This is a genomic window from Micromonospora sp. DT178 (genome assembly GCF_049841695.1).
GTDB lineage: Bacteria > Actinomycetota > Actinomycetes > Mycobacteriales > Micromonosporaceae > Micromonospora.
On sequence record NZ_JBNCKV010000003.1, the window covers coordinates 344922 to 401447 of the forward strand.

Below are 56526 nucleotides of genomic sequence, written 5' to 3' on the forward strand. Positions count from 1 at the left end.
CCCGGATCGAGCCGCGGGCGCTGGTCCGGCCGCCCGGCTTCCCCGACTTCATGTCCCGCACCCGCGTGCTGCGGCCCGGTCCGTGCACGCTGGACGGTCGCGCCTGGTCCGGCCACGCCCCGGTCGTCTCGGTGGAGGTGACCACCGACGGCGGGGCCAGTTGGCGACCGGCCATCCTGGACGAGCAGGTCGGCGGGGAGTTCGCCTGGCGCCGGTGGCGGTACGAGTGGACGGCGCCACCGGGCAGGCACGTCCTCGGGGCCCGGGCCACCGACGCCTCCGGCCGCAGCCAGCCGGTCGAGCAGCCGTGGAACCGGGGCGGCTTCGCCAACAACCTCGTGCAGCGCGTCGAGGTCGTGGTGCTGTCGGAGTGAACCCGCCCGTCGGGCCGACAGGGACGACGGGGGTGGAGAGGAACGACGGCCGCGCGGCGGTGGGGGCGCCGACGGGCTCGTACGCCCGGCGGTGGGACCACCGGGCGGGCGGCGGAGCGGCGGGTCAGCCGCCGAAGCCGGAGTCGGCGGGCAGCGAGATGTCGGGCTTCTCCAGCTCCTCGACGTTGACGTCCTTGAAGGTCATCACCCGGACGTTCTTGACGAACCGGGCGGGACGGTACATGTCCCACACCCAGGCGTCGTGCATCTCGACCTCGAAGTAGACCTCGCCGTCGGAGTTGCGCACGTGCAGGTCCACCTGGTTGGCCAGGTAGAACCGGCGCTCCGTCTCCACCACGTAGGAGAACTGGCGGACGATGTCGCGGTACTCCCGGTAGAGCTGCAGCTCCATCTCGGTCTCGTACTTCTCGAGGTCTTCCGCGCTCATCGCACTCCGCCTTCCATGACCACATCTTCCCCCACCGACGCCGGAGGCTGAGGCTGCTCGCCCAACGCCACGCCGACGGTACCCCCTGGCGGGCAGGAGCGCTCCATCGGCTCGTCCCGCCGCACGTCCGCCGGCCGACGCGCCCGGGGTGGGGCGCCGTCGCGACCGGACACCGTCGCCACGTTGACGTACGAGAACCGGTGCTCCCGGCACGGCCCCCGGTCCCGCAGCGCCGCGGTGTGCTCCGCGGTGATGTAACCCTTGTGCTCGGCGAACCCGTAGCCCGGGAACGCCCCGTCCAACTCGACCATCATCCGGTCCCGGGTGACCTTGGCCAGTACGCTCGCCGCCGCGACGCAGGCGGCCACCCGGTCGCCCTTCCACACCGCCAGCCCCGGCACGTCGAGGCCGTCCACGCCGAAGCCGTCGGTCAGCACGTAGTCGGGGCGGGTCGTCAGCGACGCCAGCGCGCGTCGCATCGCGGCCAGGTTGCTCACGTGCAGGCCCCGCTCGTCGACCTCCTCGGCCGGGATCACCACCACGGCGTACGCCAGCGCGCGGGCCACCACCTCGTCGTGGATCCGCTCCCGGCTGGCGGGGGTGAGCAGCTTGGAGTCGGCCAGCCCGTCGATCTCGCCGCGGCGGCCCTCGGGCAGGATCGCGGCGGCGGCGACCAGCGGCCCGGCGCAGGCGCCGCGACCCGCCTCGTCGGCCCCGGCGACGTGCCGGAAGCCGCGCCGCTGCAACGCGCGCTCCAGCGCGTAGAGCCCACCCTCGCGGCGCACCACCGTGCGCGGCGGCGTCAGCACGGCGCGTCCTGCCCGGCCGTGGGCGCGGCCGTGGCGGCCAGCGCCCGGGCCAGCACCGCCGGCAGGTCCGGCGGGTAGTAGCGCTCGCCGCTGGCGGCCAGCTCGTCCGGCGGCCACCACCGGTGGGCGGCGACGCTGGCCCGCTCGATCTCGCTGAAGCCCGCCGTGTCGACCTCGTGACCCGTCACCCGCACCAGGAAGAACTCCTGTTCCTGCCGGTACCACACGCCGTCGAAGGGGAACTCCGTCACGTCGCGGTGCACGGGCGCGCCGAAGGCCGACGCCGGCAGCCGCAACCCGGTCTCCTCGGCCAGCTCCCGCGCGGCGCACCCGGGGTAGGTCTCCCCCGGATCCAGGCCGCCGCCGGGGGTGAACCACCAGCGGCCGTGCTCGGGACGGGCCGGGTCGGAGCCGCTGAAGAGCAGCACCCGACCCGCCGCGTCGACGAGCAGGACGCGCGCCGCACGCCGGGGGGTGTAGACGGTCACCGCACCAGCCTGCCAGACGCCGCCGACAACGCACACGCCCGGCGACCCCTACGGCTCGGGGATGGCCTCGTACGGCTTCGGGACGCTCAGCCAGGTGGCCCGGCCGACGGGCCAGAAGACGGTGAAGGCCCGTCCCACGACGTCGTCCTCGGGGATGGTGGCGACGGTGATGTCCTGACCGGACTGCTGCCAGTGCTCCAGCGAGTCGCCCGACGCCTCGCGGTGGTCGCCCATCACCCAGAGCCGGCCCTTCGGGACGGTGATGTCGAACTCCTCGGCGGTCTTGTCCCCCGGGAAGATGTAGGGCTCGTCCAGGGCCTTGCCGTTGATCACCAACCGGTCCTGCGCGTCGCAGCAGACCACGTGGTCGCCGCCCACGCCGATGACGCGCTTGATGAAGTCCTCGCCGTCGGGGTTGGCGCTCCACTCCAGGGGGGCCTTGAAGACGATGACCTCGCCCCGGTGCGGGGACCGGAAGTCGTAGACCAGCTTGTTGACCAGCACCCGATCGTCGATCTGGAGGGTGTTCTCCATCGACGGGGAGGGGATGAAGAAGGTCTGCAGCACGAAGGCGCGCACCAGCACCGCGACCAGGATCGCCACACCCAGGAGGATGGGCAACTCCTTCCAGAAGGAGCTGCGCGGCTTGTCGGTCTGCTCGTCAATCACGGCAAGAGCCTACGTTGCCCGACCGGACGCCACCGTCCGGAACGCGCGAGAACGGCGAGCGCGGCAGCGACCGGGACGAGCAGCACCACACCACCGGCCGGCGTGGGACGGACCGGGGGCGGCGCGCCGGTGGAGGCGGCCGGCGGGTCGGCGACGTCGTCGAAGGTCGCGGGCACCGACAGGGCGCTCCAGCGCGACGACGGCCAGACCACGGTGAACGCCCGGCCCACCACGTTCTCGATCGGCACCGGGCCCTGGCAACGGGCGTCCTGGGAGACCATGCGGTGGTCGCCCATGACGAAGATCTGCCCGGGCGGGACCACGACCTCCTCGAAGCGCCGGGACCGGCACTCGCGGGGGTTGGGCGGGATGTCGAGCGGCGAGTCCCGCAGGACGTACGCCGACTCGTCGAGCGGCGTGCCGTTGACCAGCACCCGCCCCTCGGCGTCGCAGCACTTCACCCGGTCGCCGGGCAGGCCGATGACCCGCTTGATGAAGTCCTTCTCGCCGGGGCGGCTGACGCCGACCAGGTCGCCGACGGTCCGGCTGAGCTTCCCCGCGAACCCGGGCTCCGGTTCCTCGGCGACCTGCGGCGCCCACCGGTCGGTGCCCCGGAAGACGACCACCTCGCCCCGCACCGGGTCGCGTACGTCGTAGACGACCTTGTTGACCAGGACCCGGTCGCCGACGAGGAGGGTGTCCTCCATCGAGCCGGAGGGGATGAAGAACGCCTGGAGCAGGAAGGTGCGGATCAGCACCGCGAGGCAGAACGCGACGACGAGCAGCAGCGGCAGCTCCTGCCAGAGGGGCATCTGACGGCGGGGCCGGCGGGCCCGACGGCGCCAGGGGTCGACGGCGCCGTCCTCGTCAAGCGTCTGCACCACGCCACTCTCCGGTCAGCAGAAATGACACTACCGCCCGGGAACCCTGTCGGGGCTCCCCGGGCGGTAGTGGTCGTCGCTCCGCCGTCGTGGCGGGACGTCGCCCGGCTGCGCCCGTAGCGACCAGGGTAGTGCGCTCCGGTCGGTACGACATACGCGCAGCTCGGGCGGCGTGGCGAGCGCGAGGTCAGCTGGGCTGCTTCTCGCGCTTCTCCTTGATCTTGGCCTTCTTGCCCCGCAGCTCGCGCAGGTAGTAGAGCTTGGCGCGACGGACGTCACCGCGGGTCACGATCTCGATCCGGTCGATCGCCGGGCTGTTGATCGGGTAGGTGCGCTCGACACCGACACCGAAGCTGATCTTGCGGACCGAGAAGGTCTCGCGCAGACCGTCACCCTGGCGGCGGATGACGACGCCCTGGAAGATCTGGACACGGGACCGGTTGCCCTCGACGACCCGGGCGTGCACCTTGACGGTGTCACCGGCACGGAAGTCGGGGAGGTCGGTACGCTTCGACTGGGCGTCAAGGGCGTCCAGGATGTTCATCGCTGCGTCCTCGTGAGGCTCACGGCGCACCGTCAATCGGTGCGCGGGTGGGTGATTCTGATCCCCGGGTGGCGGTCGGTGACCCGACCCCGGTCGAGGATCCTCGCAGCCGGCCGCGGCGCGGCCGGTTGCGGCAACCCCCCTACTTTGCCACATCCCCCGGCGGCACCTGAAATCCGGCCCGGTCCAGCGCGGCGACGTCCCGTTTGTCCAGGTGGTGCGGGTCCAGCGCGGCGAGCATGTCGGGACGACGCGTCGCGGTGCGGGTCAGCGCCTCGTCCCGCCGCCAGCGGGCGATCCTGCCGTGGTCGCCGGAGCGGAGCACCTCCGGCACCTCCAGCCCCCGCCAGGTCGCCGGCTTCGTGTACATGGGGGCCTCCAGCAGCCCGTGGGCGTGCGACTCCTCGGCCAGCGAGCCCGCGTTGCCGAGCACGCCGGGCAGCAGCCGGGTGACCGCCTCCAGGATCACCAGCACGGCCACCTCACCGCCGAAGAGGACGTAGTCGCCGAGGGAGACCTCGGTCACCGGCATCCGGGTCGCGGCGTGGTCGAGCACCCGCTGGTCGATGCCCTCGTACCGGCCGCAGGCGAAGAGCAGGTGCGGCTCGGCGGCCAACTCGTGCGCCATCGCCTGGGTGAAGGGGGCGCCGGTCGGGGCCGGCACCACCAGCCGGGGCGGGGTCACCTCCGCCGGGGCGAGGGCGTCGAGCGCCTCGCCCCACGGCTCCGGCCGCATCACCATGCCGGGCCCGCCGCCGTAGGGCGTGTCGTCGACCGTGCGGTGCACGTCGTGGGTCCAGATCCGCAGATCGTGTACGGCCAGCCGCAGCGTGCCGTTCGCCCGCGCCCGGCCGATCAACGACAGGTCCAGCGGGGCGAAGTACTCCGGGAAGATCGACACGATGTCGACGCGCATGCGGGGGTGCTCCAGCGGTTCTACAGATCGAGCAGACCGGCGGGCGGGTCGACGACGACGCGACCGCCGGCGAGGTCAACCTCGGGGACGATCGCCTTGACGAACGGGATGAGCGCGGTGCCGCCCTCGGAACGGCGCAGCACCAGCAGGTCGGACGCGGGGGCGTGGTCGATCCGGGCCACCTCGCCCAGCCGCTCGCCGGCCGGGGTGACCACGGCCAGCCCGACGAGCTGGTGGTCGTGGAACTCCTCCGGGTCCTCCGGCGGGGCGACGTCGGCGCTGTCGACGGCGACCAGCGTGCCGCGCAGCGCCTCGGCGACGTCCCGGTCGAGAATGCCCTCGAACGCGACAAGCATCCGCCCCTGGTGCCAGCGGGCGGACTCCACGACCAGCTCGGCGGGCACCCGGAAGACCGCCCCCTGCTCGGGCGCGGCCAGGGACGGCTGAGGCGTCGCCCCGACCTCGGTGCGCGGCGCCCGATTGCTGGACACAGCCGGGGGCGTCGCCCCCGGCATGGTGCGCAGCACCATCCCGGGGGCGAACCGCGCTTCGGGCTCGTCGGTGCGCACCTCCACGGTGACCTCACCGCGGATGCCGTGCGGCTTGCCGACCCTGCCGACGACGAGCAGCATCAGTACGAGTCGACGATGTCGACGCGCACGCCGCGCCCGCCGATGGAGCCGATCACCTGGCGCAGCGCCTTGGCGGTCCGGCCGGACCGCCCGATCACCGTGCCGAGGTCCTCCGGGTGCACGCGGACTTCCAGCCGCTTGCCCCGACGGGAGTCGACCATCCGGACGCGTACGTCATCGGGGTGGTCGACGATGCCCTTGACCAGGTGCTCCAACGCCGGACGCAGAGGCATGTCAGGCCTGCTCACCGGCGTCGGCAGCGGCAGCCGGGGCCTCGGCCGGAGCCTCGGTCTTCGGCGCCTCGGCCGGAGCCTCGGCCTTGGCGGCCTTCTTGGCCGGCTTCGCCGGCGCCTCGGCCAGCCCGGCGGCGGCCTTCGCCTCGGCCTCGTACGCCGCGGTGCGGTCGACCCGCTCCGGGGCGACCTTCAGCGGCGGCGGGGCCGGCAGGCCCTTGAACTTCTGCCAGTCACCGGTCAGCTCCAGCAGCCGCTGCACCGCCTCGCTCGGCTGGGCGCCGACGGACAGCCAGTACTGGACCCGCTCCGACTTGACCTCGATCACCGAAGGGTCTTCCTTCGGCTGGTAGACCCCGACGAACTCGATCGCCCGGCCGTCGCGCTTGGTGCGCGAGTCGGCGATGACGATGCGGTACTGCGGGTTGCGGATCTTGCCCATCCGCAGGAGCCGGATCTTTACGGCCACAGTTGTTTCGCTCCTGTTGCGATCTCACCTGCCCGAACGGGCGGTGCACGGGTGAGTGTCGACCGGCACAGTGGGGTTGGGCCGGAGACTGCTCGGTGGACTGGCGACGTGCCCGGGTTAGAGGGCGCCGGACACGCGCCGGATACCAGCCAGCCATTCTGCCAGATCGGGAGCGGATCGCTCACACCGGACCGCCCCGGGTCACCCGCCGGGTGGCAGAAGTGACGGAAAGCACACCGGCGGCGGCCGGTCCGCGTGCGCGCGCGGCGGGGTCAGCGCACCGGGGGGCGGTCCCAGCCGGGCGGCAACTCGTCGGGGACGATCCAGTCGAGCGGCGGGGTGAAGTCGCACCAGGTGCCGTCGAACGGGAACTCCCCCGCCTCGGCCAGTGCGATCACCCGCTTCCCCTCGGCCCGGACCGCGTCCGGGTCGGGCACCCAGTAGTGGTCGGGGAAGGCCAGCCGCTCGACGAACTCCCCCTCGTCCTTCCACTCCCAGCCCCGGTCGGGGCGGACGACCACGTCGAGGTCCTGGTCCACCATGTCGACGCCGGCGAGCGTGCCGTCGTCCCAGCGCACCCCGGGCTCCTCCAGGTTGACGTACCAGGTGGCGAAGCGGTCGTGCGCGTCGCGGAACCACCACACGGAGTGGGCCGCCCCGGCGGGCAGGAACTTGAGCACGGAGGGGCCGTCCCAGCGGCCGGTGGCCAGCCGGTACGACGAGGAGATCCACTCGGTGAACGGCACCGCCCGCATGCCCAGCCCGGCCTCGGTGACCTCGCTCGCGACCGGGGAGTCGCGGGCCACCCAGAGCAGCAGGCCCCGGTCGTCGTCGCTGACCACCCGCGCGGTGCGTACCCAGCCGATCCGTCCCCGGCGCACGTTGCGGTGCACGATCAGCCGCCCAGCTTCGAATCTCACACACCGACCCTACCGGCGCACGGCGGGCTCCCGGCCCGTCGACCCGCCGGGTGCCGGGACGCGGACGGCCGGCCCCGCGAGGCGGGACCGGCCGTGCGGCGTACGGGTCGGTCAGTAGGCGCGGGCCAGGATGGCGACCAGGTCGGGCTCGTCCTCGGAGTCGGGCACCGAGCCGTCGGCGCGCAGCAGACAGCGCACCGTGACGCCCTGGCCGTTCGCCTCCGCCTCGCCCTGCACGCCGACCGCCGACCACGGCACCATGGCCCAGCCGGTGGCCGCCGCCTCGATCGCCTCGGCGAGGGTCGACACCTCAACGGTGCGGGACTTCCGGTGGGCCAGCGCCTGGTCGTGCAGGGCCCGCTGGTCGGCGTCGAGGGCGGCCAGCACGGCGGTCACCACGTCGGCCACCGGCGTCGGGGACTTCGAACCGTCCGTACGCCGGACCACGACCGCGTTGCCGGCGGCGAGGTCGCGGGGGCCGACCTCGACGCGTACCGGATAGCCGCGCAGCTCGGCGTCGACGGCCCGGCGGCCGAACGGGGTGTCGACGCGGTCGTCGAGCGCGACCCGGACCCCGGCGTCGCGCAGCGCGTCGCGCAGCTTGGCCGCCGCCTCACCGACGCCCTCGCCGTCCTTGACCACCATGACGTACGCCTGCACGGGCGCCAGCTTCGGCGGCACCCGCAGGCCGTTGTCGTCGCCGTGGCACATGATCAGGCCGCCGAGCATCCGGGTGGAGGTGCCCCAGGAGGTCGTCCAGGCGTGCTCCCGCCCGCCCTCGGCCGACGAGTAGCTGATGTCGAAGGCCTTGGCGAAGTTCTGCCCCAGCTCGTGGCTGGTGCCGAGCTGGAGGGCCTTCCCGTCGCCCATCATGCCTTCGCAGGTGTAGGTGGCGGTGGCGCCGGCGAAGCGCTCGCGGGCCGTCTTGAGGCCGACGACCACCGGGATGCCGAGCACGTTGACCATCAGGTCCTCGTACGCCTCGTGCAGGATCCGGCGGGCGTAGGCGCGGGCGTCGTCGCGGGTCGCGTGCGCGGTGTGCCCCTCCTGCCAGAGGAACTCGCTGGTGCGCAGGAAGATCCGGGGGCGCAGCTCCCAGCGGACCACGTTGGCCCACTGGTTGAGCAGCAGCGGCAGGTCCCGGTAGGAGTCGATCCACTTGGCCATGAACTCGCCGATGACGGTCTCGCTGGTGGGGCGCACCACCACCGGCTCGGCGAGCTGCTTGCCGCCGCCGTGGGTGACCACCGCGAGTTCCGGCGAGAAGCCCTCGACGTGCTCGGCCTCACGCTTGAGGTAGCTCTCCGGGATGAAGAGCGGGAAGTACGCGTTCTCCGCGCCCGCCGCCTTGATCCGGGCGTCCATCTCGGCCTGCATCCGCTCCCAGATGGCGTAGCCGGCCGGGCGGATGACCATGGTCCCCCGGACCGGGCCGTTGTCGGCCAGCTTCGCCTTGGCGATCAGGTCCTGGTACCAGCGGGGAAAGTCCTCCGCACGGGGAGTGAGCACGCGTGCCATGACCGCACATCCTATGCGTCGGCCGAAGGGACGACGCCATCGGGCGCGACGTCGCCGGTCTCCGCCGTGCCGGCCGGTGCGGCCGGGCTAGGATTCGACCACCATGGGTGAGGTGAGGGACGGCACCCGTTCCCGGGAGGCGATCGTCGAGGCCGCCCGGGCGTTGACCATCGCGACCGGCTGGGACGGCGTCCGGATGGGCGCCGTCGCGCGCGCGGCGGGGGTCAGCCGGCAGACGGTCTACAACGAGTTCGGCACCAAGGCGGGGCTGGCGGAGGCGCTCGCCCGGCGGGAGGTCGACCGGTTCGTCGGCGACGTACGCACCCTGCTGCGCGCACACGGCGACGACGTGCGCGCCGCCGCGCACGCCACCATCTCGCACACCCTCACGCAGGCGGTCGACGACCCGCTGATCAAGGCCGTCCTGACCAGCTCCCGGGGCGGCTCGGACGACCTGCTGCCCTACCTCACCACCCGGTCGGAGCTGGTCCTGACCGAGGCCACCGAGGTGCTGCTGGAGTGGGCCGACGAGGTGCTGCCGGGCGCCGACCGGAACGCCGTCGCGTTCGCCACGGACTCGGTCGTCCGGTTGGTGATCAGCCACATCGTCCTGCCCGGCGCCCCCGTCGCGCAGACCGCCGCCGCCCTCGCCGACCTGGCGGTGTACCTGCTCCTGCACGCGGTCACCCAGGGCGCCCACTCCGGCTGACTAAGCGCCGCCCCGGGGCGCAGCGCCGCACCGCCGGCCGGGAGCGCCGCCGGCCGTCCCGGGAGCATCTCCCCCGGCGGCCCGGGCGCGGCGGGTCAGCGGACGACGCGACCGCGCAGCACGATGCGGGCGGGGCTGCGCACGGCGCGCAGGTCGGCGCGCGGGTCCTCGGGATAGACGACGAGGTCCGCCAGGCCGCCCTCGACCAGCCCGGGGAAGCCGAGCCACTCGCGGGCCCGCCAGGACGCGGCGGCGAGCACGTCGGTGGTGGACATGCCGGCCTGCTCGTGCAGCAGCAGCATCTCCTCCGCGGCGAGGCCGTGGTCGATGCCGCCGCCCGCGTCGGTGCCGACGTAGATCGGGACCCCGGCCTCGTACGCCGAGCGCACCACCTCGGGGAAGCGGTCGCGCAGGGCGAGCATGTGGTCGGCGTAGCCGGGGAACTTGGCCCGCGCCTGCTCGGCGATCCCGCCGAAGGTCCGAATGTTGATCATCGTGGGGATGAGGGCGGTGCCCCGCCGGGCCATCTCGTCGATCAGGTCCAGGCTCAGCCCCGTGCCGTGCTCCACCGAGTCCACCCCGGCGCGCACCATGATCTCGACGGCCGACTCGGAGAAGGTGTGCACGGCGGCGCGCACCCCGGCGGCGTGCGCGGCCCGGACGGCGGCGGTCATGGTGTCGGCGTCCCACGCCGGGGCGAGGTCGCCGACGCCCCGGTCGATCCAGTCGCCGACCAGCTTCACCCAGCCGTTGCCGGCGCGCGCCTGCGCCGCGACCGTCGCCGCCACCTCCGCCGCGCCGACCTCCACGCCGATGTCACGCAGGTAGCGCTTCGGCGGCGCGACGTGCCGGCCGGCCCGGGCCAGCCGCGGCAGGTCGGGCTCGTCGTCCAGCTCCGGGTACGGGTACGGCGACCCGGCGTCGCGGATCGCGAGGACCCCTGCGTCCCGGTCGGTGCGGGCCAGCTCGCGGGCCTGGTCGAGCGAGGTGATCGGCGCCCCGCCCCGGGCGATGCCGATGTGGCAGTGCGCGTCGATCAGGCCGGGCAGCACGAAGCCGCCGTCGACGATGGTCTCCGCGCCGGGGACCGGGGTGAAGGTCACCCGGTCGCCGACCAGCCACAGGTCACGGACCTCGTCGTCGGGCAGCACCACGCCGCGTACGTGCCAGGCCATGCGTCCTCCGTCTGCGCGCAAAGGGAGCGGTCCGCCCGCCATTCTTCCCGGTCGACACGGGCCGGGGACGCCCGGGTGCAGCGACTGCGCCGGTCCGCCGGCCGCGCCCGGCCCCACTCGGCGCGGTCGCCCTCGACTCCACTGCGTGTCCCTGCCGCCACCGGCTGACACGAACAGTCGATTGACAGATTTCTTTATTTACGCATGTCTTGATGAAGAGATCCTTCGTCACCAGGATGCTCCCAGGCGCCCGGACACGGGCGTCCACAGTGTCGCCTCACCCCAAAAGGAGCGTCGGGACAGTGTCACCACGACGATGGCGAATGGCCGCGGTCGGCCTGGCGGTCGGCCTCACCCTGCCGATCGGCGCCGCGGCGCCAGCCGCCGCCGCACCGGACTCCGCCGACACGAAGGTCAGGGCGGTGGCCGCGAAGGTCGACAGGAAGGTCACCACCCGGCTCGCCCGCGAGGGCAGGGCCAGCTACTGGGTCTTCCTGGACAGCAAGGCCGACCTGTCCGGCGCGGCCAGCCTGCGCGGCAAGACGGAGAAGGCCGCCCACGTCCACCGCACCAAGACCGCCCACGCCGAGCGCAGCCAGGCCGGCCTGCGCGCCATGCTGGCCCGCGAGGGCGCGGAGTTCACCCCGTTCTGGCTGGTCAACGCGATCAGGGTGACCGGCGACGCCGAGTTGCTCGGTGACCTCGCCGTGCGCACCGACGTGGCCGAGATCCTCGCCGACGACCCGGTCGAGATCCCGAAGCCACTGCCCGGCGAGACCGTCCCCACCACCAACGCCACCGAGTGGAACATCGACCGGATCAACGCGCCGCGGGTCTGGAACGAGCTGAACGTACGCGGCGAGGGCATCGTGGTCGCCAACATCGACAGCGGCGTCGACGTCACCCACCCCGCCGTGGCGGCCAGCTACCGGGGGCGCAACGGTGACGGCACCCTCGACCACAACTACAACTGGTTCGACCCGGCCGACATCTGCCCCACCAACGCCCCGTGCGACAACAACAACCACGGCACGCACACCATGGGCACGATGGTCGGCTCGGACGGCGCCAACGTGATCGGCGTGGCCCCGGGCGCCCGGTGGATCGCCGCCAAGGGCTGCGAGACCAGCGGCTGCTCGCGAGCGTCGCTGCTCGCCTCCGGCCAGTGGATCGTCGCCCCCACCGACCTCAACGGCGCCAACCCGCGCCCCGACCTCGCCCCGGATGTCGTGAACAACTCCTGGGGCTCCAGCGCGTACGACCCGTGGTACACCGAGATCGTCTCGTCGTGGGTGGCCGCCGGCATCTTCCCGGCCTTCTCCAACGGCAACAGCGGCCCGAGCTGCAACACCTCGGGCAGCCCCGGGTCCTACACGATCAGCTACAGCTCCGGCGCGTTCGACGTGAACAACGCGATCGCCAGCTTCTCCAGCCGCGGCACCGGCGAGAACGGCGACATCAAGCCGAACATCGCCGCGCCGGGCGCCAACGTCCGCTCCTCGGTGCCGGGCGGCTACTCGGCGCTCAGCGGCACCTCGATGGCCTCCCCGCACACCGCGGCGACCGTGGCCCTGATGTGGTCGGCCTCGCCGGCCCTACAGGGTGACGTCGCCGAGACCAAGCGCATCCTCGACGACACCGCGATCGACGTCGACGCGCTCACCTGCGGCGGTACCGTCGACGACAACAACGTCTTCGGCGAGGGCCGGCTCGACGCGTACGCGGCGGTCGACGCCACCCCCCGGGGCGCCCTCGGCGCGCTGGGCGGTCGGGTCACCTCCGGCGGCAACGCGCTGGCCGGGGCGGACGTGACGGTCACCGGCCCGATGACCCGCGTCACCAGCACCGGCGCCGACGGCTCGTACGCGCTCGATCGGCTGATGGTGGGCAGCTACACGGTCTCGGTGAGCAAGTTCGGCTACACCACGGGAACGACCTCAGTGACGATCACCGAGAACCAGACGGCCGACGCGGACGTCGCCCTCGAGGCGGCCCCCTCGGCCACGCTCAGCGGCACGGTGCGCACCTCGAACGGCACGGCCGGCGGCGCCACCGTCGCCGTCCTCGGCACCCCGCTCACCGCCACCGCCGACGCCGACGGCCGCTACTCCGTGACCGTGCCGCACGGCACGTACGACGTCCGCTTCGCGCACACGTACCGCTGCTCGGACGAGGTGACCAGGCCGGCGCAGGTCGGCGCGGACACCGTCCTGGACGTCACCCTGCCCGACCGGGTCGACTCCTTCGGGTACGCCTGCGGCCCGGCCGGAGGCTCGTTCGTCGCCGGCACCCAGCTGCTGGAGACGTTGACCGGTGACAACAAGTCCGTCCCCGTCACGCTGCCCTTCCGGGTCCCGCTCTACGGCAACTCCTACCGGCAGGCGTGGGTGAGCACCAACGGCGTGCTCGGCTTCGGCACCTCGTCGACCAGCCGCCTCAACACCGCCCTGCCGAACACCACCAACCCCGACCTCGCGCTCTTCCCGTTCTGGGACGACCTCTACGTGGAGGAGGACTCGGGGGTCTACACGGCCGTCACGGGTGCCGCGCCGCGCCGCACCTTCGTGGTGGAGTGGCGCAACGTGTCGATCTTCGCCGACCGGTCGATGCGGCTGACCTTCAGCGCCGCCATCGGTGAGGACGGCTCGATCACCTACCGGTACGCCGACATCGACGGCGACGGCGCGGAGACCGGCACCGGCGCGTCGATCGGCCTGGAGAACGTCGACGGCACCGTCGGCTTCGAGTACTCGTACAACGCCCAGGCGGTCGCCGACGGCACGGCGATCACGTTCCGCACCACCCGCAGCGGAGTGCTCTCCGGTGTGGTCACCGACGCCAACGACGGGCGTCCGGTCGCCGGGGCCACCGTGACCGCCCGGGTGGACGACGCGACGGCCAGCCAGACCACGGAGGCCGACGGCACGTACCTGATCCAGGCCCCCGTCGGCACGGTCGAGTTCACCATCGACAAGCAGCACTACGAGGCGGCGTCGGGCTCGGTGGCGGTGCAGGCCGGCGCGGCCGAGGTCCGTTCGGCGGCGCTGCGTACCGCACGCGTCGGCACCCCGACGAGCGAGCTGACCGTCGTGTCGGGGGCCGAGCAGACCCGGAGCCGACAGATCACCCTCAGCAACACGGGGGTGCTCGGCACCGACGTCACGGTCACCGAGCTGAACTCCGACGGCACGCCGCAGGACATCAGCTGGCTCGGCCTGTCGGGTGCCACCGTCACCCTGGGCAGCGGCGGCCGGCACACCGTCGGCGTGGCGACCAGCACCGCCGGCCTGGCCCCCGGCAGCTTCCACCAGGCCAAGCTGCGGATCTCCTCGGCCAGCGGACGCCAGCCCGTCCTGGACGTCCCGGTCACCCTGGTGGTGCCGCGCACCACCCTGGCGATCGACGCCGGCGCGACGTCGGCCCGGGCCGACGTCGAGGGCCAGACCTGGTCGCCGGACCGGGCCTGGACCGCCGGCGGCGCCGGCTACCTCGGCACTTCCAGCCGCCGGACGACCAGCACCCCGATCACCGGCACCAACGACCCGGCCCGCTTCGCCAGCCAGCGGGAGGGGATGTACGAGTACCGCGTCGACGGTCTCGCGGACGGCCACTACACCGTGGAGCTGGACTTCGCCGAGGTGAAGCGGCAGTACCCGGACCGCCGGGTCTTCGACGTGCTGATCGAGGGCCAGGAGGTGCTGCCGTCGCTGGACGTGGCCGGTGAGGTCGGCAGCTACGCCGCGCTGAGCCGGACGTACACGGTGCGGGTGATCGACGGCCAGCTCAACGTGCGGTTCGTGACGCACAAGGGCTACAGCGTGCCGATCGTGAACGCGCTGCGCGTCACCGACCGGCCGGACCTGCTGTCCTGACGGTCGTACGAGAAACGGGGCCCGGCCGGTGACGGCCGGGCCCCGCCCGTGTGGACCGCGGGGCGCTCAGCCCTCGTCGCGCGCCAGCAGCCCGGCCCGCCGTGTCGTCAGCGCGGGCAGGTCGACGGAGACCTTCCAGGGCCGCTCGGTGACGAAGAGGTCCTCGGTGTGGGTCAGCACCTCGTACTCGCCGGTGGGGCCGAGCGTGTACTCCGTCAGGGTCATCCGCTCGTGCAGCGGGTCGACCACCCAGTACGTCCGCACCCCGGCGTGCGCGTAGACCTTCGCCTTGTCGTAGAGGTCACGGAACGTCGAGGTCGGCGAGAGGACCTCGACGGCCAGCAGCGCGTCCTCGACGGGGACGGGCGAGCGGTCGGCGTGCTCGCGGCGGATGGCGACCACGTCGGGGCGCGGCTCGTTGCGGCGGTCGATGAGCGACACCGCCTCAGCGGGGCCGGCCGTCGCCGCCCTTGCCGAGCTTGTTGAAGTCGATCTTCGGCAGCTTGAAGCCCGGCGGGAGGCCCTGGCCGGCGGCCAGGTCGTTCGGGTCCATGCCCGGCGGGAGCTGCGGCATACCGCCCGGGAACCCGCCCGGCATCCCGGCGCCCGCCCCGGCGCGCGGCCGGTTGCCGCCCTTGGTGCCCTTGCGCTTGTTCTTCGGCGACTTGGTCGCCTTGCGCCGGCCGCCGCCCGGCAGCCCCATCATGCCGCCCATCTGCTTCATCATCTTCTGCGCGTCGGCGAAGCGGTTGAGCAGTTGGTTGACGTCCATCACCGTGACGCCGGAGCCGTTGGCGATGCGGGCCCGGCGCGAGCCGTTGATGATCTTCGGGTTGGTGCGCTCGGCGGGGGTCATCGACCGGATGATCGCGGTGACCCGGTCGAAGTGCTTGTCGTCGACCTCGGCGAGCTGGTCCTTCATCTGCCCCATGCCGGGCATCATGGCCAGCACGTTGGCGATGGGGCCCATCCGCCGGACCGCGATGAGCTGGTCGAGGAAGTCCTCCAGGGTGAACTGCTCGCCGCCCATCAGCTTGGCGGTCATCTTCTCCTTCTGATCGGTGTCGAAGGCCTGCTCGGCCTGCTCGATCAGAGTGAGGACGTCGCCCATGCCGAGGATCCGGCTGGCCATCCGGTCGGGGTGGAAGACGTCGAAGTCCTCCAGCTTCTCGCCGGTGGAGGCGAAGAGGATCGGCTGCCCGGTGACCTCCCGGACCGACAGCGCGGCGCCGCCGCGGGCGTCGCCGTCGAGCTTGGAGAGGACCACGCCGGTGATGCCCACGCCGTCACGGAACGCCTCGGCGGTGCGCACCGCGTCCTGGCCGACCATGGCGTCGATGACGAAGATGACCTCGTCCGGGTCGACCGCGTCGCGGATGTCGGCGGCCTGCTGCATCATCTCGGCGTCGATGCCGAGCCGGCCGGCGGTGTCGACGATGACGATGTCCCGGGCGGCCCGCTTCGCGTGCTCGATCGAGGCGCGGGCCACCTGCACCGGGTCGCCGGTGCCGTTGCCGGGCTCGGGGGCGTACACCTCGACGCCGGCGCGGCCACCGAGCACCTGGAGCTGCCCGACGGCGTTGGGACGCTGGAGGTCGGCGGCGACCAGCAACGGCTGGTGGCCCTGGGCCTTGAGCCAGCGGGCCAGCTTGCCGGCGAGGGTGGTCTTACCGGAACCCTGGAGGCCGGCGAGCATGATCACCGTCGGCGGCTGCTTGGCGAACTGGAGCCGCCGCCCCTCGCCGCCGAGGACGTTGACCAGCTCCTCGTTGACGATCTTGATGATCTGCTGCGCCGGGTTGAGCGCCTGGGAGACCTCGGAGCCGCGCGCCCGCTCCTTGACGTTGGCGATGAAGCCCTTGACCACCGGCAGCGCGACGTCCGCCTCCAGCAGCGCGAGGCGGATCTCGCGCGCGGTGGCGTCGATGTCGGCGTCGGTGAGCCGACCCTTGCCGCGGAGCTTGGTGAAGATCCCGGACAGGCGGTCACTCAAGGTGTCAAACACGCGAACATCCCGTTTGTCAGTGTTCCGGCGGGCACATCGGCGACCGGGCGAGGTGTCCGGCCACCGCTAGGGTAGCCGGCCGGGCCGCGGGGCCGCTCCGGGCCGGGCACAGCCGGGGCGCGGAACGGCGCCGGCTGTGCCCGCGCACGCCGAGGGTCGGCGGACCGGCAGGAGGCAACTCCTCACACCGCGGCCAGCACCGCCGCCTCCAGGCGGGCCCGGGTGGCGTCGTCCGGCCAGCCGCCGACGAGGTAGAAGGCGTCGACCACGTCCCCGCCCAGGGTCGAGATGCGGGCCGCCCGCACCTGGGCGCCGGCCTCGTCGAGGGCGCAGGCGACCCGGTAGAGCAGGCCCGCCGCGTCGGCGGCACGCAACTCCAGCAGCACGGCGTCCGTGGCCGCCTCACGGTGCCAGACCACCCGTGGCGCGGCCCCGCCGGACCGCGCCGCGAGCGCCCGGCCGCGCAGCCGCTGGGTGACCGAGACGTCGCCGTTCACCGCGCGGCGCAGGTCGGCGCCGAGGGCGATCGGGTCGGGCGCGAGCCCGTACCGGGGCTGCACCCGGCACTCGACCAGGGCCCGGCCGTCGACGGTGGAGGCGTCGGCGGAGAGCACCTCCAGCCGGTGCAGCGCCAGGCAGCCGGCCACCGTCGCGAGCAGGCCGCGCCGGTCCGCCGCGGCCACGGCCACCCGCTCCCCCGTCAGGTGTACGACCGGCAGGGGCCCCGCCAGCAGGGCCGGATCGGGGGCGGGTGGGGCGGGCAGCACGCCCGTGTCCAGCGCGGTCCGCACCCGGGTGACCAGCTCGGCGACCAGCCGGCCCTTCCAGTCCGACCAGGCGGCCGGCCCGGTGGCGGCGGCGTCGGCCCGCACCAGGGCGTGCAGCAGGTCCAGCGTGGTCGGGTCGCCGACCCGCTCGGCCACCCCGGCGATGGTGACCGGGTCGGCGAGGTCCCGCCGGGTGGCCACGTCGGGCAGGAGCAGGTGCAGCCGGACCAGCGTGCCGATCAGCGCCACCTCCGGCGCGGGCAGGCCGATCCGGGCGGCCACCGCCTCGGCCAGCGGCGCCCCGACGGTGCTGTGGTCGCCGGGGAGCCCCTTGCCGACGTCGTGCAGGAGGGCGCCGAGCAGCAGCAGGTCGGGGCGGTCCACGTCGCGGGTGTGCCGGCCGGCCTCGTAGGCGGTCTGCACGAGGTGCCGGTCGAGGGTGAACCGGTGCACCGGGTTGTGCTGCGGGAGGCTGCGCAGCCGGGTCCACTCGGGCAGCCAGCCCTCGATCAGCCCGTACCGGTCGCAGGTCTCCCAGGCCGGCACCAGGCCGGGACCGGCGCCGAGCAGGGTGATCAGCGCGGCCCGGGCCTCGGCCGGCCACGGCGCCGGCAGCGGCGGGCAGTACGCGGCCAGCCACTCGCAGGTGGCCCGGGCGATCGGCAGCCGGGTGACGGCTGCGGCGGCGGCGACCCGCAGCGACAGGCTCGGGTCGGGGCGCGCCCCGATCGCGGTGCGGGCCAGCACCAGCTCGCCGTCGTGCTCGACGACGTCCCGGGCGACCGGTCGGCGCAGCGGACCCCCGTCGGCGCCCCGGCGGCGGCCCGAGCGGAGCCGGTCGGCGGCGCGGAAGGCGTCGTCGAGGGCGTGGCTGACGGTCCGGGCGTCCCCGGCGACCCGGCGCAGCAGCGCGTCGCCGTCGCCGACGGTCCCCGCGGCGACTACGGCCCGCCGCGGGATGTCGGCCGCGCCCGGCGAGGGCTGCGGGACGTCGCCCGCACGCGACGGGAGCTGTGCGACGTCTTCCGCGCCCGGCGGGAGGTGCCGAAGCCCGAGCAGCGCGGCGACCCCGTCGCGTTCCTGGGCGACCAGCCGGTCGACCCGGCGGCCGACCTGCCGGTGCAGCGCGTCGCGGGTGTCGAGCAGCCGCAGGTGCGCGGCGCGGACGGCGGGGCGCAGCGCGTCGGTGATGCCGGCGGTGGCGATCGCCCGCAGGATGCCGACGTCGCGCAGCCCGCCGGCCGCCTCCTTGAGGTCGCCCTCCAGCAGGAACGCCAGCTCGCCGTGGGCGGCCCAGCGGGCGGCGGTGATCTCGCGGAGCGCCGGGAGTTGCCGCACGGCGGTACGCCGCCAGTGGTCGGCGGCGGTGCGGACGAGCGTGTCCGCGAGCGCGGCGTCCCCGGCGACCAGCCGCGCGTCGAGCAGCCCGAGGGCCACCTTCACGTCGTCCTGGGCGACGGAGAGCGCCTCGGCGACGGTCCGTACGGAGTGGTCCAGCCGCAGTCCGGCGTCCCACACCGGGTACCAGACCGAGGCGGCCAGTTCGTCCACGCCGGGCACCCCGGCGTGCAGCAGGACGAGGTCGAGGTCGCCGTGCGGCGCGCACTGCCGGCGGCCCAGCCCGCCGACGGCGATCAGCGCCACCCCGGGCCGCCGCGGCAGCAGCCCGCGCAGCCACCGGTCGTACGCGTCGGCCCGCGCGGCCCGCACCGGTTCCCCGACGTCGCCGTTGACGCCGACGACCTCGTCGACCAGGAGTCCGGCGGCACCGTCGCCGGTGCGTCCCGATGCGTTCTTCCTGGTCGACGAGGTCATGTCGGTGGGTGGCCGGTCAGAGCGCGTCGAGGCCGCGCTCGCCGGTGCGGACCCGGACGACCTCCTCGACGGCGGTCACCCAGACCTTCCCGTCGCCGATCTTGCCGGTCCGGGCGGCGCCGACGACGGCGTCCACGATCTTGTCGACGTCGATCTCGTCGGTGAGCACCTCCACCCGGATCTTGGGCAGGAACTCGACCGTGTACTCGGCACCCCGGTAGACCTCGGTGTGCCCCTTCTGCCGCCCGTAGCCCTGGACCTCGCTGACGGTCAGGCCGGCCACGCCGAGGGCGTGCAGGGCCTCCTTCACCGCGTCCAGCTGGTACGGCTTGATGACCGCGGTCACCAGCTTCATGTCCAACCCCTCCATCCCAGGAACGTTAACCGGCGACCTTCTCGGCGGCGGACTCGGCGGGCGCGGCCGGCTCGGCGGGCGCGGCCGGCTCGGCGGGCGCGGTGGGCGCGGCCGCCGGCTCCGTCGCCGGCCTGGCGCCGGTCAGCCCGGCCATGGCGAACGCGCTGCCCCCGCCGCTGCCGGCGGCCGGCGACAGGTCGTAGCCGCTCTCGGCGTGCTCGGCGATGTCGATGCCGCCGACCTCGTCCTCCGCCCGCAGGCGGAAGCCGATCGTCTTCTCGATGGCGAAGGCGAGCACCCAGGCCACCGCGAAGGACCAGGCGGTGACGATCAGGCCGGCCAGGGCCTGCCGGCCGAGCTGGGTCACCCCGCCGCCGTAGAAGAGCCCGTCGGAGGCGCCGATCACGTCGGTGATCGCGCCGTTGACCGAGTTGGTGGCGAAGAGGCCGAGCCAGAGCGAGCCGATCCAGCCGCCGACGAAGTGCACGCCGACCACGTCGAGCGAGTCGTCGTAGCCGAGCTTGTACTTGAGGCTGATCGCCAGCGCGCAGACCGCCCCGGCGACGAGACCCAGCAGCACCGCCGCCCAGGGGGCCACGAAGCCGCAGGCCGGGGTGATGGCGACCAGGCCGGCGACGGCGCCGGACGAGGCGCCGACCAGCGTCGGCTTCTTGTCCTTGATCCACTCGACGACGATCCAGCCGAGCACCGCGGCGGCCGTGGCGAGCTGGGTGTTGATGAAGGCCAGGCCGGCGACCGAATCGACGGTGAGTTCGGAACCGGCGTTGAAGCCGAACCAGCCGAACCAGAGCAGCCCGGCGCCGAGCGCGACGAGCGGGATGTTGTGCGGCTTCATGCCCTCCCGGGGCCAGCCGAGCCGCTTGCCCAGCACCAGGGCCAGCGCCAGGGCCGCCGCGCCGGCGTTGATGTGCACGGCGGTGCCGCCGGCGAAGTCGAGCGCGTGCAGGTCGCCGCCGATGATGCCGCCGCCCCACACCCAGTGCGCGACCGGGAAGTAGACAAGCGTCGCCCAGCCGAACGCGAACAGCAGCCAGCCGGCGAACTTCGCCCGGTCGGAGACCGCGCCGCTGATCAGCGCGACGGTGATCACGGCGAAGACCATCTGGAAGGCCATGAACACGTAGAGCGGAACGCCGATGCCGCTCGGGTTCTCCGCCGTCGCCCCCCAGAGGTCGGTCTCGGCGAGGAACGTCTTGGTGCCGAGATAGGCGCCCGGGTCGCCCCAGAGGCCGTTGACATCGCTGCCGAAGGCGATGCTGAAACCGTAGAACCACCACAAGACAGAGATGAGCCCGATCGCGGAGAAGCTCATCATCATCATGTTCAGTACACCCTTGGACCGGTTGAGGCCGCCGTAGAACAGCGCCAGTCCGGGCGTCATGAGCAGCACGAGCGCCGTCGACACCAGCAACCACACGGTGTTGCCGGAATCGATCGTGGGTGCCTCAGGCACGCTGGCCTCCTAAAGGTGAAGTTCCCTCCTTCACGGCTTCCGGGGCAGCGTCGCCCGTACGCCGGATGGGCGGAAGCCTGCTCGCCTCCTGTTTCCCCCAGCGTCACCCGTCGATTTCCGGATGGTGACGGGTTGTTTCGGACGTGTGAAGAGAACCTCACCGCCGGCCGGCGCGGCCGACGGCACGACCGCTCAGCGCAGCGCGTACTCCAGGGCGTTGCGCTCGTAGTCGAGCAGCCGCAGGTCCCGCATCGGCCGGCGCAGGTGCCCCTTGTGCACGATCCGGACGAAGGCCGGCTCGCCGGCGGCGGCCATCCGGCGGATGCCCTCCACGTGGTCCACGATCCGCTTGCGGATGGTCCGGATCAGCCGGTGCCGGTCCCGCGGGATCAGCCCGTACGCGTCGGCGAAGAGGCGCAGCCGGCGCGGCCGGTCGGGGTGCTTCCAGCCGAGCGTGATCGAGTCCCGGTCGGAGAAGATCGGCACCCAGGTCCAGGCCGCGTACGCCACGTCGTAGATCCGGGCGCCGGGCGAGGCGAGGTCGAAGTCGATCAGCCCGAGGGTGCCGTCGGGCCGCCAGATGACGTTGTGCGGGGCGGCGTCGTGGTGGCAGATCACCTCGGTGTCCGGCGGCGGCGGGCCGAACGAACGCCACACCGCCCCGGGCGGCGGGACGAAGCCGTACTGGGCGTCGTGGAACATGCGGAGCATGGTGGCGACGGTCACCAGCGCCTCGTCGGTGACCCAGTGCGGGGCCAGCGGGTACTCCCCGCACTCCCCCTCCAGGTACGACAGGACCTCCCGGTTGCGCTCGTCCATGCCGAGCGCGCGGGGTGCGCCGGTGAACCCGACGTACTCCAGGTGGCGCAGCAGGGCGTGCACGGAGGGCGTCCACGGCCCGGCGTTGCGCCGGACCGTGTCGCCGACCCGGACCACGGTGCTGACGTTCCCGCCGTGCAGCGGGATCTCCTGCGAAGTCACGTACGGTCTCCCGAGGCGCGGCGACGGGTGGCTGGGGTCGCGCCACCCGGCGTAGGCGCGATCGTCGGTCGTCACTGCGAGGTTACGCGTCCCGGGCGAGCGGCTCGGTACCGAGCAGCGCGTCGACGAACTGGGCGGGGTCGAACGGGGCCAGGTCGTCCTTGCCCTCGCCGAGCCCGACCAGCTTGACCGGGATGCCCAGCTTGCGCTGCACGGCGATCACGATGCCGCCCTTGGCGGTGCCGTCGAGCTTGCTGAGCACGACGCCGGTCACGTTGACCACCTCGGTGAAGACGCGGGCCTGCTCCAGCCCGTTCTGCCCGGTGGTGGCGTCGAGGATCAGCAGCGTCTCGTCGATCGGGCCGTGCTTCTCCACCACCCGCTTGACCTTGCCCAGCTCGTCCATCAGGCCGATCTTGTTCTGAAGCCGGCCGGCGGTGTCGATCAGCACGGTGTCGACGCCGGTGTCGATGCCCCGCTTGACGGCGTCGAAGGCCACGCTGGCCGGGTCGGCCGCCTCCGGCCCGCGCACGGTCTCCGCGCCGACCCGCCCGCCCCAGGTCTCCAGCTGGTCCGCGGCGGCGGCCCGGAAGGTGTCGGCGGCGCCGAGCAGCACGCTGCGGCCGTCCGCGACGAGCACCCGGGCGATCTTGCCGCAGGTGGTGGTCTTGCCCGCGCCGTTGACGCCGACGACCAGCAGCACCGCCGGCACGCCCTCCTTGGGCGCGGTCCGCAGCGACCGGTCCAGGGTCGGGTCGAGCGCGTTGACCAGCTCGGCGGCGAGCAGGGCACGCAGCTCGCCCGCGGAGCGGGTGCCGAGGACGCGGGTCCGCTCACGCAGCCGGTCGACGATCTCCCGGGTGGCGTCGATGCCGACGTCGGCGGTGATCAGGCTGTCCTCGATCTCCTCCCAGGCGTCCTCGTCGAGGTGGTCGCGGCTGAGCAGGCCGAGCAGACCCTTGCCGAAGGCGTTCTGCGAGCGGGACAGCCGCGAGCGCAGCCGGACCAGCCGCCCGGCCGTCGGCTCGGGGACCTCCAGCACCGGGGCCGGGGCCTGGGCGACCGGCGGTTCCACCAGGATCCCGGTGGACAGTTCGGCCTCCGGCGCCTCCACCGGCGGGCCGGCCAGGTCCTCCTCGGCCCGGGTCTCGACCTCCGTCTCGGGCAGCGGCGGCTCCGGTCGCCGGCGCAGCCGCGGCACGACCAGCCCGATGCCGCCAAGGATCAGCACGCCGAGCAGGGCGAGCGCGATGAGGAGGTATTCGGTCATGCCGGAATCCTGTCAGATGCCGGCGGAGCTGTCCCAGCCACCGCTCCCGACCGGGCCCACGGAAGCCGGCGGTAGGCTCGGTCACAGCCAGCTGTGGTGCGACCGCCGGCCGGGTAGTAAAGATGAAGTCCGCTCATCTGGAGGTCGACCATGCCCGCGGCACACCTGCTCATCGGCCCGTTGCTCCGCAGGGTGGTCGGCACGAGCGCCACCATCTGGGTCGAGACCAGCGCGCCCGCGGTGGTCACCGTCCGCACCGCCGACGGCGCCGGCGGCACCGCCCCCACCTTCTCGGCGTACGACCACCACTACGCGCTCGTCGTCGTGGAGGGGCTCACCCCCGACAGCGCCACCACCTACGAGGTGCTGATCGACGACGAGGTCGCCTGGCCGGTGCCGAAGAGCACGTTCCCGCCCAGCGTGATCCGCACCCGGGCGGCCGACGACCTCGACCAGCCGGTCCGGTTGGTCTTCGGCTCCTGCCGCGAGACCACCCAGCACGCCACCACCCGGCGGCTGCCCCCGGACGCCCTCGACGCGTACGCGCGACGGCTGATGGCCGACCCGGACCCGGCCGACGTGCCCGACCTGCTGGTGCTCCTCGGCGACCAGGTCTACGCGGACGTGACCTCCCCCACGGTCCGGCGGCTGCTGAAGCGGCGCCGCCGGCGGCCCAAGGGCGCGCCGGGCGACCAGGTGGTCAGCTTCGACGAGTACACGAAGCTCTACCTGGAGTCCTGGCGGGACCCGGAGATCCGCTGGCTGTTCTCCACCGTGCCGAGCGTGATGATCTTCGACGACCACGAGATCATCGACGACTGGAACACCTCGGCCCCCTGGCGGGCCGACATGCGCGACCAGCCCTGGTGGGCGGAGCGGATCGCCAGCGGCCTCGCCTCGTACTGGGTCTACCAGCACCTGGGCAACCTCTCCCCCGACGAGATCGCCGCCGACCCGGTCTACGCCAAGGTCGTCGCGGCGGAGGACGCCACCGGGGTGCTGCGCGAGTTCGGGCAGCGGGTCGACACCGAGGCCGACCTCGCCCACGACACCGAGCGGTGGCGGGCCGTGCAGTACCAGTGGAGCTACGCGCTGGACCTGGGCCGCACCCGGCTGGTCATGCTGGACAACCGGTGCAGCCGGGTGCTGGAGCCCGGCCAGCGGGCGATGCTCCCCCCGGGCGAGTGGTCGTGGTTCCTCGACCGCGCCCACGGCGTCTACGACCACCTCGTGGTCGGCGCCTCCCTGCCCTGGCTGCTGCCGCCCGGCATCCACCACGTGGAGGCCTGGAACGAGAAGCTGGCCGACTCCCGGCGGCGCTGGGTCGCAGGGCTGTCGGAGAAGCTGCGCCGAGGGCTGGACCTGGAGCACTGGGCCGCGTTCCGCCGCTCCTTCGACGCGCTCGGCGCGCTCTTCGCCCGCCTCGGCAGCGGCACCCCCGGCGAGCCCGGCGAACGGGTCGGGGCCGGCCCGGCGTACGCGCCACCGGCGTCGATCAGCGTGCTCTCCGGCGACGTGCACCACTCGTACGTGGCGCGGGCGCGGTTCGACGACCGGAGCGTGGTCACCCCGGTGCACCAGCTCACCTGCTCGCCCATCCACAACCAGGTGCCCGCCGGGATGCGCCCCCTGATGAAGCTCGGCTGGTCGTCCGGGCCGGCCGGGGCCACCCGGGCGCTGGCCCGCACCGCCGGGGTGCGCCGCCCGCCGTTGCGCTGGAAGCGGCTGGCCGGGCCGTACTTCGGCAACGCGGTCGCCACGCTGGTGCACGCCGGTCGGACGGCCGAGGTGACCATCGAGGGCACCACCAGCGACGGGCACCTGCGCGAGGTCATGCGGCAGCGCCTCACCCCCGGCGGCTGAACCTCTCGCCGGGGCCCGGCCCGCCCGCGACGGGCGGGCCAGCGCCACCGGTGGGCGCGGCGCCCCGATAACCGCTCGCCGGATGTCGGAGGTGCCGGCCAGGATGACCGGCATGACATGGCGAGCACCGGAGATCACCCGGACCCCCGAGCCCTACGTCGGCGACGAGCGCACGATGCTGGAGGGCTGGCTGGACTTCCACCGGCAGACCCTGCTGCTCAAGTGCGCCGGGCTGACCGCCGAACAGCTGAAGACGCCGAGCGTCGAGCCCTCGGGGCTCACCCTGCTCGGCCTGGTCCGGCACCTGGCCGAGGTGGAGGCCTGGTGGTTCCGGGAGAACTTCGCCGGTGAGCGGGTCGACTATCCCTACTTCACGCCCGACAATCCGGACGCCGACCACGACGTCAGCACCGCCGACGCCGAGGCCGACCTCGCCACCTTCCACCGGCAGATCGCGCTGGCCCGCGCCGCCGCCGCCGGCCGGTCGCTCGACGAGACCTTCACCGAGGTCGGCGGAAAGCGCCGGACGTTCAACCTGCGCTGGGTCTACGTGCACATGATCGAGGAGTACGCCCGGCACAACGGCCACGCCGACCTGATCCGCGAACGCATCGACGGCGTGACGGGCGAGTAGCCCGCGCCGGGTCGGGATCGGGTCAGTACGCCAGGGCGGCCCGCGCGTACCGCAGGTCGGCCGGGCCGCTCCAGCGCAGCGCCGACAGGCCGGCGACGCGGGCGCCCCGGATCGCCCAGTCCTCGTCGTCGACGAAGAGCACCCGGGCCGCCGGGGTCTCCAGGGCCTCGCAGGCCGCCTGGAAGTATTCCTTCGCCGGCTTGTTCACCCCGATCCTGGACGAGTTGACCACCGCGTCGAACTCGTCCGTCAGGTCGAGCGCGGCGAGGTCAGCGTCGAGCAGGTCGGTGGCGTTCGTGCCGAGCCCGACCCGGATGCCGCCGGCCCGCGCCTCGCGGACGAAGGCGAGCACCTCGGGGTCCACCTCGCCCCGGTAGCGCTGCCACTGCTCCACGGCGGCCCGGGCCCGCTCGGGGCCGCCCACGGAGTCGGCCAGCGCGTCGGCCACGCTGGTCATCCAGTCGGCGTGGCTGACCCGGCCGGTCAGCACCGGCTGGAGCCGCCCCCACTGCATGGCGATCTCGGTGAGTACGCCCTCGGACAGGCCGTACTCCCGCTCCACCCCGGCGGCCACCGCCGGGTCCCACCGCCGCAGGACGCCGTCGAAGTCCACCAGGAGCGCCGTCGCCCGTTCCCGACCCACTACTCGTTCTCCTCGCCGCGGCCACGCCGCTCGTCTCCGTCGGCCCGGTTGAGCCGCTGGCTGATCACCTGGGTCACCCCGTTGCGCATGGTCACGCCGTACAGGGCGTCGGCGACCTCCATCGTCCGCTTCTGGTGCGTGATGACGATGAGCTGGCTCTTCTCCCGCAACTGTGCCAGCAGCGTGATCAACCTGCCCAGGTTGACGTCGTCGAGCGCCGCCTCCACCTCGTCCATGATGTAGAACGGGCTGGGCCGGGCCCGGAAGATGGCCACCAGCATCGCCACCGCGGTCAGCGAACGCTCGCCGCCGGAGAGCAGCGACAGCCGCTTGATCTTCTTGCCGGGCGGGCGGGCCTCGACCTCGACGCCGGTGGTGAGCAGGTCGTCGGGGTCGGTGAGCACCAGCCGCCCCTCGCCGCCGGGGAAGAGCACGGTGAAGACCTGCTGGAACTCCCGGGCGGTGTCCTCGAACGCGCTGGCGAAGACCTCCAGGATCCGGTCGTCGACGTCCTTGACCACGGTGAGCAGGTCGCGGCGGGTGGCCTTGAGGTCCTCCAGCTGCTCGGAGAGGAACTTGTAGCGCTCCTCCAGCGCCGCGAACTCCTCCAGGGCCAGCGGGTTCACCTTGCCGAGCAGGGCCAGTTCCCGTTCCGCCTTGGCCGCCCGCTTCTCCTGCACCGGCCGCTCGTAGCGGACCGGCTCGGGCACCGGCAGGCCGTCGCGTTCGGCCGCCGCCACGTCGGCCTGGGTGGGCGGGACGGGCTGGGTCGGGCCGTACTCGGCGACAAGGGTCTCCACGTCCAGGCCGAAGTCCTCGGCGGCCTTCGCCTCCAGTTGCTCGATGCGCAGCCGCTGCTCGGCGCGGGCCACCTCGTCGCGGTGCACCTGGCTGGTCAGCCGCTCCAGCTCCGCGCCGAGCCGCTTGGCGGCGCCGCGTACCTCCTGGAGCTCGGCCTCGCGGGCGGCGCGCTCGCGCGCCACGGCGTCGCGGTGCTCCTCGGCGGCGGCGATGGAGGTGGCCAGCCGGGTGAGGGCCTCCCGGGCCCCGCCCGCCACGGCCCGGGCGATCCCCGCGCCGCGGGTGCGCGCCGCGCGCCGCGCCGCCGCGCGTTCCCGCGCGGCCCGCTCGGCGGTGGCCTGCCGGCGCAGCGAGTCCGCGCGGCCGGCGATCGAGGAGACCCGCTCCTCGGCGGTACGCACCGCGAGCCGGACCTCCATCTCGTTCTGCCGCGCCTGCGGCACCATCGCGGCGAGCTGGTCGCGTTCCTCCGTGGAGGGTTCCGCGTCGACGGGGGTCTCCTCGGCCAGCCGCAGCCGCTCCTCCAGCTCGGCGAGGGTGAGCAGGTCCCGCTCCCGGGCCGCCTCCGCGCGGGCCCGGGACTCGCCGAGCCGGTCGGTCTCCGCCTTGGCGGAGCGGGCCGCCGCGCCCAGCTCGGCTAGGCGGCGGGCGGCGGCGTTGCGGTGGCTCTCCGCCTCCCGCTTGGCGGCGGCGGCGTGCTGCACCGTCTCCTTGGCGGCGGCCACCTCGGCGCGGGCGTCGACGAGCTGTTCGCGCAGCTCCGCGCCGGTGTGTTCGGCGGCGAGGCGGTTCGACCGGGCCTCCTCGACGGCGGCCTGCACCTCGATGAAGCTGGGCGCCTTGGCCGACCCGCCGGCCGCCGCGTACGCCCCGACCACGTCCCCGTCGGGCGTGACCGCGCGCAGCTCCGGGTTGCCGGCGACCACCTCGGCCGCCGAGGCGAGGTCGTCGACCAGCACCACGTCGCGCAGCGCCCGGTGCACCGCCGGGCGGATCTGCGGGGAGCACTCCACCAGGTCGGGCGCCCAGCGGGCGCCGTCGGGCAGCTTCGGCCGCAGCGCGTCGGCGGGGCCGTCCATGCCCGGGCCGGCGGGGCTGCCGACCAGCAGGCCGGCGCGGCCGGCGTCGGAGATCTTCAGCAGCCGCATGGCCTCGACCGCCTCGTCGACGCCGCTGACCGCGACCGCGTCGGCGAGCCCACCGAGCGCGGCGGCGAGCGCGGCCTCCTGCCCGGGCGCGACGGTGAGCAGCCCGGCGAGGCTGCCCAGCAGGCCCGGGACCTCGTCGGCGCGGGCCAGCAGCGCGCCCGCGCCGTCCTTGCGGCGCAGGCCGAGGGCGAGCGCCTCCTCCCGGGCCTTCCAGGTGGCGGCGTCCTTTTCCGCCGCCCGCTCCGCGTCGGTCAGCGACCGCACGGTGGCCTGCGCCCGCTCCTGGGCGGCTACCGCCTCGGCGTGCCGGGCGTCGAGGTCGGCGTTGTCCCGGTCCGCCTCGGTGGACTGCTCGGCGACCGCGTCGAGTTCGGCCTGGGCCTGGTCGGCCCGGGCCAGCGCGTCGGCGTGCGCGGTGGCGAGCCGCTCGATCTCCTCGCCGGCGCTGGTGGTCCGGGCGCGGGCGGAGTTGACCTGACCGGTCAGCCGGGCCAGGCCCTCGCGCCGGTCGGCGATCGCCTTGGCCGCGGCGACCAGCTCGCGTTCGGCGGCGGCGAGCTGCCGTTCCAGCTCCTGGCGGTGCTCGACGGCCTCGGCCAGCCGGATCTGGTCGTCGGTGAGCGCGCCGCGCAGCTCCTCCTCCTGCTCGCGGATCCGCTCGGCCTCGGCCTCCAACTGCTCGGGGTCGCGGCCGGGGCGCTCGTCGTCGGGGGTGGCGCTGAGGTGCCGCAGCCGTTCCCGGGCGAGCTGCTCGATGGAGCGGAACCGCTCGGAGAGGGCGGAGAGCTTGTACCAGGTGTCCTGGGCGGCGGCCAGCAGCGGCGCGTCCTCGGCGAGGGCCACCTCCAGCTCAGCCAGCCGTGCCTGCACCTCCGTGTGCTCCGCCTCGACCTGCTCGCGCCGCTCGCGCACCGCGGTCTCGTCGGCGATCTCCCGGTCCAGGGTGGCCCGCAGGGTGGCCAGGTCGTCGGCGAGCAGCCGCAGCCGGGCGTCGCGCAGGTTGGCCTGGATGGCGGCGGCGCGGCGGGCCACCTCCGCCTGCCGGCCCAGCGGCTTGAGCTGGCGGCGCAGCTCGGCGGTGAGGTCGGTGAGCCGGTTGAGGTTCGTCTGCATCGCGTCGAGCTTCCGCAGCGCCTTCTCCTTGCGCTTGCGGTGCTTGAGGACGCCGGCCGCCTCCTCGATGAACGACCGTCGGTCCTCCGGCTTGGCGTGCAGCATCCCGTCGAGTCGCCCCTGGCCGACGATGATGTGCATCTCCCGGCCGATGCCGGAGTCCGACAGCAGCTCCTGGATGTCGAGCAGCCGGCAGGTGTCGCCGTTGATCTCGTACTCGCTCTCGCCGGAGCGGAACATCCGGCGGGTGATCGACACCTCGGTGTACTCGATCGGCAGCGCGCCGTCGGTGTTGTCGATCGTGAGGGTCACCTCGGCCCGGCCCAGCGGGGCCCGGCCGGCGGTGCCGGCGAAGATGACGTCCTCCATCTTGCCGCCGCGCAGCGCCTTGGCGCCCTGCTCGCCGAGCACCCAGGCGATGGCGTCGACGACGTTGGACTTGCCGGAGCCGTTCGGGCCGACCACGCAGGTGATCCCCGGCTCCAGCTTCAGCGTCGTCGCGGAGGCGAAGGACTTGAAGCCCTTCACCGTCAGGCTCTTGAGATGCACCTTCTCGATCCTCGTCCGGTGGCCGCCGTACCGTCGCCGGCTGCGCGGACCTGGGTGAACCCGCAGACTAACCCGGGACCGGGGACCGCCGGGCACGCGACCCGCCTGGCGACCGCCGGGCGCTCGTCCCAGGTGGCGCGGGTCGATCCGCCGGCCGGCGTGCTCCCGTGCGCCTTTCCGTCGGCCGGGAGCCGCGCGGAAATCGTCGCGGCGAGCCGCACAAGATCAGAAATTGGTGCGGCGATAAGAGGCGCGGACAGAGCTGCGCGCCGGCACAGAAGTGTCGGCGCGCTCTTTTTGCGTGATGCGATTCAGTTTTGCGATCCGGAGATCAGGTCAGCGCGGGCTCGGCCAGACGGAGCAGATCGTCCGCCTCCGCCGCAGCCGCCGCGAGCCGATCGTTCTCGGCACGCAGCCGCGTGATCTCGAACTCCAGAGCCCGAACCGTGGCACGCAGTCGGGTGACCTCGTCGAGCAGACGCCGATCGGGCGCCGCACCTACGTGGCCGTACAGGGCCTTAGCCATGTTGACTCCTTGATATGCGCTGCCGGAAGGGCCGGCCAACGCGCGCCCAAATGTGTACGCGGCTGTCATCCCAGACGATTCTGGGCATGACCGGGCGCGACTGGCGACACCTACATATTGAGCCGACACCCCCTCTTTCGTCAAGTTCTCGCAGGCCGTAGATCATTTCCACGTCGACCTGTCCACTTGCCGAGGGGCTGCCACAAGGCGCGGACACACTCTGTCCGGACACCTTGACTCTACGCCTCGGATCCCGGGAAGTCCCCACCCTGCCGTCCGGCTTCCCCTTAACTCTTCCTTAGCCACGTTGCCGCTGTTCACGCCCGCCACGTAGCGTCACCCCGGCCCGCAACCGACCCCTTGGAGGCAGAGGCGTGTACGGCTGGACCGACCCGAACGACCCGGACGGCGCCGCCCGGCACCGCGAGCAGCCGCTGGGCGAGGAGCCGCCGGCCTGGCTCACCGACCGTCCGGAGCCGAGGTCGGCCTACCTGTTCGGCGACGACCCGGAGCAGCCCGCCGACGAGTGGCACCGCGACCAGCCGACCGCCCGCTGGCAGCCCGAGCCCGCCGAGACCACCGCGACCTGGCAGCCGCGGTCCACCGAGCCGGCCGCGGCCTGGCGGCCCGAGCCGGGCGACCGCTGGCAGGCCGGGTCGGGCGACCGCTGGGCCGCCGAATCCGGGCAGCCGGTGGACGGGCCGTACCGTGCGGAGCGTGACCTCCCCGCCGACCGGACCGCCGGCGCCTGGCCGGTCGACGACCCGACCGCCCCCGTAGACCTCTCCGCGCTCCGGGCCGCCCCGGCCGCGGCGACGCCGGCCATCGCCGAGGGCCGCCACCGTCCCCGCCGCCGGTTCCCCCGCCCGCTGGTGATCGGCGGTGCCGCCGCGGCCGCCACCCTGGTGGTGAGCCTCGGTGTCGGCGCGGTCGCGCTGACCGGCGACGGCCCGGCGACCGACCCCACCGCCGTCGACGACACGATCGCCGCCGCCCCGGCGCTGCCGGGCGACGGGTCGGCACCCGGCGACGCGCTGGCCCCGCCCAGCCCGAGCGCCACCCCGAGCACCGCGCCGACCTCCGCCAGCCCGTCCCCGTCGGCCACGAAGACCATCAGGCCGACGCCGGCGCCGTCGCGTACGACCGCGCCCTCGCGGCGCACCGCCGACCGGAGCACGGCGCCGGCCGGCGGCGGCACGAAGGCCCCGGTCAGCAGCGGGGCCAGCAGCCAGGCCCGCGAGGTGGTCGACCTGGTCAACGCCGAGCGCGCCAAGGCCGGCTGCGGCGCGGTGGGCGTCGACGACAAGCTGACGACCGCCGCCCAGCGGCACAGCCAGGACCAGGCCGACCACCGGAACATGTCGCACACGGGCAGCGACGGCAGCAACGTCGGGACCCGACTGGACCGGGTCGGCTACTCCTGGCGCACCTACGGCGAGAACGTCGCCTGGAACCAGAAGACGCCGGCCGCCGTCATGGACGCCTGGATGAACAGCCCCGGGCACCGGGCCAACATCCTGAACTGCGCCTTCACCGAGATCGGCGTCGGCGTCGCCAACAGCAACGGGCCGTACTGGACGCAGGTCTTCGCCGCGCCGCGCTGAACGCGAGTCGTAGCCGGGTCCGCGCTCGTTTGACCGGGTGAGGTACGCCGACGCGGCGTACCCGCTCCGGGCGGTGTGCCGCCGCCCGCGACCTGCGGAGCTGCCGATGCGGATCCGGCCGCGTACGGGCGCCGTCGGGCGGAGCCTGCGTCGGGCCCTGCCGGCCTGCGTCGCGCTCGCGCTGCTGAGCGTGCTCGCCGGCTGCCGGCCGGACCTCACGGCGCCCGGTGCCCCGACCAGCTGGCCGGCGGCGTCGGCGGGCCGGTGGCAGTGGCAGTGGCAGCTCAGCGGCGTGCTGGACCTCACCGTCGACGCCGACGTCTTCCTGCTCGACCCGGTCGCCACCACCGCCGCGCAGACCGCCGAGCTGCGCTCCCGGGACCGCCGCCTGGTCTGCCAGGTGCACGTCGGTTCCCTCCTGCCGACCGACCCGGACGCGGACCGCTTCCCGGCCGCCGTACGGGGTGCCGTGTCCCGCAGGCCGCAGGGCCGCTGGCTTGACGTACGGCAGTGGGACGCGCTGCGTCCGGTGCTGGCCGACCGGTTCCGGCTCTGCCGGGGCAAGGGCTTCGGAGCGGTCGCGCTGGCCGACGCCGACGGGTACGCGCACCGCACCGGCTTCCCGCTCGGCTTCGACGACCAGCTGCGGTTCAACCGCCGGCTGGCCGCGCTGGCCCGCTCGCTGAGCCTCTCCCCCGGCCTGGTCAACGACCTGGGGCAGGTGGCCGCCCTGGCCCCGGACTTCGACTTCGCCGTCAACGAGGAGTGCGTACGGCTGGACCAGTGCGCCCGGCTGCTGCCGTTCGTCGAGGCGGGCAAGCCGGTGTTCCACGTGGAGTACGCCGGCTCGACGACGGACTTCTGCGTCACCACGGTGGGCTACGGCTTCTCCTCGATGCGCAAGGAACGCCGGCTCGACGCGTGGCGGCTCCCCTGCCCGTCGTACTGACCACCGGCGCCTGCCCGCGTGGTCCTCGCCGACGGCGACGCCGCTCGGTCAGCCCCGGAGGGACCCCCGGGGGCGGGGCTGGCAGCGCGGGCAGCTGTACGACGAACGGTTCATGAACGCCTCACGACGGACGGGCGCGCCGCACCGGTGGCACGGCAGCCCTTCCCGGCCGTAGACGTTCAGCGCCCGGTCGAAGTAGCCGCTCTCCCCGTTCACGTTGACGTAGAGGGCGTCGAAGCTGGTGCCGCCCGACTTGATCGCCTCGCCGAGGACGTCCCGGACGTGACCCAGCAGCCGCAGCGCGGCCGGGCCGGTCAGCGCGTCGGTGGGGCGGGCGCCGTGCAGCCGCGCCCGCCACAGCGCCTCGTCGGCGTAGATGTTGCCCACGCCCGAGATCAGCGTCTGGTCCAGCAGCGCCCGCTTGACCTCCGTACGCCGCCGGCGCAGCGCGGCGACGAACGCCGCGTCGGAGAACTGCGGGTCCATCGGGTCCCGCGCGATGTGCGCGATCTCCGCCGGCAGCTCGGCGCCCCCCGCGGAGACCGACAGGCCGCCGAACGTGCGCTGGTCGACGAAACGCAGCTCGGGACCGTCGTCGGAGAACCGGAACCGGACCCGCAGGTGCGTCTCGTCGGGGGCGTCGGCCGGCTGCACCAGCAGCTGACCCGACATGCCCAGGTGCCCGATCACGGCGTCGCCGCTGTCCAGCGGCAGCCACAGGTACTTGCCGCGCCGGCGCACGTCCAGCACCGTCCGGTCGGCCAGCACGTCGGCGAAGTGCCTGCCGCCGGGCGTGTGCCGGCGTACCGCGCGGGGGTGGCGCACCTCGACGGAGGAGATCCGCCGGCCGGTGACCCAGCGGGCCAGCCCCTGCCGGACAGTCTCGACCTCCGGCAGCTCAGGCACGGCCCAGGCCCGCCTCGGCGGCCTGCGCCGTCGGGTCCCCGGCCGCCGGCCCCTCCGGCCCGACCGGCTCCCGCTCCGCCTGCTCGGTGAGCGTCCGCCAGGCCGCCTCGGCCGCCCGCTGCTCGGCCTCCTTCTTGCTCCGCCCGTCGGCCCCGCCGTAGCGGTTGCCGGCGACGACCACCCAGGCGGTGAACGTCTTGAGGTGGTCCGGTCCGGTGCCCTCGATGCGGTACTCGGGGACGCCGAGCCCGAGCGCCGCGGTCAGCTCCTGGAGGCTGGTCTTCCAGTCCAGGGCCGCGCCCCGGCCGGCCGACTCGGCCATCAGCGGGTCGAACAGCCGGTGGATGACGATCGCGGCGGTGTCCAGCCCGTACTGGAGGTAGATCGCGCCGAGCAGCGCCTCCAGGGTGTCGGCGAGGATGCTCGCCTTGTCCCGCCCGCCGGTGGTCTCCTCCCCCTTGCCGAGCAGCAGGTAGGCGCCGAGCCCGTCCGGGCCGAGGCCCCGGGCCACGTCGGCGAGGGCGCGCATGTTGACCACGCTGGCCCGCAGCTTGGCCAGCTGCCCCTCGGGCAGGTCGGGGTGGTTGTGGAAGAGCGCGGTGGTGATCACCACGCCGAGCACCGAGTCGCCCAGGAACTCCAGCCGCTCGTTGGTGGGCAGGCCGCCGTTCTCGTACGCGTACGAGCGGTGGGTCAGCGCGCGCTCCAGCAGCTCCGGATCCAGGCTGATGCCGAACGCGGCTTCCAGGTGACCGACGGACGCCCGCCGCCGCTTGTCGTTGCTCATGATGTGGGTACCTCGGTGTCGGTGGAGCGGTCCGTGCGTTCCTCGCGGTCGCCCGTTTCGGCGCCGTCGAGCAGCGCGCGGACCTGGTCGGTGGCGCGCCGTCGCCAGAGATGGGCGGCCAGCGCGATGCCCGCGGCGACGTCCTCGGCGCGGGCGGCGCCGTGGCAGACGACCACCGTCCCGGCGACCCCGAGCAGGGCCGCCGCGCGCGGGGCGCCGCCGCCGGACGGGGGCCCGCCGGCCATCGCGTACGCGCCCTCGATCGCCTTGAGCAGCACGTTACCGGTGAACCCGTCGGTGACCACCACATCGGCGCGCGCGCCGAGCGAGACGTCGTACCCCTCGACGAGGCCGACGTAGCGGCCGCCGCAGGGCAGCGACGCGGCGGTGAGGACGGGATCGGCGACGCGGCGGGCGCGGTCGCCCTTGCCCGCCTCGGTGCCCACCGACAGCAGCCCCACCCGGGGCGCGACGACGGCGTGCGCCACCGCCGCGTAGGCGGCGCCGAGCACGGCGTGGCGGGCCAGGGTGGCCGGGCGCGGCTCCAGCGAGCCGCCGACGTCCAGCAGCACCACCGGGCCGGCGACGGCCGGCAGGGTGGCGACCAGCGCGGGACGGCGCACGTCCGGCCAGCGGCCGAGGCCGAGCGCGACGGCGGTGACGGTGGCGCCGGTGGACCCGGCGGAGACGAACGCGTCGGCGACGCCGTCGCGGACGGCGTGCACCGCCGCGCGGACGGTGCTGTCGGCGCGGGCGGCCACGGGGTGGTCGGCCATGCCGACGGCGGCGCGGACGGGCCGTACGGTGACCCGGGCGCGCTGCGCCGGGTCGAGGGCACGGATCACCTCGCCGGCGGCCTCGGCCGGGCCGACGAGCAGCAGGTGCAGGTCCGGGTCGGCGCGCACAGCCCGCAGAGCGCCGTCAACCACGACGGCGGGAGCGTCGTCCCCGCCGAGGAGGTCAACGGCGATCCGCGCGGTGCCCGGCTCCATCGGAACGCCGGCCGGAACGGACCGGCCGGCGTCGGAGGGAGCCGGGGCACCGGGCGATTGCCAGGGTGCGCGCGCCGCCCGACCAGGGGTCGGGGGCGTCACTCGGCGTCCAGGTCAGACCTCGAGAACCTGGCGGCCGTTGTAGGTGCCGCAGACGGAGCAGGCGGCGTGGGGCAGCTTCGCCGACTTGCACTGGGGGCAGGCCACGGTCGCGACCACGGTCGCCTTCCAGTTCGCCCGGCGGGCGCGGGTGTTGCTGCGCGACATCTTGCGCTTGGGGACGGCCACGGTTCCTACTCCTCTTTACGGTTCAGTTGCGACAGGCCCGCCCAACGCGGGTCGATCTGCTCGTGACTGTGGTCGGCCGGCAGATCGTCCAAGTGCACCCCGCATTCGGGGCACAGGCCTGGGCAGTCCTCCCGGCAGAGCGGGTTGGTCGGCAGCGTGAGCACCACCGCGTCCCGCAGCGCCGGCTCCAGGTCGATCAGATCGCCCTGCATCCGGCCCACCTCGTCCTCGTCGGTCGTGGTGTCCGTGGTGCTGTTCTCGTACGCGTACAGCTCCTGGATCCGCACGGCCAGCGAGTCGTCGATCTCGCGTAGGCAGCGACCGCACTCGCCCCGGACGGTACCGCTGACGGTCCCCGAGACGAGCACGCCCTCGGACACCGACTCCAACCTCAGGTCGAGGTCGAGGTCCGCGCCCTCCGGCACGGCGATCATCTCGCCGCCGAGGTCCGCCGGTGCCGGCACCACCCGCTTGACCGTACGCAAGGCACCAGGCCGGCGCGGCAGCTCCCTCGTGTCGAGGACCAGCGGCGACCTGGGGTCGAGTGTCGATGGCGTGTGTTTGGGCATAGTCAGACTCCGGCCGGTGAGAGGCCGACAAAAGAGGTTACCTGGGCGACCGCCGGACCGTCGAACCGGGGGCGGCGCCCGCCCCGTCTGCCGGCTGGTGAGGTGCCGCTCAGAAGGGTAGCGGGCGTTCCGCCTCCTCCCCACCGAAGGTGCCGATCTCACGCAGCGCGTGCATCTTGTCCCGGCCGCGCTCTATCGAGGCCAGCGCCCGGGTGAGGAACTGCTCGAAGTTGGCCAACGCGGTGTCGACGTAGTCGTCGACCTCCTCGCGCAGGCGCTGCGCCTCGGCGCGGGCCTCCGCGATGATCCGCGCGCCCTCGTGCTCGGCGGAGACCGTGATCTCGTTCACTGAGACCAGCCGGGCGTGTTCCGCCTCACCCTCGCTGATGATCCGGTCGGCCTCGCGCTTGCCGGCCTCCATGATCTTGTCCCGCTCCTCCAGCAGCGCGGCGGCCCGGCGCAGGTCGGCGGGGAGTTCGGCGCGCAGTTCGTCGAGGGCCGCGATGAACTCGCCCCGGTCGACCATGCAGTTGTTGCGCGACATCGGGACGGAGCGGGCCTGCTCCACCATGGCGATCAGTTCGTCGATGCGATCGAGCGGGTCCACCGGTACCTCACTCCTGTCGTTCGTCGGGCCGACCTACATGATGCGGGCTACGGCCGGTTTCCCGCTCCACACATCATGTCGCGCCCCGACCACACCGCGCCGCTCACCCCGGCCCGGCGCGTCGCGGTGCGCGACGACGCGATCCCCGCCGGACACGCTCCGGCGGGGTGGGGGATGGCCGCGGGAGGTCAGTCGCGCGGCGGCGGGGAGAGGCGGGCCCGCAGTTCCGCGCCGACCCGGTCGGGCACGTGGGCGGAGATGTCGCCGCCCCACTTCGCCACGTCCTTGACCAGGCTGGAGGAGAGGAACGAGTAGAGCGGGTTGGTCGGCATGAACAGGGTCTCCACGCCGGCCAGGCCGATGTTCATCTGCGCCATCTGCAGCTCGTAGTCGAAGTCGCTGACCGCCCGCAGGCCCTTGATCAGCACGCTCGCCTGCTGCGCCCGGCAGAAGTCGACCAGCAGGCCGCGGAACGACTCCACCCGGACGTTGTCGTAGGAGGCGGTCACCTCGCGGAGCATGTCGATCCGCTCCTCGACGGTGAACAGGCCGCTCTTCGACTGGTTGACCAGCACGCCCACGATCACCTCGTCGAACAGCCGGCTCGCCCGGCCGACGATGTCGAGGTGCCCGTTGGTGACCGGATCGAACGAGCCGGGACACACCGCACGTCTCATGATCGGCGACCGTACCAAAGGGTCGTCTCGCCGTACCGGCGGCTGCGCTCGCCGGTGACGCCCTCCACCCACCCGACCGGGCCGGTGCGGCTGGACCGCTCCACCACCACCAGGGCGTCCGGGGCCAGCCAGCCGCCCTCGACCAGCGCGGCGAGCATCGCGGTGATCTCCGCGTCCGGCACCGCGTAGGGCGGGTCGGCGAAGACCACGTCGTACGGGTCGCCGTCCGGGCCGGCCGCCAGCACCGTGGCGACCCTCCCGGTGACCAGCCGGGCGGCCGGGGCGGCGCGCAGCGTCGCCACGTTCTCCCGGATCACCCGGGCCGCGCGGGGGTCGGACTCCACCAGCAGCACGTGCGCGGCACCCCGGGAGAGGGCCTCGAGGCCGACCGCGCCGGACCCGGCGTAGAGGTCGGCGAAGCGGGCGCCGGCCAGGTCGACCTCGGCCTGCACGGCGCTGAACAGCGCCTCGCGGACCCGGTCCGACGTGGGCCGGGTGCCCGCGCCGGGCGGCGCGGCGAGCCGGCGCCCGCCGAGGGTCCCGGCCACGATCCGGGTCACCGTCTCCTCCTGCTCATGCGCACGACGCTACGCGACGCGGAGGCGGCCGGCGTCGACACGGTACGTGCCTCCGACCGACCCGGGCGACCACCCAGCGTATATCGATGATCTCGCATTCATAACAACATCCTCGGTCTTCGCTGAGCGTTGTGCCGCGCGCGGCGACCTCGCTAGGGTCTGCCGGTGCCGGCGGGTGCCCCGCCGGCCCCACGGCGCGAGGGGGCGTCCGCGTCGCCACGCGCGCTCGGTCGAGCCGCCCGACCGCTCCCTTCCGCGCCGCTCCTCCGACGCTTCCTCACACCCCGGGAGTACGCGTGATCCGTCCCCCGCTGTCGCCGCGGCGACCGCTCACCGTGGCAGCCGCCGCCCTGGCCGGTCTCGTCACGGCGTTCGCGGTCTCGTCGCCGGCGATCGCCACCAACCCGTCGCCCTCGGCCTCGGCGAGCGCGACCGCCCCCGCCCCCGAGCCGACCCGGTCGTCCACCCCCCAGGAGCCGACCTGCGTCAGCGCCGCCGACGCGCGCTACACGCACACGTTCGACGGGGCCAAGGGCGAGGCGTCGATCACGCTGACCAACGGCCCGCTCTGCGAGGGCGAGAAGCAGGACTTCGCCCTGGTGTCCTATGTGGCGCCGTCGGCGAAGTTCGCCGTGCCGCAGTACCTGTTCGACAAGTCCGTCAAGGCGTTCGCCCCGGTGCCGGACGGCGAGATCGGCACCGTCGCCAGGCTGGAGTTCAAGGTCGCCGTGCCGACCTGCTTCACCCAGGTCGACTTCGTCTTCGGCAGCGAGGTCATCGACCCGCTGGTCGAGGGCGGCAAGCGCTACGACAACCGCAAGGTCGGCAGCCCCGCCGGCATCGGCGCCCGCTCCGAGGGCCCGGCCGCCTGGTACAACGGCGGCGAGGGCACCTGCGTGGCCGAGCCCGCCGTCGAGGCCACGTACGACTGCACCGGCAGCGCCACGCTCACCCTGGTCAACCGGGGCAACGTGGCGGCGGTCTTCGCGGTCACGGGCAGCGGCGAGCTCGCCGAGAAGGTGACCGTGGCGGCGGGCAAGTTCGAGAAGCTCGAGCTGACCGAGGCGCAGGCCAAGGAGATCACCGTCGCGGCCGAGGGCATGAAGACCTGGCAGGGCGGCTGGAAGCAGCCCGAGGACTGCCAGCAGCCCGAGGTCGGCAAGCCGACGATCTCCCACGCCACCACCTGCGAGGAGCTGATCCTCAAGGTGATCAACCCGGAGAACGGCATCAGCCTCACCTCGACCTTCACCCCGAGCACCGGCGAGCCGAAGACCGTGACCTTCGCGCCGGGCACCACGAAGACCGTGACGTTCCCGGCCGCCGAGGGGCTCAGCGTCGTCTTCACCGGTGACCTGGAGTCGGCGAAGCCGATCGCGTGGACCGCTCCCAAGGGCGGCTGCGACGAGGGCGGCGAGGGCGGTGGCCTCCCGGTCACCGGCGCGGCGGCCGGCGGCATCGCCGCCGGCGCGGTCGCCCTGCTCGCCGTGGGCGCGGTGCTGTTCGTCGTCGCCCGCCGGCGTCGGGTGCGCTTCACCGCCTGAGCCGGACCGAGCTGACCCGTGAGGGCGCGCCGACCGCGTGGTCGGCGCGCCCTCACCCGTTGCGGGGCCGCCGTCGATCGCTGACGGCCGGCGTCCACCGCTGGTAGCCGGCGTGGACCGCGGGTGGCCGCCGTCGACCGGTGGCGGCCGGCGTGGACCGCTGGCAGCCGGCACGGACCGCTGGCAGCCGGTGGCGGCCGGCGTGGACCGCTGGTGACCGGCGAGGCCGGTGGCGGTCGGGCCACGTGGCGGTCGGCCCGGCGTCAGCCCTTCTCCAGGTATTCCGCGCGTTCCTCGTCGACCAGGGCGGCCACCGACGCGGCCAGCGCCGGATGCCGGGCCAGCTCCGGGTCCTCCTCGACCAGGGCGATCGCCTCGGCCCGGGCGTCGCGGATCAGGTCGGCGTCGCGCAGCAGCGAGAGCAGCCGCAGGTGCGAGCGGCGCCCCGACTGGGTGGCGCCCAGCACATCGCCCTCCCGGCGCTGCTCGAGATCCAGCTCGGCGAGCTTGAACCCGTCGGTCGTGGAGGCCACCGCGTCGAGCCGCTCCCGCGCGGGCGTGCCCTCCAGCGCCTCGCTGACCAGCAGGCAGAGGCCGGGGGCGGAGCCCCGCCCGACCCGGCCGCGCAGCTGGTGCAGCTGGGAGACGCCGAACCGGTCGGCGTCGAGCACGATCATCACGGTCGCGTTCGGCACGTTGACGCCCACCTCGACCACGGTCGTGGCGACCAGCACGTCGAGGTCTCCGGCGGCGAAGGAGCGCATCACCGCGTCCTTCTCGTCGGCCGGCAGCCGGCCGTGCAGCACGCCGATGCGCAGACCGTGCAGCGGCCCCTCGGCGAGCAGCGGCGCCACCTCGGTGACCGCCATCGGCGGCCGCCGCCCGTTGTCGTCCTCCGGCGGCGGTTCCTCCTCGCTCGCCGGGCCGTCGCCGATGCGCGGGCAGACGACGTACGCCTGGTGCCCGGCCGCCACCTCCTCGCGCACCCGGCGCCAGGCCCGGTCCAGGAAGGCCGGCTTCTCGGCGGCCGGCACCACGTGCGAGGCGATCGGCGAGCGGCCTTGCGGCAGCTGGGAGAGGGTGGAGGTCTCCAGGTCGCCGTAGACGGTCATCGCCACCGTGCGCGGGATCGGGGTGGCCGTCATCACCAGCACGTGCGGCGGCTGCTCGGCCTTGGCGCGCAGCGCGTCGCGCTGCTCGACGCCGAAGCGGTGCTGCTCGTCGACCACCACCAGGCCGAGGTCGGCGAAGTCGACGCCCTCGTAGAGCAGGGCGTGGGTGCCGAGCACGATGCCGGCGGCGCCGCTGGCGACCTCGGCCAGCGCGCGCCGGCGGGCCGCCGCGCCCAGCGAGCCGGTGACCAGCTCGACCCTGGTGGCGTCGTCGGCCGCGCCCAGCTCGCCGGCTTGCCCGAGCGGCCCGAGCAGGTCGAGGATGCCCCGGTGGTGCTGCGCGGCGAGCACCTCGGTCGGGGCCAGCAGCGCGGCCTGCCCGCCCGCGTCGACCACCTGGAGCATCGCGCGCAGCGCGACCACCGTCTTGCCGGAGCCGACCTCGCCCTGGAGCAGCCGGTGCATCGGGTGGGCCGTGGCCAGGTCCGCCGCGATCTCCACACCCACGTCGCGCTGGCCGGGCGTCAGCTCGTAGGGCAGCCGGGCGTCGAAGGCGTCGAGCAGGCCGCCGGGCTTCGCCGGGCGGGGCCGGGCGGGCGAGGCGGCGGCCCGGTGCTTGCGCTGCACCAGGGTGAGCTGCACGGCGAACGCCTCGTCCCACTTGAGCCGGTGCCGCGCCCGATAGAGCGCCTCCTTGCTGGACGGCCGGTGGATCTCGCGCAGCGCCCTGCCGATGCCGCCCAGGTTGCGGCTCGCCCGCAGGGTGGCGGGCAGCGGGTCCTCCGGCGCGGTGAAGGTGTCCAGCACCACCCGGACGCAGCGGGCGATGACCCAGGTGGGCACCGCCGCGGCGGCCGGGTAGACCGGGATCAGCGCGCCGGCGAACTCCTCGATCTCCTCGTTGACCGCCGCCTCGCCGTCGCCGCCCTCGCCGAGCAGGACGTACTCCGGGCCGTTGAGCTGCCGCTTGCCCCGGAACTCGGTGACCTTGCCGGCGAACAGGCCCCACCGGCCGGGGCGCAGCTCGCGCTCCCGCCAGGCCTGGTTGCCGAAGAAGGTCAGGGTCAGGGTGCCGCCCGAGCCGTCGCCGACCGTCACCTCCAGCAGGTTGCCCCGGCGCTGGCGCATCGGGCGTACGGCGGTGCGCTGCACCTGGGCCAGCACGGTGACCTGCTCGCCGACGTCGAGCGCGCGGATGTCGGTGTGCTCGCCGCGCTCGTCGTAGCGGCGCGGGAAGTGGTAGATCAGGTCGCCCGCGGTGTGCAGGTCGAGGTGCCCGGCGAGAGCCTTCGCGGTCTTCTCGCCGACCAGCTTCTTCAGCGGCGTGTCCATCGTGGCCGGCTCGGACGTCATTCGACCCCCACCAGGAGCGGATAGTGCGGCTGCCCGCCCGGGTACGCCTGCACCTCGACGAACGGCCAGCGCCGCCCGACGTGCTCGCGGACCGCGTCGGCCAGCCCGTCGGGGGCTTCCGCCCCCGAGAGCAGCGTCACCAGCTCGCCGCCGCCGCCGAGCATCCGGTCGACCACGGCGGCGCAGGTGTCGGTCAGATCGGACCCGATCAGGTGCACCTCCCCCTCGACCAGCGCCAGCACGTCGCCGGGACGGCAGGGGCCGGCGACGGTCAGCGCCTCACGGCGGGCGTAGCAGACCTCGGCGTAGCGGCAGGCGCCGGCCGCCTCGGCCATCGCGATCACGTCGTCCTCGAAACGCCGCCCCGGGTCGCGCACCGCGAGGGCGGCCAGTGCCTGCACGGGCGAGCGGGTCGGCACCACGCTGACCTTGAGGCCGAGCCCGTGCGCCTCCCGGGCGGCGGCGCTCGCCACCGCCTGCGTGTCGGGGTCGTTGGGCAGCACCACCACGCGGGCCGCCCCGGTGACGCGGATCGCGTCCAGCAGCTCACCGATCGACGGGTTGCCGGGCACCACCGTCGCGCCCTCGCCGGCGAACAGCTCGGCGATGCCCGCGCCGGCGGCCACCACCACGGCGGCCCGCCCGCCCGCCGCCACGGGAGGCGACACCGGTGCCGACTGGTCGGCGAAGCGGGTCACCGAGATGTGGTGCGGCCGGCCGGCCACCACGCCCGCCTCGATCGCCGCGCCCACGTCGTTGACGTGCACGTGCACGTTCCAGGTGCCCGCGCCGGCGCTCCCGTCGCCGACGACCACCAGCGAGTCGCCCAGGGCCGCCAGCTCGACCCGCAGCCGGGCCACCGCCTCCGGCCCGGCGTCGAGCAGGAACTGCACCTCGTACGCGTACTCCTCGGAACCGGTCTCGCGCACGGCGGTGGCCGGCGGACGGGCCGGGCGCGACGCGGGCGCGGGCCGCTCGGGGCTCTCGCCGGTCACGACCTCGGCCAGGGCGTCGAGCAGCAGGCACAGGCCCCGGCCGCCGGCGTCCACCACGCCGGCGCGGGCCAGCGCCGGAAGCTGCTCGGGGGTGCGCGCCAACGCGTGCGCCGCCCCGCCCGCCGCCGCCCGGACGACCGCCCGCAGGTCGTCGCTGTCGGCCCGCTCGGCGGCGTGCGCCGCCGCGGCGACGACGCTGAGCAGCGTGCCCTCGACCGGGCGGGCGACCGCGGCGTAGGCGGCGGCGGTGCCGTCGCGCAGGGCGGCGGCCAGCTCGCGCCCCCGCACGGCTGGTGCGGCGGCGACGGCGTCGGCGAAGCCGCGCAGGATCTGCGACAGGATCACCCCCGAGTTGCCCCGCGCGCCCAGCAGCGCGCCCCGGGCCATCAGCCGCAACGCGTGCCCGTGCGCGGTGGAGCCGTCCTCCGGGAGGGTGCCGAGGTCCATCGCGAGCGCCTGCTGGGCGGAGGTGAGGGTGAGCACCATGTTGGTGCCGGTGTCGCCGTCGGGCACCGGGTAGACGTTCAGGTCGTCGATCTCGCCCTGGTGACGCTTGAGCGCGACCAGACCGCCCGCGCACCAACGGCGGACCGCAGCGGCGTCGAGGGTGTCCAGCACGGCGAGAAGCCTACTGGCGCGCACCGACACGCGCCGGGGTCGCCGCGACTCCCACGGCGTGTCCGGCGGCCACGCGCACCCACTATCCTCGTGGCGTGTCCCCACGTGCGGCGATGGCGTGGGGACGGGTGCGGGCCGGGCGACCGGGACCGCGCCGCGCGGTGACGGCCTCCCACCTCGGGCCGGCGTCCGGGGCCGGTTGGTCGGGCCCCGGGTCATCGGGTAACCTGGCCAGGTTGCCCGGGCTGCGCCTGGCTGCGACCCCATGAACGTTTCAATCCCAGGAGTATCCCGTGGCTAGCGTGTGCGACGTCTGTGGCAAGGGACCGGGCTTCGGCCACAACGTGTCCCACTCGCACCGGCGGACCAACCGCCGCTGGAACCCGAACATCCAGTCGGTGCGTACCCCGGCCGGTGGCGGCAACACCAAGAAGATGCAGGTCTGCACCTCCTGCATCAAGGCTGGCAAGGTCACCCGCGCCTGACGCGGTAGGCCCCACCCTTCACACTCGTCATTGCCGGCGGGCCGTTGCGGCCCGCCGGCTCTGTCGTGTCCGGGCGACGCGCGCGCGGCGCGGCCCGATCGGGGTGGGCCGCGCCGGGAGCCCGGACGGCCCCCGGCGCGGGACGGATCAGAGCGTGCGGGCGAAGGAGATGCAGCCCGGGGCGTCCCGGTAGTAGCCGAAGTTCGGGATGCGCTCGTAGCCGGCCGCCGTGTACATGGCGACGGCCTCGGGCTGCTTGTCGCCGCACTCCAGGACGATCCGCTTGCGCCCGTGCTCCCGGGCCGAGCGCTCCACCGCCGCCAGCACCGCCCGGGCCACGCCCCGGCCCCGGGCCGCCGGTGCGGTGTACATCCGCTTCAGCTCGGCGGTGTCGCCCTCGTCACCGTGGCTGCGCCAGCCGCCGCAGCCGACCGGCTCGCCGCCGAGGTGGGCGACGAGAAAGGCCCCGGCGGGCGGCTCGAACTCGCCCGGGTCGACCGGGGTCTCGTCGCCGCTGCCGCCGTACCGGGCGCCGAGGTCAGCCAGCGCGGCGCGGATCAGCCGCTGCGCCACCGGCGAGTCGAAGCGCTCGACCCGAATCTCGATCTCACTCACGGAGTAAAGGGTACGACGCTGATCGGCCCTTACCGGAAGTGGTCCCAGCCAGCTGGTCCGTCGTACGGCCGCCCGTCGACGGTGACGCCCGAGCCCTCCGTCACCCGCCCGATCGGCCGCCAGTCGGCAGGCAGCGCCACCGCCGACGGGAAGGTCGCGGCCAGCGCGTGGTCGTCGCCCCCGGCGAGGAGCCAGGAGTACGGGTCGACGCCGAGCGCCTGGGCGGCGTCGCGCATCTGCGGGGGCACCTCGAAGGCGTCCCGGCACACGTCCACGGCGACCCCGCTGGCCTTCGCCACGTGCCCGAGGTCGGCGAGCAGCCCGTCCGACACGTCGATCATGGCGGTGGCGCCGAGCCGGGCGGCGTGCGGTCCCGCCGGGTAGGGCACCTCGGGCCGCCGGTACGCCTCGACCAGCAGCCGGGGCGTGCGGAAGCCCCGGGAGAGCACGGTCAGCCCGGCCGCCGCGTACCCGGTGCGGCCGGCCAGCGCCAGCACGTCACCGGGCCGCGCGCCGGAGCGCGTCACCGGCGGCCGGCCGCCGAGGTCGCCGAGGGCGGTGACCGCGATCGTCAACGTCGGGCTGGCCGACATGTCCCCGCCCACCACGCTCGCGCCGACCTTCGCCGCCTCGGCGGCGAGCCCGTCGGCCAGTTCCTCGGCCCACCCGGGCGCCAGCTCGGGCGGCATGCAGAGCGCGACCAGCAGCGCGGTCGGCTGCGCCCCCATCGCGGCGATGTCGGCCAGGTTGGCCGCCGCCGCCCGGTGGCCGACGTCACGCGCGCCGGACCAGTCCCGCCGGAAGTGCCGCCCCTCCACCAGCACGTCGGTCGAGGCCACGACCCGGGCGTCCGGGGCGGCCACCACCGCCGCGTCGTCCCCGGGACCGAGCAGAACGGTCGATCCGTACGACAACCGGGCGGTCACCCGGTCGATCAGGCCGAACTCGCCGACCCCCGCGACACTCATGCCGGCCCTCCGCCGTCCTGCTCGCTCACCGCTTCTCCTTGACCACCGATAGGGATCAGACCTGGTCCGTAAGGTACTTTCTCCCTTCGGGCCGCTCCGCAGGCGGCGACGGACGGAGGTCGAGTCGTGGTACAGGCGTACATCCTCATCCAGACCGAGGTCGGCCGGGCGCGTGACGTGGCCGGTCTCATCTCGGACCTTGCCGGCGTGGTACGCGTCGACGCCGTCACCGGGCCGTACGACGTGGTGGTGCTCACCGAGGCGAAGACCGTCGACGAGCTCGGCAAACTCATCGTCAGCAACGTGCAGATGGTGCCCGGCATCACCCGCACCCTCACGTGTTCGGTGGTGCGCCTGTAAGTGGACAAGATCACTGACTCTCCCGTGACCGATTCCGCCCAGCCGGACGAGATGATCCCCGACCGGCCGGTCCGCGACCGCACGACGCGCGGCGCCGCGCTGATCGCGACACTGGTCGCGCTGCCGGTCACCGTACTGGTGGGCGGGCTCGCGTTCGCCCAACTCTCCCCCGACGAGCGGGCCGAGCCGGCCGCCACGCCGAGCGCGACCGCCACCAGCGCCGGCCCGCGCTCCACCGCCCCGGTCGAGATGGCCGCGCCGGCGCTGGCCGAACGGCCCGCCACGGTCTGCCGGGCCCTGCTCTCGCAGTTGCCGCCCACGGTCAACGACCTTCCCCAGCGCCCGGTCACGGCCGGCCCGGAACAGAACGCCGCGTACGGCGACCCGGCGGTCACCGTCGCCTGCGGCGGGGCCAAGCCGGCCGTCGACGACACCGACCACGTCTGGACGGTCAACCGGGTCTGCTGGTACGCCAGCGAGGAACGCGACGCCACCGTCCTCACCACCATGGACCGGGAGACCGCCGTCACGGTCCGCGTGCCGCACTTCTACGGGCAGGGTTTGCAGTGGGTGGCCCCCGTCTCGGACACGATCGTGGCCTCGGTGCCCTCCGTCGCCGACACCCCGAGCGGCTGCCGCGTCTGACACCCTCCCCGCCCCTGCCCCGCGTGCGCGGGCAGGGGCCGGGGTGGACGTCCTCCCGTGCATCGGTCGGCGGCGGCGTCCTGGCCGCCGGTGAGCAGCACGAGACGGTGGCGGCGGAAGGTGCCCCTTCCCGCGCGAGCGGGCTCAGTGCAGGCCGACGCCGCGGTGCAGGGCGGTGCGGATGAGGCGGTTGACCAGCTTCGGGTACTCCAGGCCGGAGGCCGCCCACATCCGCGGGAACATCGACGTCGGGGTGAAGCCCGGCATGGTGTTGATCTCGTTGAGGTAGACGTCCAGCTCCGGGGTGACGAAGAAGTCGACCCGGGCCAGCCCGGCGCAGTCGAGCGCGGTGAAGGCGCGGACGGCGTACTCCTGGACCTGACGGGTCACCCGCTCCGGCAGGCCGGCGGGGATGTCGTACTCGCAGGCGGACTCGGAGTCGATGTACTTCGCCTCGAAGTCGTAGAAGTCGTAGTCCCCGACCACCCGCACCTCGGCCAGCACGGACGCCTCCGGCGCGCCGCCGGCCTCGCCCTCCAGCACGCCGCACTCGATCTCGCGGCCGACGATCGCCCCCTCGATCAGCACCTTCGGGTCGATCTTCCGGGCGGTGGCGACCGCCGCGTCCAGGTCCGCCCAGTCGTCGACCTTGCTGATGCCGAACGACGAACCGGCCCGGGAGGGCTTCACGAAGACCGGCAGGCCGAGCCGCTGCTTGTCCGCCTCGCTCAGCGTCATCCCGTTGCGCAGCACCGCGTACGGGCCCACCGGGATGCCCTCGGCGGCGCAGAGCTTCTTGGTGAACTCCTTGTCCATGGCGGCGGCGGAGGCGAAGACGTTCGCCCCGACGTAGGGGATGCCGGCCATCTCCAGCATGCCCTGGATGGTGCCGTCCTCGCCGTAGGCGCCGTGCAGCACCGGGAAGACCACGTCGACGTCGGCGAGCGCCCGGGGACCCTCGGTGGGGTCGAGCACCATGAGCCCGTTGCCGGTCGGGTCGGCGCGCAGCACGATGTCGGTGCCGGACTCGGCCGTGATCTCCGGAAGCCGGCGCGCGTTGATCGCCAACTGGCCGGGGTCGCCGTTGGTCAGCACCCACTGGCCGGCCCGGGTGATGCCCACCGGCACCACCTCGAACTCATCCGGGTCGAGGGCGCCGAGGACACTGCCGGCGCTGACGCAGGAGATGCCGTGCTCCGGGCTGCGGCCGCCGAACACGATCGCCACGCGGGTCCTGCCTGGGGTGGTCACTGCGTCACCTCTTCGTACGCGACTGCTCCGGTCGTGGCGCTCACCCGGTTGACCTTACTGTGCGTGGCGGGCGCCGGATGCCGATACCCGGGGACAGCCGAAGCGTCGCGGCATTCGGTCAACAAAGGATATACGTTCCGTAATCGCCCGTACGGGGCGGTGACGGCACCGGGCGCCCACTACGCTGCACGTCCTATGAGCGCTGATCCCCTCATCGAGTCCCTGACGGCGGCCCTGGACGCCCGCCCCGACGACCTGCCGCTGCGCCTGCACCTGGCCGCGCTGCTGCTGGACGCCGGCCGGGCCGGGGAGGCGATCGCGCAGGTCGGGCAGGCCCTCGCCCGGGACCCGGGCAACGGCCAGGCGCAGGCGCTGATGCAGCGGGCGCTGGGTGGCTCCGTACCCCCGCCGCCGACGCCGTCCCCGGCGGACCCGCGGCCGCCGGCGCAGCGCCCGGCACCGGCCGGGGCCGGCGGTTCCGCCGCGACCGCCGACCACGATCCCCTCGCCGCCTACGAGCAGGAACTGGCCGACGTCGTGCCGCCGCGCTTCGCCCGCGCCGGCGACGAGCCGGAGCCGGTCGCCGGCCACTCCGACCGGGTGTACGACGTGGAGGCCTCCGGTATCCGGCTGGCCGACGTGGGCGGCATGTCGGCGGTCAAGGAGCGGCTGGAGCTGGCCTTCCTCGGCCCGCTGCGCAACCCGGAACTGCGCAGGATGTACGGCAAGAGCCTCCGCGGCGGCCTGATGCTCTACGGCCCGCCCGGCTGCGGCAAGACGTTCCTGGCCCGGGCGGTCGCCGGGGAGATGGGCGCGAAGTTCATCTCGCTGTCCATCGTCGACGTGCTGGACATGTGGATGGGCAACTCGGAGCGCAACCTGCACGAGCTGTTCCAGGCGGCCCGCCGCAACGCGCCCTGCGTGCTCTTCCTCGACGAGGTCGACGCGCTGGGGCACAAGCGCTCGCAGGTCGGCTCCAGTTCGATGCGGACGCTGGGCAACCAGCTGCTGGCGGAGCTGGACGGGATGGAGGGCAGCAACGAGGGGGTCTTCGTGCTGGCCGCCACCAACACCCCGTGGGACGTCGACCCGGCGCTGCGCCGGCCCGGGCGGCTCGACCGGGTGGTGCTGGTGCTGCCGCCGGACGCCGAGGCGCGCCGCTCCATCCTGGAGTACCACCTGCGGGAGCGGCCGATCGCGGGGATCGACCTGCGGAAGATCGTCGCGGCCACCGAGGACTACTCGGGCGCCGACCTGGCCCACCTCTGCGAGACGGCCGCCGAGTTCGCGATGGCCGACTCGGTACGCACCGGCGAGGTGCGGATGATCGAGCACCGGGACCTGGAGCGGGCGGTCAAGGAGGTCCGGCCGTCGACGAAGCCGTGGATGGCCACCGCTCGCAACGTGGCGATGTTCGCCAACGAGGGGGGCGTCTACGACGACCTGGTCGCCTACCTGAAGCGGCGCAGGATGCTCTGACGCCGGACGGCCCGGCGGGGCGCCGGGCCGCGCCTCCCGCCGGGCCGGGCCTCCTGCCGGGCGGCCCTTCCACCCGGCGGGGCCGCCTCCGGCGACCGCACCGCCCCCGGCGGCGTCAGCCGCGTGCGTGCCGCCGGCCGATGGCGATCACCTTCACCCGCTGCCGGCCGGCCCGCACCATGCCCAGCGCCATGAACGCGCCCGCGATCCGGTCCGCCGCCTCCCGGCTGCTCGCCCCGACCACCTGACGGCGGCGCTCGGGGCAGTTGCGTTCGTCGCGGCCGGCGCCCTCGGCCGGTCGCACGTCGGTGAGGACCACCAGGAACCGCGTCATCGGTGCCCGCCGGGGCGGTCGGTGCGGGCCTGTCGGGCAGTACGCACGTCGAGTCCCTTCCGGCTGGCGGGCCACGGGGGCGTGGCACGCGGCGATCGGGTACGGGGGAGAAACCCGATCGCCGCGCGCCCCATCCCCTCCGGTCACTCACCACCACCGTCGCCACGACAACCGGCGGTGAGGACGCGATCACAGATTGACATGTCCACAGCCATGAATGCAACTCTCATCGACGTTCTCTCATCTACACCTTCCCGGGAAGATGTGCGACGATCGATGCATGGCTCCGAAGACCGCACGTGCCCGGCGACTGGGCATCGCGCTGCGCACCCACCGGGAAGCCGCCGGCCTCACGCTGGAGGCGGCGGCGGACGAGATCAGCAGCACCCGCAGCACCCTTTCCCGCTACGAGAACGCGCAGACGCTGGTCAGCCCCGCCACCGTGCGCGCCCTGCTCACCCTCTACGGGGTCGGCGCGGACGAGGTCGCCGCCGCCGTGCAACTCGCCAAGGACGCCCGCAAGCCCGGCTGGTGGGTGTCGTACTCGCACCTGCTGGACCGGCGCACCATCGACTTCATCGCGCTGGAGGCCGAGGCCACCGGCATCGCCAACTTCGAGCCCTCCGTGGTGCCGGGGCTGTTGCAGACCGCCGACTACGTCCGGGGCGTGATGCGCGGCGGCCCGCACACCCTCCGCGACGACGAGGTGGAGCAGCGGGTCCAGTTCCGGCTCGACCGGCAGCAGCGGCTCATCAGTGACCAGCCGCCGATCCTGGACGCCATCATCGACGAGGGCGCGCTGCTGCGGCCCGTCGGCGACCGGTCGGTGATGGAGTCGCAACTGCACCACCTGGTCAAGATGGGCGAGCTGCCCAACATCACGGTCCAGGTGATCCCGCTCGCCGCCGGCTACCACCGGGGCACCCGGGGCTCGCTGCACATCCTGGAGTTCGCAGACCCGGAGGACCCGATCATCGCCTCGGTGGAGACGGTGGCCGGGCAGATGGTCCTCGACCGACCGGGCGACCTGCGTACCTGCACCAAGATCATGGAGCATCTGCGGACCGTCGCGCTCAGCCCGGCGGACAGCCGCGACCAGCTCCTCCAACTCCTGAAGGGACGGTAGGACCATGACACCGACGATCAGCGCGGCGCTGGCCGGGGCGCGGTGGCGCAAGAGCAGCCGCAGCGGCGACGAGGGGGCGTGCGTGGAGATGGCGCTGGTCCCGGGCACGGTCGCCGTCCGCGACTCCAAGGACCCGTCCGGCCCCGCGCTGCTCTTCCCGCCGGCCGCCTGGGCCGCCTTCGTCGGGGCGCCGCCCGGACACTGACCTCCCCCTCCGGAGGCGCCGGCGCGCCCGCTGACCTGTCGCGCCGGTGCCTCGCCGGCGGCGGTCCCCCGTTGGGAGCCGGTGGGGCCGCCGCCCGGCGGGGGTCGGTGCCGCCGCCCGGGAGCGGCCCTTCGTTCGCCCGGGCGGAGGCGGTGGACGGTCTGCGCGGCGCAGAGCGGCGGGGTCAGGCCGGCGGGTCGGTCAGCCCGCGACCACCGGGCGCGGCGCGGGGCCGGCGCGCAGCGCCTCCAGCGCCGCGATGGCCACCCCCCGGGCGCCGGCCATGTCCCGCTCGGGCACCAGGGCGAAGGTGGCCGACGCGGCCTGCTCCTCGCGCAGCACCGTGTGCTCGCGCACGGTCGCGAGGAACCAGTCCCGGAACTCCGGGGCCGCCTCCACCACCCCGCCCCCGACGAAGTACGCGTGCGGATCGGTGAAGTTGGCCGCCACCGTGAAGAGTCGACCCAGCGCCATCGCCTGCTGGGTGAACACCTCCCGGGCCAACGCGTCGCCGCGCCCCCCGTAGCCCCGGACCAGCTTCGCCGCCCGCTCCGGCGGCTCGACGGCCAGCGGGTGGTCGGGAAACCGACCCAGCCAGTACGGCAGCAGGTTCCGCCCGATGGCGGTCAGCGAGGCGACGCTCTCCGCGTCCCCGGCGAAGCCGCAGGCGCACGTGGGCACCGGCTGGTCCGGCGCGAGCAGCCCGGTCAGCGGGATGTGCACGTGACCCAGTTCGCCGGCCATCCCGGCCGCCCCGGCGACCACCCGGCCCGCCTCGACCACACCGCCGCCCAGCCCCGTGCCGACGATCGCCGACACCGACGAGCGGCGCATCGCCTCCGCGCCGAAGTGCGCGTGGTGGGCGTAGAGCGCGGCGGCGTTCCCGTCGTTGTGGTAGACCACCGGCAGCCCGAGCCGCCGTTCCAGCGCGGTACGCACGTCGTAGCCGCGCCAGGCCGGCTGGGAGAAGTTGGTCGACCCGCGGGAGGAGATCACGCCCGTGGCGCTCGCCGGCCCCGGCGTGTCCAGCCCGACCGCGCGCACCGCCGCGCGGGGCACCCCGGTCAGCGCCAGCACCCCGTCGAACGCGCGGGCCAGCGCCTCGATCGCCGCCGCCGGGCCGGCGCGCACCTCGCTCGGGTTCTCCACCAGACCGTCCACGAGGAACCGGCCGTCCACCGTGAGCACCGTGGCGTTGTTGCTGGTGCCCCCGTTGTCCAGCCCGACGACCACCGGCACGTCCGCACCGCCCACGACAACCCGCCTTCCGCCGCCACGCCTGCCGTGAGGCTAGTTCCCCTTCCCCGCCCCCCGCCAGGCCGCGCGGCCGACGCCGGGTGACGGTGGCGGCCGGGTCGCGGCGGGGACCGGGTCACGAGGACGGCGCGGTGAGGAGCAGCGCGGTGCGGAGGACGGGGCGCCGCGGGTCAGCCCGGGCGGCGGGCCGTGACGGCGGTGGCGTCCCGGTCGTCGTCCCGGGTCACCCACGGGTGCAGGCCCACGGCCGTCAGCGCCGCCAGCAGGGCGTCCACCTGCGTCTCCCCCGCCTCCACCACCAGGTGCCCGCCCGGGGCCAGCCAGCGCGCCGCACCCTCGGCGACCCGCCGCAGCACCGCCAGCCCGTCCGACCCGCCGTCGAGGGCCACCGGCGCCTCGTGCAGCCGGGCCTCCGGCGGCATCAGCGCCACCGCCGCCGTCGGCACGTACGGAGCGTTGGCCAGCACCAGGTCCAGCCGGCCCCGCCAGCGCGCCGGCAGCGGGTCGTACAGGTCGCCCTGGAAGACCGGCACGGCCAGTGGGTCGAGGTTGCGCCGCGCGCAGGCCACGGCGGCGGGGTCCACGTCGGCGGCGGCCAGCCAGCGCGGCGCGAGCCGGCGGGCCAGCGCCACCGTGGTGGCGCCGGAGCCGCAGCACAGGTCCACCACGGCCGCCGCCGGGCCGGTCACCGCGACGGCGGCGTCGACCAACAGGGCGGTACGCGCACGCGGCACGAACACGCCGGGGTCGACGGCGATCCGCTCGCCGCAGAACTCGGCCCAGCCGAGCACGTGCTCCAGCGGCAGCCCGGCGACCCGGCGGTCGACCAGGCCGGCCAGCGCCTCGGCCGAGTCGGCGGCGGCGATCAGCAGCTCGGCCTCGTCCTCGGCGTAGACGCAGCCGGCGGCGCGCAGCCGGTGCACGAGGGCGGGCCGGTCGGGGCGGAACGCAACGACCGTCACGCGCCGCGGCTCGCGTCCAGCGCGGCGGCCACGTCGGCGACGAGGTCGACGGCATCCTCGACCCCGCAGGAGAGCCGGACGAAGCCGGGCGGGGTGTCGTCGCCCCACTGGGCCCGCCGGTCCGCGGTGGTGTGCAGGCCGCCGAAGGAGGTGGCCGCGGCCACCAGCCGGGCCGCGTCGAGGAACCGCGCCACCCGCCCGGCGTCGCCGAGGTCGAAGCAGAGCACCCCGGGGACCCGTCGCATCTGGACCGACGCCACCGCGTGGGCCGGGTCGCCGGGCAGCCCCGGCCAGCGCAGCCCGGTCACGTCGTCGCGCCCCGCGAGCAGCCCGGCGAGGGCCTGCGCGTTCGCGGTCTGCCGGGCCAGCCGCAGGTCCAGGGTGGCCAGCGACCGGTGCGCGAGCCAGGCGTCGAACGCGCCCGGCACCGCCCCGGTGAGGTTCCGCCAGGCGGTGACCGCGTCCCGCAGCTCGGCCGAGCGGGTCGCGACGTAGCCGAGCAGCAGGTCGGAGTGCCCGGTGAGGGCCTTCGTCCCGGAGGCCACCACGACGTCGGCGCCCAGGTCGAGCGGGCGCTGCCCGAGCGGCGTCGCCGTGGTGTTGTCGACCGCGACCAGGGCGCCGGCGGCGTGCGCCCGGGCGGCCAGCGCCGCCACGTCGGCGACGTCCAGGCCCGGATTGGCCGGGGTCTCCAGCAGCACCAGGCGTACGCCGTCGAAGGCCGGGTGCGGGCCGGCGGTCGGGGCGAGGAGCACCCGTACGCCGATGCCCTCCAGCGTGTCGGCGGCGAAGGCCCGGACGGCGAAGTACCCGTCCGACGGGAGCACCACGGTGTCCCCCGGCCTCAGCACCGTCAGCAGCAGCCCGGTGATCGCGGCCTGCCCGCTGGCGAAGACCCGGCAGTCGCCCCCCTCCAGCTCCCCGACCGCCGCCTCCAGCAGCCGCCGGGTGGGGTTGTCCGGCCGGCCGTAGCCGTCGGGCGCCGCCGCCGGCCCCGCCCACGGGTCCAGGTGGTACGGCGCGGCGAACACCGGCCCGGGCAGGAACGGCTGGCCGGGAGCCGGCTCGGGCAGGCCGGCGCGGACGCAGCGGGTGCCGTCCTGGTGCTCGGGCATGTCGCTCACTCCGGCTTGGTGGTGCGGCTCATCAGCGCCTCGACGGCGAGGCGTGGGTCCATGCCCTCGTGGCAGACCAGCTCGACCTGCTCGGTGATCGGCATCTCCACCGCGTGCGCCCGGGCCAGGTCGCGCAGGGCCAGCGCGCTCTTGACGCCCTCGGCGGTCTGCCGGGTGGCGACGCGGGCCTCCTCCAGGGTCGCGCCCCGGCCCAGGTGCTCGCCGAAGGTGCGGTTACGGGCCAGCGGCGACGAGCAGGAGGCGACGAGGTCGCCCATCCCCGCCAGGCCGGCGAAGGTGAGCGGGTCGGCGCCCAGGGCCACCCCGAGCCGGGCCGTCTCGGCCAGTCCCCGGGTGACGAGCATGGCCCGGGTGTTGTCGCCGAAGCCCATCGCCACGGCGATGCCGTACGCCAGGGCGATCACGTTCTTCACCGCGCCGCCCAACTCGCAGCCGATCACGTCGTCGTTGGTGTACGGGCGGAAGTAGGGCGTGGTGATCGAGCGCTGCACCAGCGTCGCCCGGTCGGCGTCGGTGCAGGCGACCACGGTCGCGGCGGGCTGCTCGGCGGCGATCTCCGGGGCCAGGTTGGGGCCGGAGACCACCACCACCCGGTCCGCCGCCACCCCGGCGGTCTCCACGATCACCTCGCTCATCCGCCTGGTGGTGCCGAGCTCGATGCCCTTCATCAGCGACACGAGGGTGGCGTCCGGGTGCAGGTGCGCGGTCCACTCGGCCAGGTTGCCGCGCAGCGTCTGCGACGGCACGGCCAGCACCACCACCTCCGCCCCGGTGATCGCCTCGGCCGCGTCCCCCGTCGCCGTGACCCGGGACGGCAGCAGCACGTCCGGCAGGTACTCCGGGTTGCGCCGCTCGGCGCGGATCGTGTCGGCGACCGCCTGCCGGCGGGCCCAGACGGTGACGTCCCGACCGGCGTCGGCGAGGATCTTCGCGAACGCGGTGCCCCACGAGCCGGCACCCAGGACCGCGACGTGCCCGCTCACGCCGCCGCCTCCGGCCGCCGCCGCTCGCCGGCAGGGCGGGCCGTCCGTTCCCACAGTGGTGGCGGGGTGCCGCCCCGGATCTCGGTGAGCATGTCACGAAGGCGCAGCATGATGGTGTCGGTCATCTCCTCGAGGACGGCCTTCGTCGGGGTCGACCCGGCCCACCGGCCCAGGTCGACGGGCGGCCCGGCGACCACGGTCACCGGGATCCGGGGGCGCGGGTCCAGTCGGGACCGGCGCGGGTCGAAGATCCGCTCGGGGCCCCACATGACGAGCGGGACGACCGGCGCCCCGGTGGCGAGCGCGAGCCGGGCGGCGCCGGTCTTGCCCTTCATCGGCCACAGCTCCGGTTCGCGGGTGATGGTGCCCTCCGGGTAGATCACCACGGCGCCGCCCTGGTCGAGCGCGGCGACGAGGTGCTCCAGCGACCGCACCGCGTCCACCGTGTTCCGCTCGACCGGGATCTGCCGGCACCGGTGCAGGATCCAACCGATCACCGGCACCCGGAACACGCTGGCCTTGCCGAGGAACTGCGGCCAG

55 protein-coding genes and 1 pseudogene (2 of these 56 running past the window's edge) are annotated in these 56526 nt (G+C 74.3%); 14 read left to right on the top strand and 42 right to left on the bottom strand.

Annotated features, from left to right (window positions below; translation table 11 throughout):
• On the top strand, positions 1-374 hold the final stretch of the coding sequence (locus ACLQ22_RS08175; protein ID WP_425691701.1) for a sulfite oxidase. 733 nt of this gene lie to the left of the window's left edge; only the last 374 of its 1107 coding nucleotides appear in the window; its start codon lies beyond the left edge, outside the window; the stop codon is at positions 372-374.
• Positions 375-498: 124 nt separating this feature from the next.
• Here the strand turns inward: ACLQ22_RS08175 and ACLQ22_RS08180 are convergent, their stop codons facing one another.
• The 12 genes and pseudogenes from ACLQ22_RS08180 to proS all read right to left on the bottom strand — a co-directional run bounded on the left by ACLQ22_RS08180 (position 499) and on the right by proS (position 8901).
• Complete coding sequence (locus ACLQ22_RS08180) at positions 499-822, bottom strand: DUF2469 domain-containing protein (RefSeq protein ID WP_007075222.1); 324 nt, start codon at positions 820-822, stop codon at positions 499-501.
• Entirely contained in the window at positions 819-1631 is an 813-nt protein-coding gene (locus tag ACLQ22_RS08185; RefSeq protein ID WP_121396099.1) for a ribonuclease HII, read from the bottom strand. The genes ACLQ22_RS08180 and ACLQ22_RS08185 overlap by 4 nt, the downstream gene beginning before the upstream one ends.
• A complete protein-coding gene (locus ACLQ22_RS08190; protein WP_425691702.1) occupies positions 1625-2119 on the bottom strand; it encodes an NUDIX hydrolase in 495 nt (164 codons plus the stop codon). The genes ACLQ22_RS08185 and ACLQ22_RS08190 overlap by 7 nt, the downstream gene beginning before the upstream one ends.
• Positions 2120-2167: 48 nt before the next feature.
• Entirely contained in the window at positions 2168-2788 is a 621-nt protein-coding gene (gene lepB / locus ACLQ22_RS08195) for a signal peptidase I (RefSeq protein ID WP_425691703.1), read from the bottom strand.
• A gap of 9 nt (positions 2789-2797) precedes the next feature.
• Positions 2798-3672 (bottom strand): annotated as a pseudogene (gene lepB / locus ACLQ22_RS08200) (signal peptidase I).
• A gap of 184 nt (positions 3673-3856) precedes the next feature.
• Complete coding sequence (rplS, locus tag ACLQ22_RS08205) at positions 3857-4213, bottom strand: 50S ribosomal protein L19 (RefSeq protein ID WP_091458359.1); 357 nt, start codon at positions 4211-4213, stop codon at positions 3857-3859.
• A 142-nt stretch (positions 4214-4355) separates the two neighbouring features.
• Entirely contained in the window at positions 4356-5129 is a 774-nt protein-coding gene (gene trmD / locus ACLQ22_RS08210; RefSeq protein ID WP_425691704.1) for a tRNA (guanosine(37)-N1)-methyltransferase TrmD, read from the bottom strand.
• Between the two features lie 20 nt (positions 5130-5149).
• Positions 5150-5758: a ribosome maturation factor RimM gene (gene rimM / locus ACLQ22_RS08215; RefSeq protein ID WP_425691800.1), complete on the bottom strand. Its 609-nt coding sequence runs from the start codon at positions 5756-5758 to the stop codon at positions 5150-5152.
• Positions 5759-5760: 2 nt separating this feature from the next.
• Positions 5761-6021: an RNA-binding protein gene (locus ACLQ22_RS08220; protein WP_172862164.1), complete on the bottom strand. Its 261-nt coding sequence runs from the start codon at positions 6019-6021 to the stop codon at positions 5761-5763.
• The gene (gene rpsP, locus ACLQ22_RS08225; protein ID WP_311410948.1) at positions 5996-6463 is read right to left on the bottom strand and encodes a 30S ribosomal protein S16; all 468 of its coding nucleotides are present in this window, start codon (positions 6461-6463) and stop codon (positions 5996-5998) included. Before rpsP ends, ACLQ22_RS08220 begins: the two co-directional genes overlap by 26 nt.
• 272 nt (positions 6464-6735) lie before the next feature.
• Positions 6736-7383 carry a DUF402 domain-containing protein gene (locus ACLQ22_RS08230; RefSeq protein WP_425691705.1) on the bottom strand — a complete coding sequence of 216 codons (648 nt, stop codon included), beginning with the start codon at positions 7381-7383 and terminating at the stop codon, positions 6736-6738.
• Between the two features lie 111 nt (positions 7384-7494).
• The gene (gene proS, locus ACLQ22_RS08235; RefSeq protein WP_425691706.1) at positions 7495-8901 is read right to left on the bottom strand and encodes a proline--tRNA ligase; all 1407 of its coding nucleotides are present in this window, start codon (positions 8899-8901) and stop codon (positions 7495-7497) included.
• 103 nt (positions 8902-9004) lie between these two features.
• On the opposite strand from proS, the gene ACLQ22_RS08240 reads away from it, so the two are divergent.
• Positions 9005-9610, top strand: a complete 606-nt coding sequence (locus ACLQ22_RS08240; RefSeq protein ID WP_366638362.1) for a TetR family transcriptional regulator — start codon at positions 9005-9007, stop codon at positions 9608-9610.
• Between the two features lie 95 nt (positions 9611-9705).
• Here the strand turns inward: ACLQ22_RS08240 and ACLQ22_RS08245 are convergent, their stop codons facing one another.
• Positions 9706-10785, bottom strand: a complete 1080-nt coding sequence (locus ACLQ22_RS08245) for an amidohydrolase family protein (RefSeq protein WP_425691707.1) — start codon at positions 10783-10785, stop codon at positions 9706-9708.
• Positions 10786-11108: 323 nt separating this feature from the next.
• Here ACLQ22_RS08245 and ACLQ22_RS08250 point away from each other — a divergent pair, with 323 nt between their 5' ends.
• Positions 11109-14657, top strand: coding sequence for a S8 family serine peptidase (locus ACLQ22_RS08250; RefSeq protein WP_425691708.1), 3549 nt, complete (start codon positions 11109-11111; stop codon positions 14655-14657).
• A 66-nt stretch (positions 14658-14723) separates the two neighbouring features.
• Here ACLQ22_RS08250 and ACLQ22_RS08255 read toward each other — a convergent pair whose 3' ends face one another.
• The 7 genes from ACLQ22_RS08255 to ftsY form a co-directional block, all read right to left on the bottom strand.
• A complete protein-coding gene (locus ACLQ22_RS08255) occupies positions 14724-15098 on the bottom strand; it encodes a Uma2 family endonuclease (protein ID WP_425691709.1) in 375 nt (124 codons plus the stop codon).
• Positions 15099-15102: 4 nt separating this feature from the next.
• Positions 15103-16662, bottom strand: coding sequence for a signal recognition particle protein (gene ffh, locus ACLQ22_RS08260; protein ID WP_089001557.1), 1560 nt, complete (start codon positions 16660-16662; stop codon positions 15103-15105).
• A gap of 182 nt (positions 16663-16844) precedes the next feature.
• Entirely contained in the window at positions 16845-19244 is a 2400-nt protein-coding gene (locus ACLQ22_RS08265) for a [protein-PII] uridylyltransferase (RefSeq protein WP_425691710.1), read from the bottom strand.
• Positions 19245-19260: 16 nt separating this feature from the next.
• Positions 19261-19599: a P-II family nitrogen regulator gene (locus tag ACLQ22_RS08270; RefSeq protein WP_176733926.1), complete on the bottom strand. Its 339-nt coding sequence runs from the start codon at positions 19597-19599 to the stop codon at positions 19261-19263.
• Between the two features lie 25 nt (positions 19600-19624).
• Positions 19625-21073 (bottom strand): ammonium transporter, encoded by a 1449-nt coding sequence (locus ACLQ22_RS08275; protein ID WP_425691711.1) that lies wholly within the window; start codon positions 21071-21073, stop codon positions 19625-19627.
• Between the two features lie 192 nt (positions 21074-21265).
• Positions 21266-22129 (bottom strand): aminoglycoside phosphotransferase family protein, encoded by an 864-nt coding sequence (locus tag ACLQ22_RS08280; protein ID WP_172896564.1) that lies wholly within the window; start codon positions 22127-22129, stop codon positions 21266-21268.
• Between the two features lie 7 nt (positions 22130-22136).
• The gene (ftsY, locus tag ACLQ22_RS08285) at positions 22137-23324 is read right to left on the bottom strand and encodes a signal recognition particle-docking protein FtsY (protein WP_425691712.1); all 1188 of its coding nucleotides are present in this window, start codon (positions 23322-23324) and stop codon (positions 22137-22139) included.
• 150 nt (positions 23325-23474) lie between these two features.
• Here ftsY and ACLQ22_RS08290 point away from each other — a divergent pair, with 150 nt between their 5' ends.
• On the top strand, positions 23475-25187 hold the full coding sequence (locus tag ACLQ22_RS08290; RefSeq protein ID WP_425691713.1) for an alkaline phosphatase D family protein: 1713 nt from the start codon (positions 23475-23477) through the stop codon (positions 25185-25187).
• 112 nt (positions 25188-25299) lie between these two features.
• Positions 25300-25821 carry a DinB family protein gene (locus ACLQ22_RS08295; protein WP_425691714.1) on the top strand — a complete coding sequence of 174 codons (522 nt, stop codon included), beginning with the start codon at positions 25300-25302 and terminating at the stop codon, positions 25819-25821.
• Positions 25822-25843: 22 nt separating this feature from the next.
• Here ACLQ22_RS08295 and ACLQ22_RS08300 read toward each other — a convergent pair whose 3' ends face one another.
• The 3 genes from ACLQ22_RS08300 to ACLQ22_RS08310 all read right to left on the bottom strand — a co-directional run bounded on the left by ACLQ22_RS08300 (position 25844) and on the right by ACLQ22_RS08310 (position 30601).
• The gene (locus ACLQ22_RS08300) at positions 25844-26464 is read right to left on the bottom strand and encodes an HAD-IA family hydrolase (RefSeq protein WP_358084491.1); all 621 of its coding nucleotides are present in this window, start codon (positions 26462-26464) and stop codon (positions 25844-25846) included.
• On the bottom strand, positions 26464-30075 hold the full coding sequence (gene smc / locus ACLQ22_RS08305; protein WP_425691715.1) for a chromosome segregation protein SMC: 3612 nt from the start codon (positions 30073-30075) through the stop codon (positions 26464-26466). Before smc ends, ACLQ22_RS08300 begins: the two co-directional genes overlap by 1 nt.
• A 331-nt stretch (positions 30076-30406) precedes the next feature.
• Positions 30407-30601 carry a hypothetical protein gene (locus ACLQ22_RS08310; RefSeq protein ID WP_091096806.1) on the bottom strand — a complete coding sequence of 65 codons (195 nt, stop codon included), beginning with the start codon at positions 30599-30601 and terminating at the stop codon, positions 30407-30409.
• 374 nt (positions 30602-30975) lie between these two features.
• Between ACLQ22_RS08310 and ACLQ22_RS08315 the strand changes: the two genes are divergently transcribed.
• Together ACLQ22_RS08315 and ACLQ22_RS08320 are read left to right on the top strand one after the other, a co-directional pair.
• On the top strand, positions 30976-32205 hold the full coding sequence (locus tag ACLQ22_RS08315; protein ID WP_425691716.1) for a CAP domain-containing protein: 1230 nt from the start codon (positions 30976-30978) through the stop codon (positions 32203-32205).
• A 106-nt stretch (positions 32206-32311) separates the two neighbouring features.
• Positions 32312-33154 (top strand): endo alpha-1,4 polygalactosaminidase, encoded by an 843-nt coding sequence (locus ACLQ22_RS08320; protein ID WP_425691717.1) that lies wholly within the window; start codon positions 32312-32314, stop codon positions 33152-33154.
• Between the two features lie 48 nt (positions 33155-33202).
• Here ACLQ22_RS08320 and mutM read toward each other — a convergent pair whose 3' ends face one another.
• The 8 genes from mutM to rsmD all read right to left on the bottom strand — a co-directional run bounded on the left by mutM (position 33203) and on the right by rsmD (position 38540).
• Positions 33203-34060, bottom strand: a complete 858-nt coding sequence (mutM, locus tag ACLQ22_RS08325) for a bifunctional DNA-formamidopyrimidine glycosylase/DNA-(apurinic or apyrimidinic site) lyase (RefSeq protein WP_425691718.1) — start codon at positions 34058-34060, stop codon at positions 33203-33205.
• On the bottom strand, positions 34053-34847 hold the full coding sequence (rnc, locus tag ACLQ22_RS08330; protein WP_425691719.1) for a ribonuclease III: 795 nt from the start codon (positions 34845-34847) through the stop codon (positions 34053-34055). Before rnc ends, mutM begins: the two co-directional genes overlap by 8 nt.
• On the bottom strand, positions 34844-35839 hold the full coding sequence (locus ACLQ22_RS08335) for a phosphate acyltransferase PlsX (RefSeq protein ID WP_425691720.1): 996 nt from the start codon (positions 35837-35839) through the stop codon (positions 34844-34846). The genes rnc and ACLQ22_RS08335 overlap by 4 nt, the downstream gene beginning before the upstream one ends.
• 114 nt (positions 35840-35953) lie before the next feature.
• Positions 35954-36127, bottom strand: coding sequence for a 50S ribosomal protein L32 (gene rpmF / locus ACLQ22_RS08340; protein ID WP_018786309.1), 174 nt, complete (start codon positions 36125-36127; stop codon positions 35954-35956).
• Positions 36128-36132: 5 nt separating this feature from the next.
• Entirely contained in the window at positions 36133-36696 is a 564-nt protein-coding gene (locus tag ACLQ22_RS08345) for a YceD family protein (RefSeq protein WP_121396122.1), read from the bottom strand.
• 109 nt (positions 36697-36805) lie between these two features.
• On the bottom strand, positions 36806-37303 hold the full coding sequence (locus tag ACLQ22_RS08350) for a hypothetical protein (RefSeq protein WP_121396123.1): 498 nt from the start codon (positions 37301-37303) through the stop codon (positions 36806-36808).
• A 188-nt stretch (positions 37304-37491) separates the two neighbouring features.
• A complete protein-coding gene (gene coaD, locus ACLQ22_RS08355; RefSeq protein WP_121396124.1) occupies positions 37492-37980 on the bottom strand; it encodes a pantetheine-phosphate adenylyltransferase in 489 nt (162 codons plus the stop codon).
• Positions 37977-38540 (bottom strand): 16S rRNA (guanine(966)-N(2))-methyltransferase RsmD, encoded by a 564-nt coding sequence (gene rsmD / locus ACLQ22_RS08360; RefSeq protein ID WP_416605567.1) that lies wholly within the window; start codon positions 38538-38540, stop codon positions 37977-37979. Before rsmD ends, coaD begins: the two co-directional genes overlap by 4 nt.
• A 314-nt stretch (positions 38541-38854) precedes the next feature.
• On the opposite strand from rsmD, the gene ACLQ22_RS08365 reads away from it, so the two are divergent.
• Entirely contained in the window at positions 38855-40102 is a 1248-nt protein-coding gene (locus ACLQ22_RS08365) for a hypothetical protein (RefSeq protein ID WP_425691721.1), read from the top strand.
• Positions 40103-40365: 263 nt separating this feature from the next.
• Here ACLQ22_RS08365 and recG read toward each other — a convergent pair whose 3' ends face one another.
• Both recG and ACLQ22_RS08375 read right to left on the bottom strand, forming a co-directional pair.
• Positions 40366-42567 (bottom strand): ATP-dependent DNA helicase RecG, encoded by a 2202-nt coding sequence (gene recG / locus ACLQ22_RS08370; protein ID WP_425691722.1) that lies wholly within the window; start codon positions 42565-42567, stop codon positions 40366-40368.
• Positions 42564-44180, bottom strand: a complete 1617-nt coding sequence (locus ACLQ22_RS08375; RefSeq protein ID WP_425691723.1) for a DAK2 domain-containing protein — start codon at positions 44178-44180, stop codon at positions 42564-42566. Before ACLQ22_RS08375 ends, recG begins: the two co-directional genes overlap by 4 nt.
• Before the next feature lie 293 nt (positions 44181-44473).
• On the opposite strand from ACLQ22_RS08375, the gene rpmB reads away from it, so the two are divergent.
• Entirely contained in the window at positions 44474-44665 is a 192-nt protein-coding gene (gene rpmB / locus ACLQ22_RS08380; protein ID WP_088963534.1) for a 50S ribosomal protein L28, read from the top strand.
• Between the two features lie 147 nt (positions 44666-44812).
• Here the strand turns inward: rpmB and ACLQ22_RS08385 are convergent, their stop codons facing one another.
• Together ACLQ22_RS08385 and ACLQ22_RS08390 are read right to left on the bottom strand one after the other, a co-directional pair.
• Positions 44813-45280, bottom strand: coding sequence for a GNAT family N-acetyltransferase (locus ACLQ22_RS08385; RefSeq protein ID WP_366638324.1), 468 nt, complete (start codon positions 45278-45280; stop codon positions 44813-44815).
• Positions 45281-45309: 29 nt separating this feature from the next.
• Positions 45310-46248, bottom strand: a complete 939-nt coding sequence (locus ACLQ22_RS08390; protein ID WP_425691724.1) for a thiamine-phosphate kinase — start codon at positions 46246-46248, stop codon at positions 45310-45312.
• Between the two features lie 126 nt (positions 46249-46374).
• On the opposite strand from ACLQ22_RS08390, the gene ACLQ22_RS08395 reads away from it, so the two are divergent.
• Positions 46375-46608 carry an Lrp/AsnC ligand binding domain-containing protein gene (locus ACLQ22_RS08395; protein ID WP_425691725.1) on the top strand — a complete coding sequence of 78 codons (234 nt, stop codon included), beginning with the start codon at positions 46375-46377 and terminating at the stop codon, positions 46606-46608.
• Between the two features lie 51 nt (positions 46609-46659).
• Positions 46660-47253, top strand: a complete 594-nt coding sequence (locus ACLQ22_RS08400; protein WP_425691801.1) for a DUF3515 family protein — start codon at positions 46660-46662, stop codon at positions 47251-47253.
• Positions 47254-47397: 144 nt separating this feature from the next.
• Here ACLQ22_RS08400 and ACLQ22_RS08405 read toward each other — a convergent pair whose 3' ends face one another.
• Positions 47398-48504, bottom strand: a complete 1107-nt coding sequence (locus ACLQ22_RS08405) for a D-alanine--D-alanine ligase family protein (protein WP_425691726.1) — start codon at positions 48502-48504, stop codon at positions 47398-47400.
• A 195-nt stretch (positions 48505-48699) separates the two neighbouring features.
• Here ACLQ22_RS08405 and ACLQ22_RS08410 point away from each other — a divergent pair, with 195 nt between their 5' ends.
• Complete coding sequence (locus ACLQ22_RS08410) at positions 48700-49983, top strand: ATP-binding protein (RefSeq protein WP_425691727.1); 1284 nt, start codon at positions 48700-48702, stop codon at positions 49981-49983.
• Positions 49984-50098: 115 nt separating this feature from the next.
• Here ACLQ22_RS08410 and ACLQ22_RS08415 read toward each other — a convergent pair whose 3' ends face one another.
• Positions 50099-50317, bottom strand: a complete 219-nt coding sequence (locus tag ACLQ22_RS08415) for a hypothetical protein (RefSeq protein ID WP_121396133.1) — start codon at positions 50315-50317, stop codon at positions 50099-50101.
• A gap of 280 nt (positions 50318-50597) precedes the next feature.
• On the opposite strand from ACLQ22_RS08415, the gene ACLQ22_RS08420 reads away from it, so the two are divergent.
• The gene (locus tag ACLQ22_RS08420; protein ID WP_121396134.1) at positions 50598-51443 is read left to right on the top strand and encodes a helix-turn-helix domain-containing protein; all 846 of its coding nucleotides are present in this window, start codon (positions 50598-50600) and stop codon (positions 51441-51443) included.
• Positions 51444-51447: 4 nt separating this feature from the next.
• Entirely contained in the window at positions 51448-51648 is a 201-nt protein-coding gene (locus ACLQ22_RS08425) for a DUF397 domain-containing protein (RefSeq protein WP_425691728.1), read from the top strand.
• Between the two features lie 201 nt (positions 51649-51849).
• On the opposite strand, the gene ACLQ22_RS08430 is transcribed toward ACLQ22_RS08425, so the two are convergent.
• From ACLQ22_RS08430 to ACLQ22_RS08450, 5 genes are all read right to left on the bottom strand, one after another.
• Positions 51850-52902, bottom strand: a complete 1053-nt coding sequence (locus ACLQ22_RS08430) for an ROK family protein (protein WP_425691729.1) — start codon at positions 52900-52902, stop codon at positions 51850-51852.
• Between the two features lie 173 nt (positions 52903-53075).
• Positions 53076-53867, bottom strand: coding sequence for a putative protein N(5)-glutamine methyltransferase (locus ACLQ22_RS08435; protein ID WP_425691730.1), 792 nt, complete (start codon positions 53865-53867; stop codon positions 53076-53078).
• Entirely contained in the window at positions 53864-54982 is a 1119-nt protein-coding gene (locus tag ACLQ22_RS08440; protein ID WP_425691802.1) for a cystathionine gamma-lyase, read from the bottom strand. Before ACLQ22_RS08440 ends, ACLQ22_RS08435 begins: the two co-directional genes overlap by 4 nt.
• Before the next feature lie 5 nt (positions 54983-54987).
• Positions 54988-55986 (bottom strand): NAD(P)H-dependent glycerol-3-phosphate dehydrogenase, encoded by a 999-nt coding sequence (locus ACLQ22_RS08445; protein WP_121398994.1) that lies wholly within the window; start codon positions 55984-55986, stop codon positions 54988-54990.
• Positions 55983-56526, bottom strand: partial view of a lysophospholipid acyltransferase family protein gene (locus tag ACLQ22_RS08450; RefSeq protein WP_425691731.1) — the 3' portion only. 194 nt of this gene lie beyond the right edge of the window; the window shows 544 of its 738 coding nt (coding positions 195-738); its start codon lies beyond the right edge, outside the window; it ends in the stop codon at positions 55983-55985. Before ACLQ22_RS08450 ends, ACLQ22_RS08445 begins: the two co-directional genes overlap by 4 nt.

Excerpts from the sequence above, each read along its gene's own strand:
- ACLQ22_RS08180 (WP_007075222.1), bottom strand. The coding sequence starts at position 822 with ATGAGCGCGGAAGACCTCGAGAAGTACGAGACCGAGATGGAGCTGCAG.
- rplS (WP_091458359.1), bottom strand. The coding sequence starts at position 4,213 with ATGAACATCCTGGACGCCCTTGACGCCCAGTCGAAGCGTACCGACCTC.
- trmD (WP_425691704.1), bottom strand. The coding sequence starts at position 5,129 with ATGCGCGTCGACATCGTGTCGATCTTCCCGGAGTACTTCGCCCCGCTG.
- proS (WP_425691706.1), bottom strand. The coding sequence starts at position 8,901 with ATGGCACGCGTGCTCACTCCCCGTGCGGAGGACTTTCCCCGCTGGTAC.
- ACLQ22_RS08240 (WP_366638362.1), top strand. The coding sequence starts at position 9,005 with ATGGGTGAGGTGAGGGACGGCACCCGTTCCCGGGAGGCGATCGTCGAG.
- ACLQ22_RS08245 (WP_425691707.1), bottom strand. The coding sequence starts at position 10,785 with ATGGCCTGGCACGTACGCGGCGTGGTGCTGCCCGACGACGAGGTCCGT.
- ACLQ22_RS08250 (WP_425691708.1), top strand. The coding sequence starts at position 11,109 with ATGGCCGCGGTCGGCCTGGCGGTCGGCCTCACCCTGCCGATCGGCGCC.
- ACLQ22_RS08265 (WP_425691710.1), bottom strand. The coding sequence starts at position 19,244 with ATGACCTCGTCGACCAGGAAGAACGCATCGGGACGCACCGGCGACGGT.
- ACLQ22_RS08270 (WP_176733926.1), bottom strand. The coding sequence starts at position 19,599 with ATGAAGCTGGTGACCGCGGTCATCAAGCCGTACCAGCTGGACGCGGTG.
- ftsY (WP_425691712.1), bottom strand. The coding sequence starts at position 23,324 with ATGACCGAATACCTCCTCATCGCGCTCGCCCTGCTCGGCGTGCTGATC.
- ACLQ22_RS08290 (WP_425691713.1), top strand. The coding sequence starts at position 23,475 with ATGCCCGCGGCACACCTGCTCATCGGCCCGTTGCTCCGCAGGGTGGTC.
- ACLQ22_RS08295 (WP_425691714.1), top strand. The coding sequence starts at position 25,300 with ATGACATGGCGAGCACCGGAGATCACCCGGACCCCCGAGCCCTACGTC.
- ACLQ22_RS08310 (WP_091096806.1), bottom strand. The coding sequence starts at position 30,601 with ATGGCTAAGGCCCTGTACGGCCACGTAGGTGCGGCGCCCGATCGGCGT.
- ACLQ22_RS08320 (WP_425691717.1), top strand. The coding sequence starts at position 32,312 with ATGCGGATCCGGCCGCGTACGGGCGCCGTCGGGCGGAGCCTGCGTCGG.
- rnc (WP_425691719.1), bottom strand. The coding sequence starts at position 34,847 with ATGAGCAACGACAAGCGGCGGCGGGCGTCCGTCGGTCACCTGGAAGCC.
- ACLQ22_RS08335 (WP_425691720.1), bottom strand. The coding sequence starts at position 35,839 with ATGGAGCCGGGCACCGCGCGGATCGCCGTTGACCTCCTCGGCGGGGAC.
- ACLQ22_RS08345 (WP_121396122.1), bottom strand. The coding sequence starts at position 36,696 with ATGCCCAAACACACGCCATCGACACTCGACCCCAGGTCGCCGCTGGTC.
- coaD (WP_121396124.1), bottom strand. The coding sequence starts at position 37,980 with ATGAGACGTGCGGTGTGTCCCGGCTCGTTCGATCCGGTCACCAACGGG.
- recG (WP_425691722.1), bottom strand. The coding sequence starts at position 42,567 with ATGACGTCCGAGCCGGCCACGATGGACACGCCGCTGAAGAAGCTGGTC.
- ACLQ22_RS08390 (WP_425691724.1), bottom strand. The coding sequence starts at position 46,248 with ATGAGTGTCGCGGGGGTCGGCGAGTTCGGCCTGATCGACCGGGTGACC.
- ACLQ22_RS08400 (WP_425691801.1), top strand. The coding sequence starts at position 46,660 with ATGATCCCCGACCGGCCGGTCCGCGACCGCACGACGCGCGGCGCCGCG.
- ACLQ22_RS08410 (WP_425691727.1), top strand. The coding sequence starts at position 48,700 with ATGAGCGCTGATCCCCTCATCGAGTCCCTGACGGCGGCCCTGGACGCC.
- ACLQ22_RS08415 (WP_121396133.1), bottom strand. The coding sequence starts at position 50,317 with ATGACGCGGTTCCTGGTGGTCCTCACCGACGTGCGACCGGCCGAGGGC.
- ACLQ22_RS08420 (WP_121396134.1), top strand. The coding sequence starts at position 50,598 with ATGGCTCCGAAGACCGCACGTGCCCGGCGACTGGGCATCGCGCTGCGC.
- ACLQ22_RS08425 (WP_425691728.1), top strand. The coding sequence starts at position 51,448 with ATGACACCGACGATCAGCGCGGCGCTGGCCGGGGCGCGGTGGCGCAAG.
- ACLQ22_RS08440 (WP_425691802.1), bottom strand. The coding sequence starts at position 54,982 with ATGCCCGAGCACCAGGACGGCACCCGCTGCGTCCGCGCCGGCCTGCCC.